General features: G+C 69.6%; 49 protein-coding genes and 1 pseudogene. 22 read left to right on the top strand and 28 right to left on the bottom strand.

The annotated features are described in order from the left end of the window. The 5 genes from ACJ73U_RS01905 to ACJ73U_RS01885 form a co-directional block, all read right to left on the bottom strand. Nucleotides 1-949, bottom strand: a 949-nt coding sequence (locus tag ACJ73U_RS01905; RefSeq protein ID WP_407775731.1) for a hypothetical protein, incomplete at its 3' end; no start/stop codon positions are given. Nucleotides 950-974: 25 nt separating this feature from the next. Beyond that, complete coding sequence (locus ACJ73U_RS01900; RefSeq protein ID WP_407775730.1) at nt 975-1,784, bottom strand: hypothetical protein; 810 nt, start codon at nt 1,782-1,784, stop codon at nt 975-977. Nucleotides 1,785-1,939: 155 nt separating this feature from the next. Continuing rightward, a complete protein-coding gene (locus tag ACJ73U_RS01895; RefSeq protein WP_407775729.1) occupies nt 1,940-2,161 on the bottom strand; it encodes a hypothetical protein in 222 nt (73 codons plus the stop codon). A 450-nt stretch (nt 2,162-2,611) separates the two neighbouring features. Next, nucleotides 2,612-3,868, bottom strand: coding sequence for a glycosyl hydrolase family 28-related protein (locus tag ACJ73U_RS01890; protein WP_407775728.1), 1,257 nt, complete (start codon nt 3,866-3,868; stop codon nt 2,612-2,614). 422 nt (nt 3,869-4,290) lie between these two features. Beyond that, nucleotides 4,291-4,671, bottom strand: coding sequence for a nuclear transport factor 2 family protein (locus ACJ73U_RS01885; RefSeq protein WP_407775727.1), 381 nt, complete (start codon nt 4,669-4,671; stop codon nt 4,291-4,293). An 82-nt stretch (nt 4,672-4,753) separates the two neighbouring features. Between ACJ73U_RS01885 and ACJ73U_RS01880 the strand changes: the two genes are divergently transcribed. Further along, nucleotides 4,754-5,110, top strand: a complete 357-nt coding sequence (locus tag ACJ73U_RS01880; RefSeq protein WP_407775726.1) for a nuclear transport factor 2 family protein — start codon at nt 4,754-4,756, stop codon at nt 5,108-5,110. A gap of 342 nt (nt 5,111-5,452) precedes the next feature. On the opposite strand, the gene ACJ73U_RS01875 is transcribed toward ACJ73U_RS01880, so the two are convergent. Then, nucleotides 5,453-5,959: a MarR family winged helix-turn-helix transcriptional regulator gene (locus ACJ73U_RS01875; protein ID WP_407775725.1), complete on the bottom strand. Its 507-nt coding sequence runs from the start codon at nt 5,957-5,959 to the stop codon at nt 5,453-5,455. 140 nt (nt 5,960-6,099) lie between these two features. Between ACJ73U_RS01875 and ACJ73U_RS01870 the strand changes: the two genes are divergently transcribed. Further along, nucleotides 6,100-6,381, top strand: coding sequence for a hypothetical protein (locus tag ACJ73U_RS01870; RefSeq protein WP_407775724.1), 282 nt, complete (start codon nt 6,100-6,102; stop codon nt 6,379-6,381). 270 nt (nt 6,382-6,651) lie between these two features. On the opposite strand, the gene ACJ73U_RS01865 is transcribed toward ACJ73U_RS01870, so the two are convergent. Continuing rightward, nucleotides 6,652-7,344: a helix-turn-helix domain-containing protein gene (locus ACJ73U_RS01865; RefSeq protein ID WP_407775723.1), complete on the bottom strand. Its 693-nt coding sequence runs from the start codon at nt 7,342-7,344 to the stop codon at nt 6,652-6,654. Between the two features lie 221 nt (nt 7,345-7,565). On the opposite strand from ACJ73U_RS01865, the gene ACJ73U_RS01860 reads away from it, so the two are divergent. Continuing rightward, a complete protein-coding gene (locus ACJ73U_RS01860; protein WP_407775722.1) occupies nt 7,566-10,034 on the top strand; it encodes a hypothetical protein in 2,469 nt (822 codons plus the stop codon). A gap of 737 nt (nt 10,035-10,771) precedes the next feature. Here the strand turns inward: ACJ73U_RS01860 and ACJ73U_RS01855 are convergent. Further along, complete coding sequence (locus ACJ73U_RS01855; protein WP_407775721.1) at nt 10,772-11,434, bottom strand: TetR/AcrR family transcriptional regulator; 663 nt, start codon at nt 11,432-11,434, stop codon at nt 10,772-10,774. 80 nt (nt 11,435-11,514) lie between these two features. Between ACJ73U_RS01855 and ACJ73U_RS01850 the strand changes: the two genes are divergently transcribed. Then, on the top strand, nt 11,515-12,876 hold the full coding sequence (locus ACJ73U_RS01850) for a glycosyltransferase (protein ID WP_407775720.1): 1,362 nt from the start codon (nt 11,515-11,517) through the stop codon (nt 12,874-12,876). Between the two features lie 518 nt (nt 12,877-13,394). On the opposite strand, the gene ACJ73U_RS01845 is transcribed toward ACJ73U_RS01850, so the two are convergent. From ACJ73U_RS01845 to ACJ73U_RS01800, 10 genes are all read right to left on the bottom strand, one after another. After that, on the bottom strand, nt 13,395-14,069 hold the full coding sequence (locus tag ACJ73U_RS01845) for a 3-oxoacid CoA-transferase subunit B (RefSeq protein WP_407775719.1): 675 nt from the start codon (nt 14,067-14,069) through the stop codon (nt 13,395-13,397). Next, nucleotides 14,066-14,887: a CoA transferase subunit A gene (locus ACJ73U_RS01840; RefSeq protein ID WP_407775733.1), complete on the bottom strand. Its 822-nt coding sequence runs from the start codon at nt 14,885-14,887 to the stop codon at nt 14,066-14,068. Before ACJ73U_RS01840 ends, ACJ73U_RS01845 begins: the two co-directional genes overlap by 4 nt. Continuing rightward, nucleotides 14,884-15,993, bottom strand: coding sequence for an alpha-hydroxy acid oxidase (locus ACJ73U_RS01835; protein ID WP_407775718.1), 1,110 nt, complete (start codon nt 15,991-15,993; stop codon nt 14,884-14,886). Before ACJ73U_RS01835 ends, ACJ73U_RS01840 begins: the two co-directional genes overlap by 4 nt. An 8-nt stretch (nt 15,994-16,001) precedes the next feature. Next, nucleotides 16,002-16,871: a fumarylacetoacetate hydrolase family protein gene (locus tag ACJ73U_RS01830; protein WP_407775717.1), complete on the bottom strand. Its 870-nt coding sequence runs from the start codon at nt 16,869-16,871 to the stop codon at nt 16,002-16,004. Between the two features lie 44 nt (nt 16,872-16,915). After that, nucleotides 16,916-17,701 carry an SDR family NAD(P)-dependent oxidoreductase gene (locus ACJ73U_RS01825; protein ID WP_407775716.1) on the bottom strand — a complete coding sequence of 262 codons (786 nt, stop codon included), beginning with the start codon at nt 17,699-17,701 and terminating at the stop codon, nt 16,916-16,918. A 20-nt stretch (nt 17,702-17,721) separates the two neighbouring features. After that, complete coding sequence (locus tag ACJ73U_RS01820) at nt 17,722-18,429, bottom strand: SDR family NAD(P)-dependent oxidoreductase (protein ID WP_407775715.1); 708 nt, start codon at nt 18,427-18,429, stop codon at nt 17,722-17,724. A 140-nt stretch (nt 18,430-18,569) separates the two neighbouring features. Next, a complete protein-coding gene (locus ACJ73U_RS01815; RefSeq protein WP_407775714.1) occupies nt 18,570-19,139 on the bottom strand; it encodes a carboxymuconolactone decarboxylase family protein in 570 nt (189 codons plus the stop codon). A gap of 26 nt (nt 19,140-19,165) precedes the next feature. Further along, complete coding sequence (locus ACJ73U_RS01810) at nt 19,166-20,002, bottom strand: ABC transporter permease (protein ID WP_407775713.1); 837 nt, start codon at nt 20,000-20,002, stop codon at nt 19,166-19,168. 31 nt (nt 20,003-20,033) lie between these two features. Next, entirely contained in the window at nt 20,034-20,831 is a 798-nt protein-coding gene (locus ACJ73U_RS01805) for an ABC transporter permease (protein WP_407775712.1), read from the bottom strand. 45 nt (nt 20,832-20,876) lie between these two features. After that, nucleotides 20,877-21,875 (bottom strand): ABC transporter substrate-binding protein, encoded by a 999-nt coding sequence (locus ACJ73U_RS01800; RefSeq protein ID WP_407775711.1) that lies wholly within the window; start codon nt 21,873-21,875, stop codon nt 20,877-20,879. A gap of 241 nt (nt 21,876-22,116) precedes the next feature. On the opposite strand from ACJ73U_RS01800, the gene ACJ73U_RS01795 reads away from it, so the two are divergent. The 3 genes from ACJ73U_RS01795 to ACJ73U_RS01785 all read left to right on the top strand — a co-directional run bounded on the left by ACJ73U_RS01795 (nt 22,117) and on the right by ACJ73U_RS01785 (nt 23,988). Beyond that, entirely contained in the window at nt 22,117-22,359 is a 243-nt protein-coding gene (locus ACJ73U_RS01795; RefSeq protein WP_407775710.1) for a nuclear transport factor 2 family protein, read from the top strand. A gap of 45 nt (nt 22,360-22,404) precedes the next feature. Next, a complete protein-coding gene (locus tag ACJ73U_RS01790; RefSeq protein WP_407775709.1) occupies nt 22,405-23,013 on the top strand; it encodes a nuclear transport factor 2 family protein in 609 nt (202 codons plus the stop codon). Between the two features lie 81 nt (nt 23,014-23,094). Continuing rightward, a complete protein-coding gene (locus ACJ73U_RS01785) occupies nt 23,095-23,988 on the top strand; it encodes an ABC transporter ATP-binding protein (protein ID WP_407775708.1) in 894 nt (297 codons plus the stop codon). Here the strand turns inward: ACJ73U_RS01785 and ACJ73U_RS01780 are convergent. The 3 genes from ACJ73U_RS01780 to ACJ73U_RS01770 all read right to left on the bottom strand — a co-directional run bounded on the left by ACJ73U_RS01780 (nt 23,975) and on the right by ACJ73U_RS01770 (nt 26,365). Then, nucleotides 23,975-24,748 carry a GntR family transcriptional regulator gene (locus ACJ73U_RS01780; protein WP_407775707.1) on the bottom strand — a complete coding sequence of 258 codons (774 nt, stop codon included), beginning with the start codon at nt 24,746-24,748 and terminating at the stop codon, nt 23,975-23,977. The two genes, ACJ73U_RS01785 and ACJ73U_RS01780, sit on opposite strands and share 14 nt — an antisense overlap. Nucleotides 24,749-24,863: 115 nt before the next feature. Further along, nucleotides 24,864-25,100, bottom strand: a complete 237-nt coding sequence (locus ACJ73U_RS01775) for a hypothetical protein (RefSeq protein ID WP_407775706.1) — start codon at nt 25,098-25,100, stop codon at nt 24,864-24,866. Then, a complete protein-coding gene (locus ACJ73U_RS01770) occupies nt 25,097-26,365 on the bottom strand; it encodes an amidohydrolase family protein (RefSeq protein ID WP_407775705.1) in 1,269 nt (422 codons plus the stop codon). The genes ACJ73U_RS01775 and ACJ73U_RS01770 overlap by 4 nt, the downstream gene beginning before the upstream one ends. 174 nt (nt 26,366-26,539) lie before the next feature. Here ACJ73U_RS01770 and ACJ73U_RS01765 point away from each other — a divergent pair, with 174 nt between their 5' ends. From ACJ73U_RS01765 to ACJ73U_RS01755, 3 genes are all read left to right on the top strand, one after another. Next, nucleotides 26,540-27,364 carry a fumarylacetoacetate hydrolase family protein gene (locus tag ACJ73U_RS01765; RefSeq protein ID WP_407775704.1) on the top strand — a complete coding sequence of 275 codons (825 nt, stop codon included), beginning with the start codon at nt 26,540-26,542 and terminating at the stop codon, nt 27,362-27,364. A 68-nt stretch (nt 27,365-27,432) separates the two neighbouring features. Continuing rightward, complete coding sequence (locus ACJ73U_RS01760; RefSeq protein WP_407775703.1) at nt 27,433-27,864, top strand: VOC family protein; 432 nt, start codon at nt 27,433-27,435, stop codon at nt 27,862-27,864. Beyond that, complete coding sequence (locus ACJ73U_RS01755) at nt 27,857-29,359, top strand: carboxylesterase/lipase family protein (RefSeq protein WP_407775702.1); 1,503 nt, start codon at nt 27,857-27,859, stop codon at nt 29,357-29,359. Before ACJ73U_RS01760 ends, ACJ73U_RS01755 begins: the two co-directional genes overlap by 8 nt. A gap of 35 nt (nt 29,360-29,394) precedes the next feature. On the opposite strand, the gene ACJ73U_RS01750 is transcribed toward ACJ73U_RS01755, so the two are convergent. Then, nucleotides 29,395-30,723, bottom strand: coding sequence for a hypothetical protein (locus ACJ73U_RS01750; RefSeq protein WP_407775701.1), 1,329 nt, complete (start codon nt 30,721-30,723; stop codon nt 29,395-29,397). Between the two features lie 207 nt (nt 30,724-30,930). Between ACJ73U_RS01750 and ACJ73U_RS01745 the strand changes: the two genes are divergently transcribed. Genes ACJ73U_RS01745 through ACJ73U_RS01735 form a run of 3 tightly spaced genes read left to right on the top strand, consistent with a single transcriptional unit; the run spans nt 30,931 to nt 33,141 of the window. Further along, entirely contained in the window at nt 30,931-31,458 is a 528-nt protein-coding gene (locus tag ACJ73U_RS01745; RefSeq protein WP_407775700.1) for a carboxymuconolactone decarboxylase family protein, read from the top strand. Continuing rightward, nucleotides 31,455-32,255: an SDR family NAD(P)-dependent oxidoreductase gene (locus tag ACJ73U_RS01740; RefSeq protein ID WP_407775699.1), complete on the top strand. Its 801-nt coding sequence runs from the start codon at nt 31,455-31,457 to the stop codon at nt 32,253-32,255. Before ACJ73U_RS01745 ends, ACJ73U_RS01740 begins: the two co-directional genes overlap by 4 nt. Then, complete coding sequence (locus tag ACJ73U_RS01735; protein ID WP_407775698.1) at nt 32,248-33,141, top strand: amidohydrolase family protein; 894 nt, start codon at nt 32,248-32,250, stop codon at nt 33,139-33,141. Before ACJ73U_RS01740 ends, ACJ73U_RS01735 begins: the two co-directional genes overlap by 8 nt. A gap of 212 nt (nt 33,142-33,353) precedes the next feature. Here ACJ73U_RS01735 and ACJ73U_RS01730 read toward each other — a convergent pair whose 3' ends face one another. After that, nucleotides 33,354-34,724: an FAD-binding oxidoreductase gene (locus ACJ73U_RS01730; RefSeq protein WP_407775697.1), complete on the bottom strand. Its 1,371-nt coding sequence runs from the start codon at nt 34,722-34,724 to the stop codon at nt 33,354-33,356. Between the two features lie 38 nt (nt 34,725-34,762). Beyond that, a complete protein-coding gene (locus ACJ73U_RS01725) occupies nt 34,763-35,554 on the bottom strand; it encodes an SDR family NAD(P)-dependent oxidoreductase (protein ID WP_407775696.1) in 792 nt (263 codons plus the stop codon). A gap of 132 nt (nt 35,555-35,686) precedes the next feature. On the opposite strand from ACJ73U_RS01725, the gene ACJ73U_RS01720 reads away from it, so the two are divergent. From ACJ73U_RS01720 to ACJ73U_RS01705, 4 genes and pseudogenes are all read left to right on the top strand, one after another. Continuing rightward, nucleotides 35,687-37,066, top strand: coding sequence for an FAD-binding oxidoreductase (locus tag ACJ73U_RS01720; RefSeq protein ID WP_407775695.1), 1,380 nt, complete (start codon nt 35,687-35,689; stop codon nt 37,064-37,066). Further along, on the top strand, nt 37,063-37,866 hold the full coding sequence (locus tag ACJ73U_RS01715; RefSeq protein WP_407775694.1) for an alpha/beta fold hydrolase: 804 nt from the start codon (nt 37,063-37,065) through the stop codon (nt 37,864-37,866). The genes ACJ73U_RS01720 and ACJ73U_RS01715 overlap by 4 nt, the downstream gene beginning before the upstream one ends. Nucleotides 37,867-38,038: 172 nt before the next feature. Then, nucleotides 38,039-38,952, top strand: a pseudogene (locus ACJ73U_RS01710) (cell division protein FtsK); the annotation flags it as partial. A gap of 637 nt (nt 38,953-39,589) precedes the next feature. Next, a complete protein-coding gene (locus tag ACJ73U_RS01705; RefSeq protein WP_407775693.1) occupies nt 39,590-39,946 on the top strand; it encodes a hypothetical protein in 357 nt (118 codons plus the stop codon). A gap of 386 nt (nt 39,947-40,332) precedes the next feature. Here ACJ73U_RS01705 and ACJ73U_RS01700 read toward each other — a convergent pair whose 3' ends face one another. Genes ACJ73U_RS01700 through ACJ73U_RS01690 form a run of 3 tightly spaced genes read right to left on the bottom strand, consistent with a single transcriptional unit; the run spans nt 40,333 to nt 42,360 of the window. Further along, a complete protein-coding gene (locus ACJ73U_RS01700; protein WP_407775692.1) occupies nt 40,333-40,764 on the bottom strand; it encodes a hypothetical protein in 432 nt (143 codons plus the stop codon). Between the two features lie 7 nt (nt 40,765-40,771). Continuing rightward, the gene (locus ACJ73U_RS01695) at nt 40,772-42,034 is read right to left on the bottom strand and encodes a putative T7SS-secreted protein (protein WP_407775691.1); all 1,263 of its coding nucleotides are present in this window, start codon (nt 42,032-42,034) and stop codon (nt 40,772-40,774) included. After that, nucleotides 42,034-42,360 (bottom strand): hypothetical protein, encoded by a 327-nt coding sequence (locus ACJ73U_RS01690; protein ID WP_407775690.1) that lies wholly within the window; start codon nt 42,358-42,360, stop codon nt 42,034-42,036. The genes ACJ73U_RS01695 and ACJ73U_RS01690 overlap by 1 nt, the downstream gene beginning before the upstream one ends. Nucleotides 42,361-43,297: 937 nt before the next feature. On the opposite strand from ACJ73U_RS01690, the gene ACJ73U_RS01685 reads away from it, so the two are divergent. Further along, on the top strand, nt 43,298-43,441 hold the full coding sequence (locus tag ACJ73U_RS01685; protein WP_407775689.1) for a hypothetical protein: 144 nt from the start codon (nt 43,298-43,300) through the stop codon (nt 43,439-43,441). Between the two features lie 302 nt (nt 43,442-43,743). Here ACJ73U_RS01685 and ACJ73U_RS01680 read toward each other — a convergent pair whose 3' ends face one another. Continuing rightward, nucleotides 43,744-44,199 (bottom strand): Scr1 family TA system antitoxin-like transcriptional regulator, encoded by a 456-nt coding sequence (locus ACJ73U_RS01680; protein ID WP_407775732.1) that lies wholly within the window; start codon nt 44,197-44,199, stop codon nt 43,744-43,746. Between the two features lie 146 nt (nt 44,200-44,345). Between ACJ73U_RS01680 and ACJ73U_RS01675 the strand changes: the two genes are divergently transcribed. From ACJ73U_RS01675 to ACJ73U_RS01660, 4 genes are all read left to right on the top strand, one after another. Then, the gene (locus tag ACJ73U_RS01675; RefSeq protein WP_407775688.1) at nt 44,346-46,685 is read left to right on the top strand and encodes a hypothetical protein; all 2,340 of its coding nucleotides are present in this window, start codon (nt 44,346-44,348) and stop codon (nt 46,683-46,685) included. A gap of 650 nt (nt 46,686-47,335) precedes the next feature. Then, the gene (locus ACJ73U_RS01670; RefSeq protein WP_407775687.1) at nt 47,336-47,587 is read left to right on the top strand and encodes a hypothetical protein; all 252 of its coding nucleotides are present in this window, start codon (nt 47,336-47,338) and stop codon (nt 47,585-47,587) included. Between the two features lie 113 nt (nt 47,588-47,700). After that, entirely contained in the window at nt 47,701-48,357 is a 657-nt protein-coding gene (locus ACJ73U_RS01665; protein WP_407775686.1) for a hypothetical protein, read from the top strand. A 409-nt stretch (nt 48,358-48,766) separates the two neighbouring features. Further along, complete coding sequence (locus ACJ73U_RS01660) at nt 48,767-49,762, top strand: hypothetical protein (RefSeq protein ID WP_407775685.1); 996 nt, start codon at nt 48,767-48,769, stop codon at nt 49,760-49,762. The last annotated feature ends 72 nt before the right edge of the window (nt 49,763-49,834 follow it).

Raw genomic sequence — 49,834 nt, 5'->3', positions numbered from 1 at the left:
GCACCGGCACGACGAGCTGGAAACCGTTCAGCACGTCCGCGTCGACCAACGGCGTGAGGATCGCCTCCATCTGGGCGACCAGCGCACGCAGGCCGGACCGGGTGATCCGGACGTTGCCGATGGAGCTGATCAGCTGTGCCTTGAGCCGGAACGACACGTCGTCCACGAACCGGACGACGTCGATGAACTTCTTGCCGTGTCCGGGATCGCCCGTGTAACCCTCGCCCATGTAGACGCCGTTGCCGGGGATGAGCGCCGGGGTGGTCAGCCAGTTGACGCCCTTGCCGCCCGGCCCGGAGTCACTGGTCTCCGGCCCGTTCAGCACCTCGATGTCCGCGGGCTGGAACGGCGCGCTGGTGATGTGCACCGGTTTGAGCAGCAGCGACACCGACGGCGCGTAGCCCGCGATGGTGCCCGCGACGGCGGCCGCCGCGTCCTCCTCGCTGTTGTGGGCGATGTAGACCATCCGCTCGTTCGCGATGATGACCTTCGGATCTGTCTTGCCCTTGTCCAGCATGGCGACGCCCATGCGCTCCATGCCGTCCGAGCCCGTGTTCGACACCGCGGCGACGTGGTCGGAGAGCAGCTTGATGGGTGCGTCCTTGGGGGTCGTCTCGGCGGTCACCGGAGTGTTCGCCAGGACCACGAGCTGGACGTTCAGCGCGGCGACGGCGGCCAGCGCGCCTGCCCAGTCCGGGGTCTCGCTCGCCACCGGCACGCCGTAGACGAGGGTGGGCCCTGGTGTCTGGGCGAACGCGAGCGCGATGGCGTCCCCCAGCTCGCCGGGGACGGCGTCCTTCGCGTCGTCGGGGTTGGTGAACGCCACGGCCTCGGCGACCGCGGCGGTCACGGACGTCGTGCGCCCCACTACCGCGATGTTGCCGAACGCGCGGACCACAGGTGCGAACAGGTTGACGGTCGGGTTGACCCGGACGTACCGAACGGCCATCGGATCCTCCTCCGTAGTTGGTGTTTCAGTCGGTTGACAGGAAGAGGGTGACGACACCCTCGGTGGCGTAGAGCCGCTCGATGTCCGCCGTGTCGAGCCCGTCCGCGGCGGCGACCACGGCGGTCGCGTAGGCGGCGGTGACCTCGGTGGGGATACCGGCCGGCACCGCGCCGGTCAGGGTCGTGGCGGCCTCCCGCACGAGCCGCGTGGCCCGCAGCCCGGCGGTCAGGTCGAAGGGATCGCTGACGACCGCCGCCAGCGTGACCGGCAACGTGTGCGTGTTGGCCGGGTCGTCGGCGTGGAACGTCGTGGGAGTCCGCAGCTGGATCTCCGTCACCACGTAGTCGAAGGCGTCCCGCAGCTCCTCGACCGTGCTGATGTGGTGCTCGGCGAGGAACGCGTCGAGGTCGAGGAACGTGAACCGGGCACGGAACTCGTCGAGTGTGGTGAAGGTGTCGAAACCTTTGGACAGCACGGATTCCGCACCGCTCGGGTCCACCTCGGCCACCACGGTGACGTCGATCTCCGCGAGCACGTCGACCCACAGTGGATCGGCGGGTGACGGCACCGTGAAGCTCACCTCGGTGCGGGTGTAGGCCGGCACGAGCTGGGACCACGACCCGTCCTGGCGGCCTGCCCGGAACACAGGCCGTTCCAGCGCGACGTCGCGTACCTGGACCGCGCTGACCCCGTCGATCCGCACCGCCGTCAGGTCGTAGGTCGCCCCGAGCATCGTCCGGACCTTGCCGTCGGCGTCGGCGGACGGCAGCAGCAAGGTGCCGAGCGTGCCCGGATCACTGAGCTCGCGCAGCACGCGATCTCCGAACACCGTCATGTGGTCATCCCAATTCCCAGTACATCCAGGACAACGGATACGGTCCTGTGCACAGAAGGCTGTGTGTTCCCCCGAACACCAATCACCTAAGCAGTCCGGTTCCACAATCCGACCACAATCCGTCGACAAGAACGGAAGGTGACCGTGCGGTCGCTCTAGGATTCGCGCGCCGTTGACCACAGCGGGCACGACATGTACGTCCCGGTTGGACATCGCGGTAGCAGTTCGGCATCACCACCGTCTACCACTTCATCCGCCGCCGCCCTTAAGGGCACCGTAACACCGTCCGGCATCGAATCGGTCAACTCGCGGCGATGCTCGACGTCGAGGTCGCCGTCGGCGTCGATGTCGGCCGGCACGCAGTACATCGGCGCCATCGTGCGGTCGTACGGGAGTCCGGTGGGGACGAGGGAACCGGCGGATGACTGTCCTTTTCGGACCGCAAGGCGAGGCGCAGTGTCACGGAGTCGTCGCGGGGGTCGACCAGGCACACGTGCGCCGGCTTCCCCGTGCCGCGAAAGTCCGCGAGGGCGGCGGCCGCGCTGACGGAGGACCGCGGCGGACCATCGCAACACCGACGGAACTCAAGATCGGTATCGACCCGCACAAGTCCACCGCGACTGAGGTCGTCACCGTCCCGGACGGCCGGCAACTGGAGGCGTGCGGGTCGAGATCACCACCGCCGGCTTACCGGCGTGACCGGAACCTACCTGCCCGGCTCGGTGTCCGCTGCCACTGCCCACCCCACCGCCAGTCAGTCAGCTCAGCCGGCGCCCGCGCATCGGCTGCGGCTGGGCCGACCCGTCGTGACCGCGGCGCCGAGGTCGTCAGGCCGCGGGCGGCACCTCGAAGATCACCTTTGGGCCGTGCATCATCCGGAGCGGGGTGATCGCGGTGATGACGTGGTCCTTGTCCCGTTCGTGGTAGTTCATGATCGTGAGCTGGGTTCCGGGGCCTGGTACGAATGCGGATCCGACCGGCGACTGCGCGGCGACGCCGGTCGCCACGCAGGACAACGCGTTGCCGCCGGGCGAGTTCAGGTCGATGGCGGGTGTGACCTCCGCGCGGGAGCCTTCGCAGACCACGTTCTCCAGGTGCAGAGTGCCGGAGCAGGCTCGCCTGATCCAGGCCGGGAAATGCGGGTTCTGCGTCCGTCCGACCATTCCCAGCGCACCCCAGTTGACGTTTCGCAATGTCACGTGGCTGTCGGCGGCGCCACCGCCGTGGTCCAGGAGCGCACCGGCCATCTCCGACCGCAGTCCCTCGATGACGATCGGATGGGCGGACCCGGAGAAGTTCAGGTCCAGCAGTGCGCCCGCCGGTTGCGCCCCGTGCAGCGTCGCGTTGGAAGCGTTCAGCCGCAGCCCGTTCCGTACGTGTGCCCAGGAACAGGCGTAGAGGAAGTGGTCGATGTTGTTGCCGTGCGTCCCGTTGCCGATCTCCCAGCCGTTCTGCAGCACCGCCGCCGGGATCTTGTCCCACTGGGTGGGGTTCCGGGGCTGGCCAGGATCCGGCGGCAGCGGGAGTCCGGCCGCTGGTATGACGCCGCTGACCAAGCACTGCCGGAACACCGTCCCGTCGCATTGCCACCCGTTGTCGGCGGGCTCACTGCCGACGGCGAAGCCGGTGCGGAAGTGGCCGCCCGTGATCGTAACGTCGCGCACGGAGTTGTTGGAGGTCGAGCGGTGGGCGGGTCCCGCCGGTCCGCTCCAGTGTAGGTAGAACATCTTGTCCACGAAGTCCGTGCCGGCGGTGTCCCTCGTCCTGAGGGTGAATGCCTCGAAGATCCCGTCGACCGCGCCGTCGATCTCCAGCAGGCTGTCCAGCCTGGCGCCGTCGGCGACCTCGATCGCCGTCAGGTTCGGACCCGCACCGACCAGATGGAATCCCTGCACCGACCGGACCCGCAGAGAGGTGCCACAGCGGTAGGAACCGGCCGGGAGATACACGACGCCGGTCGGCACCCGGCTCGTCGTCGCCGGGTCACTTCTTCCGGTCGCGGCGTCGATCGCAGCCTGAATGGCGGCGCTGTCGTCAGTGCGGCCATCACCTGTCGCGCCGAAGTCCAACACGTTGAGAATCATGGTTCCAGGCTGCCGGCTCCGACCGGCGAATCCCATCCCGCGTTCACGGGATAGACCGAGTACGCCGGCAAGGAGTTCGAGCTTGCTGTAGACGCGCGGCTAGCCCAAGACGGTCCTGACGCGGTCGCCGACGGTGTGGACCCAGTCCGGGAGCGTCGCCGCTGGACCGTCCAACTCTGCCGGCGCGACGGGCGGTGCCGTTCGACGCGTGGTGCTTCGGCTACGCCGACCCCGGGACCCGGCTGCCGAGGAGTGGCGCTGGTCCGCAGTCGGCTCACCCCGCCGCCGAGGCGACACCTCGACCCACCCGGACCCTTCGACGCCAGCGCCCGCCATCCCACCAGCGCGCCAGCGACGCCGCCACTGATACGTCGACTTCGTACTGACCCGCAGCCAATGCCTCCACGATCTGGGGGGGAACCTCAGTCGAGGTACCGGATGGCCATGGTCAGGAGGAACTGCTGTCCGTCCTCCCGCAAGCGGTGGAACGTTATGCAGTACGTCTCACCGTGAGCCCGGCCGTCGTGGTCGAAGCCGATCGTGGGTTGTCCGTTGAGGTACGTCGTGGCTTCGTACTGCTCGATCAGGCCGGCGAACGTGGAAGCCAGCGCGTCGCGCCCCTGGATGGTCTGCAGCGGTTCGCGAGTCTGTGGATCACCATCGTAAAGCGTCACGCGGCCATCGACAGTGAAGGTCGCAGCTTGCTCCAGCGGTTCACGCCGGTCGGCGTGCCGGGCGTAGGCGTCGATCACTTCGCGGATCGCGAACCGGTCCACCAGTGTCTGCACGATCGTGTCGTCCACGAAGCTCCTTCCCGCGCGAGGCGACCTTGACCGCCAGCCAGAACTTACATGATACTTCACGTAATTTGAGAACGGGAGAACGATGTCCGACGAGATCGAATCGCTGATGAAGGCGAACCTGCACGAAGTCTTCGGGGAGCGCGACCCGCTGCGGCGCGCCGCAGCGGTCGAGCGCACCTACACCGACGACGTCGTCTTCGCCGACCCGGAAAAGATTGTGGTGGGGCGCGAGGCACTGAACGCCAAGGCGCAGAGGCTGCTCGACGAAGCACCCGATTTCGTGTTCGCGGAAGGCGGGCCCATCTTCGTCAACCATGATCTCGGCTTCCTGGCTTGGACCTTCGGGCCGGAAGGGCAGGCGCCGGTCGTCCGGGGCATGGACATCTGCCTGGTCGAGAGCGGGCTCATCGCGAAGGTCTACACGATCATCACCCCGTGATCGTTGAGTGCGGCGGCTGAGGAGGGCCCGTTGAGTTCAGGACTTCTGCGTCCCGCCGTCGTGGGTGCGACAGGGCAGCAGGCGGCGCGGTCGCGAAGCAACTGCTTGCGGCCCGGGTCGGGGTGCGCGCGCTCTGCAGGATGCCGTCTCGGTATCCACTGGTGCCCGGTTCCCCGTTGCAGATGATCGCGGTCGAGGACATCGGGGCGATCTGCGCGACGGCCATCATCGACCCGGCGAAGATTCCCCGCCTACACCGCGGATTTCACCGCCACCGCCCTGATGCAGCCATCGGTGCTGGGCCTTGCGCGGCGGCGGCGAAAACGGTGAGCGCGGTGCAGGTCACGGGTGATCGGCTGGACGTGGCAGCGTGCCGTGGGTGATGAGATTGTCGTAGATCTGTTCGAACAACAGGGCGATTTGCCGGGCGCTGCGGCTGTCGAGCGTATCGAGGAACATCCTCCGCACAAGAGCGACGTGACTTCGAGATGCCGCGGCGAGTGTGTCGCGTCCTGCGGGCGTGAGTGACACCACGGTGACTCGCTTGTCGGCTTCACTGACAGTGGTCTCGACCAGGGCCCGGTCCGCCATGCGGCGGACCTGGTGGCTGACGCGGCTGCGTTCCCACCCGATGCGGATGGCCAGGTCGGAAACCGACAGGGTCGTCTGCTCGTCGCTGATCAAGGCCACCAGAACGTCGAAATCAGCGAGGGAAAGCCCGTGATCGGCCCGCAACTGGCGATTCATCTCGTACCGCAGCCGCAGATTCACCTTCATGTACGCATACCAGGCACGCGTTTCGTCGTCCGACAGCAAGGCGAACGGCGACTCCGAAGCAATCTCGTACATGAGGTAGGCGATCCTCCCCTGCTCTCATCCGCGCCGCCTGATCGACGATAGCGTAGGCGGCGGCTTCAGCCCGGGCGTCACTACAGGGCCGCCTCAAAACCGGCACCCTCGGCGCCGAAGCGGTGCACCGGCTGCGGCGGGTGACCGAGTTCAACACCGGACGCCTGTGGCTGCTGTGGTCGGCGTTGCGCCTGTGGGCCGAGCGGCTGTGGGAGAGCGACTTCAGCGACGACGCCGTCCGCGCCGAGTACGCGGAACTGGCCGCCCTCCACGACCGCGACGACTGGCCGATCGACGGCCTGCGGGGCGAAAGCGCGTTCGGCGCTTGGATGGGCTACGGACTGAAACTCGTCGAAGCCGGCGACAAGGATGAGGGCACACGCTGGATGAACCGCGCCGCCAGCTACCGTACGGACGCATGACCCGGCCGCGCTTCAGCGACCTCATCTGACAGCCGACGCCCTCGCACCCCTGCGGCTCCGGCCGGCCACACCGATCACCCGCACCCCGAGCCGCCGCGCCGCGTCCACGACCTCCGCGGTGCCGCCGCACCCGAACCACCGGATGTCCAAGTCGTGCTCGCGTCCCCGTTGCCAGTCCGCACTACCGCGCCAGGACGTCATCGACCTCGACGCCGGCCACCTGGCGGTGATCAGCGCACCGGACAAGCTCGCCGATGTCCTCAACCGAGTTCACCGATGGTCGTAGGCGACCAGCGAGGACACGCGGCCGTCGGTGCGGCTGTCGAGGTCATGTACGCGCCGGTCGGCGTCGAGTGCCAGGCCGAGGCCCTGGCCGTCGGCGTCGAGGAACACGCTGAGCGGGCACTCGGCCTCGTCGATGACATAGCTGGTCGCGGTGAAGCGGGCGGTGTCGGGCACGTTGGTGACCAGTCGGTGCCAGCCGCCGGTGGGGCAGGCCCCGGTCTTCATCCAGACCGACCGCAACGAGCCGTCCTTGTCGCGGCTCAGGAACGCCACCCGGTAGTACGGGTCGGCGGGCACGTCCTGGAACGAGATGCCGAGCATGGTGCGAACCGCGGGAACGAGCATGGTCGCCAGGGCCAACGCGACGCCGGTGAGCACACCGCCGGCGAACACCAGGAAGCGTCTGTGTCGGCGCGGAGTCCGTTCGGGTTGAGGTGCCGGATCCGCCGGCTGGGTCGGGTTCGTCTTCGCGCGCTCCCACAGCGGGCGCAGGTCGTCCGGTCTGCCTTCGGCGACCCGGCACAACGACTCGACCACCGACCACGGCGGCACCGTCCGGCCGGACAGGTACCGGGACAACGACGAACTGCTGGCGTGGGTCTCGCGTTCCAACTGGCGCAGGCTCATCCCCGACGCGGTCTGCAACCGTCGCAACTCAGCCGCGAGTTCGCCACGCATACCCCAGTCCCCCTGCGTTCGCCGGCGCAGCTCCCCAGTGCGCCTGACCCGAAAGTGTCGCACCGGACGACGCGCGGTGTCCACGGCGGCGGTCTCGAGCTGTCCCGCAACAGTCCCGACGCGGTGGGTCATGCCAGGTCAGGACGCTGGATGTCCCGGCGGTGTCCCGAGTCTCGGTTCGATCGTGGCCGGAGTCCGCACGAGTGGCACACGATGCGGACATGTCACAATCACAGTCCGTCGGCGGGCCGATCAGCCGCGCCGAGGTCATCAGCCGGGCACGCTTCTGGTTCAACAAGGGCATTCAGTACGACCAGAGCGCGACAGCGCCGGATCCGCAGGGCCGGCGGTATCGCACCGACTGTTCCGGCTACGTCTCGATGGCGCTGAACCTCGACAACAGCGACACCTCGGCCACGTTGCCCCGGGACGGCATCAAGATCAGCCGCGCCGACCTCAAGGCCGGGGACTTCCTGACCGACCCCGGTGAGCACGCGTTCCTGTTCGACAGCTGGGACTCCGACCACGTGCACTTCTGGTACTACACATTCGGCGGCAAAGTCGTGCATCACGACCACACCAGCATCAACGCGGGGGAGTTCGACAGTCACCCGAGCAGCGAGTACACCGCCTACCGCTACCGCAACATCGTCGACGACGCGCCGCCGCCACCGGCGGCCTATCCGGTGCGGCAGGGTGGGCAGGCCGTCCTGACTCCCACCGAGCGGCAGACGTTCCAGATCAGACCGGACGGCAACCTCTACGTCAGCGGGCAGACCACCCCGGGCACCCCGTTCTGCGGGTGGGTGCCCTTGAGCACGGCGGGCAACCTGACCGGCAGGCCGTGGGCGCTGATCAACCCCACCGGCGGCACCTCCGTCTACGCGCGACGCGCTGACGGGCACATCGTCATCACCAGCCAGAACGGCGCCGGCGCCTCGTTCAGCGGCTGGGCGGACCTCGGCGGCAGCGCGGCGGGCGACCCGTCGGCCATCATGACCGCCGACGGCATCATGAAGGTCTTCGCGGTCGGCCCGGACGGGAACCTGTACTTCAGCGGCCAGTCCGCTCCCGGCTCGGCGTTCAGCCCCTGGGGGAAGCTGACCAACGGCGTCGCGTTGACCGGCCGACCGTGGGCGATGGTCAACGCGGGTGGCGGCGCGGAGGTGTTCGCCCGCACGAGCGGCGGCACGGTCACCGCGATCGGCGCGAGCCACGAAGGCGACGGTATCGGCGGCCAGGCCGACCTCGGCCGCCCGGCGGCCGCGCTGACGGGTGACCCCACGGCGGTCATGACCGCGGACGGCGTCATGAAGGTCTTCGACACGGCCGCCGACGGCAAGCTGTACTTCAGCGGCCAGTCCGCCGCCGGCTCGGCGTTCAGCCCGTGGTACCCGCTCGCGCCGGGAACCGTGGTGACCGGGTCGCCGTGGGCCACCGTCAACGCGGGCGGGGGTGCGGAGGTCGCGGTCCGGACCACGGCCGGGCCGGTCGCGCTCGTCGCCGCGGTGCGGGAGGGCGGCGGAATCGACAGCGTCGCGTTGCTCGCCTCCGGTGCGACCTTCGCCGGCGATCCCCACATCGTCCTGGACACCGACGGCACGATGAAGGTCTTCGCGCCCACTCTCGACAGCAACACCTATGTGACCGCCCAGTCCAGCCCCGGCTCCGCCTTCGGCCCCTGGGCTCCGGTGGTGGCCCTGACCACCGGCCACGGCGGCTCCACCGTGCTCGCGCCCACCGGCCTGCAGTCGTTCCAGATACACGGCGACGGCAACGTCTACCTCAACGGTCAGCCACTCGAGGGCGCCGGCACGTTCACCGGGCGCCCGTGGGCCCTGGTGAACGCCACCGGCGGCACCTCGGTGTTCGCCCGCGACCGCACCGGACACGTGCGGATCAACAGCCAGTCGAGCGCCGGTGCCCCGTTCAGCGGCTGGGCCGACCTGGGCGGCAGCGTCGCCGGCGACCCGACCGCCGTGCTCACCGCCGACGGCATCATGAAGGTCTTCGCCGTGGACACCGACGGGAACCTGTCCCTGAGCGGGCAGTCGTTCGCCGGTTCGTCGTTCGTTCCGTGGGGCCCGCTCGACCTCGGCGGCACCTTGGTCGCCGGCCGGCCGTGTGCGCTGGTCAACGCGGGCGGCGGCGTCTCGGTCTACGCCCGCACCGCGGACGGGGGAGTCGTCGGCATCGGCGCGGCCTACGAGGGCGCCGGGATCAACAGCTGGGCTCGCATCGCGGACGGCGGACTGGCGGTGACCGGTGACCCGGCCGTCGTCATCACCGCGGACGGCATCATGAAGATCTTCGTCATCGCGGCCGACGGAAACCTGTACCTCAACGGGCAGTCGTTCGCGGGCTCGTCGTTCGGCCAGTGGGGACCGCTCGGTCTCGGGACCAGCGTCGTGGGCTCGCCGGCCACCACCGTCAACGCGGCCGGTGGCGCCGAGATCGCGGCCCGGACCACGACCGGAGCCGTGGTTCTCATCGGCGCCGCCTACGAGGGCGCCGGCATCGACGGCCCGGCCCAGCTGAACTCCGGCCCAACCCTGACCGGTGACCCGGAGATCCTGACCGGCCACGACGCCACGATGTCGGTCGTCTGCACCGACGGCGCCGGTGTCGTGTACGTCAACAGCCAGACCGGACCCGGCTCCGCCTTCGGCGACTGGAAGCGCCTGAGCTGACCGGCCACATCTGATGCAGCAGCGTGAGGTAGGCGTCGAGCTGGGCCGCGTCGGCGAGGAGGTTGCGGCTGCGCATGGTCAGCCGGCCCTGCCAGGAGTCAAGGAAGGCACTCAACAGGTCCGTCCGCCTGCCTCACGCAGCGACTCAACGAACCGCGAGACCTGGTGCAGCGGGTAGCCGCCGCGGCGCAGCTGCCGTGCGATCTCGGCGTCGCACACGCAGTCGGGCCCCGTACTGGCGGCAACCCGTTGCCCGGTCGCGATCGGGGTGCGGGATGTCTCAGTCTCCCAGGTACGCAGACCGCGCGGCATCTGCTCCACTGACGCGCCGACGTTCAGGCACTGAACAACACCGACACGTCAACCGGCGCCGCAGGCTGTCGTGGGTCCACAAGGCACCAGAGCCGTAATCCAGACCAACGGTGACCTGCTCATCCGCGTCGCCAACGAGGCCAACCAGGCGGGAATCGACGGAAACGCCGTGTTAGTCCGAACAAACGCAATAATGCAAGAGACAGGTGGATAATCGGACACGCCGACGACGCGAACGAACCATGCCGGAAACCGCCGCAGTCCCGACTCGGCTCATCCGCGATGCCGCACAAGCTGAACCCGGTCACGCCGAGAAGATCTACGGACTGTCCCGCGTGGTTCGTTCGAAGAGGACCAGCAGCCGACGTCCGCTCATGCCGCTGATCGAGCTGCCGCGATGCACGCTGGTTGCGGGTGAGCGGCGGCTAGGAGTTTTCGGAGTGGTGCAGGAGGATGGTGTCGTGGACTGTGCGTGCGACGAAGGCCTTGTATTCCTCGGGTGATTTGCCGTCCAGGCGCACGTAGCGCACGTAGCTCTCGACGCTGGTGATGACGCAGAGTGCCTCGACGAGGTCGTCGAAGGGCACGTCGGCCCGCATCCAGCCGCGTTCACCGATCATGCGGAGGACGTTCGCGACCTGCTTTCTGATCGAGGCGAGTCTCTCGGCCAGGTTGTCCCGGACTTCGCGGTCTCCGTGGGCCGCGGTGGTGACCGCCGTCCAGACGCCGGCGACTGGCTCGTTGATCGCGAGCATCGTCTCACCGAGGTATGCCGCGAATGCCTTGGGATCACCGACGTCGAGCACGGCCCTGCCCCGATCGGTGTCGAAGAAGTCGATCTCACCTTCGGCACCGAAGGAGGCCACCTCGACCGCGGCCCACAGCAACGCCGTCTTGGGACCGTGCTTCTGCACCGTCTCGACGGAGACGTCGGCCCGCTTCGCGATCTGGGTGAACGTGGCGCCGTGGTACCCGTGCTCGCTGAACACCTCGACGGCCGACTCGACGACGCGCCGCCTGGTCTCCGCCGCCTGGCGTCGCCGGAGTTCGGAACGGTACGGGCGGGCGCGGCTGTCAGCGCCCGACATATTGACTACTGTCACACACAGATGAATACTGCTCCATAGTCTCCAATCCTATCTCTCCAGCGGCCAAAAGGGAGGGCGTCGTGCCCTCGATCATGATCGCCACCATGCCCATCCACGGGCACGTCACGCCACTGCTCGCCGTCGCACGGCACCTCGCCGGCCGAGGGGACCGGGTGCGTTTCCTCACCGGGTCCCGCTTCGCCGGCATCGTCGAGGCGACCGGCGCCGAGCACCTGGCCCTGCCGGCCGAAGCGGACTTCGACGACCGGCAGGACTGGAACAAGACCTTCCCCGAGCGTGCCGCCCTGAAGGGCACCACGGCGATCGCCCACGACATCGAGCACATCTTCGTCCGGCCCGGCTCGGTCCAACACGACGCCGTCATGGCCGCGCACGCCGCCGAGCCGGTCGACGCGCTGCTCGCCGACCCGGCCTTCATCGGTGGCGCGTTCCTCCTCGGCCACCCCATCGGTGTCCGGCCGCCGATCGTGATGTGCGGCATCTGCCCGCTGATGATCTCCAGCCGGGACACCGCACCCTTCGGCATGGGACTCACGCCGCTGCCCGGCCCGGTTGGCCGGCTCCGCAACAGCGCACTCGCACTGCTCGCCAACAAGGTCGTGTTCCCGGCGGTCGAGCGAATCGCCGACCAGCTGTTCCACCGGTTGCACGCCCGCTCGATTCCCTTCGCGGTGCTCGACTGGCCCCGCCACGCCGACGCGATCGTGCAGTTCACCGTGCCCGAGTTCGAATACCCGCGGTCCGACGCCCCCGCCACCCTGCACTTCGCGGGACCGATCTCGGCCTCCGGTTCGCGGGCGCCGCTTCCCCCGTGGTGGCACGAACTCGACGGCTCGAAACCCGTCGTACACCTCACCCAGGGAACCATCGCCAACAACGACTTCAGCCAACTCATCACCCCTGCACTCGAAGGCCTCGCCGGCGAGGACGTACTGATCGCCGTCGCGACCGGCGGGCAGCCGCTGCAGTCCCTGCCACCGCTGCCCACGAACGCCCGAGCCGCCGAGTTCCTGCCCTACGACGAACTGTTGCCCAAGACCGACGTCTACGTCACCAACGGCGGGTACGGCGGCGTGCAGTACGCACTGCGCCACGGCGTGCCGATCGTCGCCGCCGGCCGCCACGAGGACAAGCCAGAAGTCATCGCCCGGGTCGCGTGGGCAGGCGTCGGACGCCGCATCAGAACCCGAACCCCGACACCGTCCGCCGTCCGCCGCGCCGTCCGCGCCGTGCTCGACGACCACCACTACCGGGATGCCGCACGCCGCATCGCCGAACGCATGGCCGCCACACGCGGAGTCCACCGACTCGCCGAGATCGTCGACCAGGTGATCGCCGACCACGCACCCAGCGGCCCACCGCACCACCCACAACCGCCACACCGCGACAACACCGTGCGCAACTGCGCAGAAGGTTCCTGACACGAACTCGACAGCTTTCCATGCCACAGAACGAGCCATGACACAGTGATCGAGGCCGCCAACGTCCGCTTCTGCCGACAAGAGGACGCCGATGCCAGCCGTTCGCGACGAGCACGATCCGTGCGGTATGACCTGATGCTTGGCTTGTTGTTAACCGGATGGCGCTGGTGTGTGGCCCCGGTTGATCATGGGCGAAGTCCTTGGTTGATCAGTTGGGTCGGACCGAGGCGCCCTGCTGAGATTGCTCTCGGTGGGTTTCCTTGGCCCGCCCGCCGCACCCGGCGTGCGAATTTCTCCGCACCGGGCGCTCCACGTGTCTTTCCCGGTGGTCAGCTGCTGGTGACGGCTGTCGGATTCGGGGTCCAAGGGGTCGGGATGGTGCTGCCGGGGTAGCGGTAGCGGGTCACCGCGACGCTGGATGCGCCGGTGAACACGACCCCGTTGTGGGCGCCCGTACCGGAACGCGGCAGGCGCGAGGCCGGACAGCGGCGGGGACGGCGACGTTGCGCGGACGTCGACTATTCGGCCCCGTGTCGCGGTTCGGCCGCGTGCCGCGGCGAACTCGGGCACACGACAGGCGCCGCCGTCCACCGCTGGACCTCCGCGGCGTCGACCCCTGGTGCCGTTTCGACGAGGACGAACGTGCCGTCGCGGATGTCCAGCACGGCCAGGTCGGTGATCACCCTGGCGACCACGCCTCGTCCCGTCAACGGCAGGTCGCACCGCCGCACGAGCTTCGGGGTGCCGTCGCGCGTGCGGTGTTCCATCAGGACGATGACCCGGGCGGCCCCGTGCACCAGGTCCATCGCGCCGCCCATGCCCTTGACCATCTTCCCGGGCACGAACCAGTTGGCGAGGTCGCCGTGGGCGGAGACCTGCATGCCGCCGAGCATCGCCACGTCGAGGTGGCCGCCCCTGATCATGGCGAAGCTCGTGGCCGAGTCGAAGAAGGTCGCGCCGGGACGCACGGTGACCGTCTCCTTGCCGGCGTTGATGAGATCCGGGTCGACCTCGCTCTCGGCCGGGTACGGGCCCACACCGAGGATCCCGTTCTCCGCGTGCAGTACGACGTCGACTTCGGGCGGCAGGTACTGGGGCACGAGGGTGGGCAGGCCGATACCCAGGTTCACGTACTGCCCCGGCCGGAGTTCGGCGGCCGCCCTGGCCGCCAGCTGTTCGCGGGTCCAGCTCACCGCGTGCCCTCCGCCCGTGGCCTGACCGTTCGCTTCTCCACCCGCTTGTGCGCCACCTGTGCCGCGGTGAGCCCGACGACCCGCTGGACGAAGATCCCGGGCAGGTGCACGTCGTCGGGGGCGAGCTCGCCGACCTCGACGACCTGCTCGGCCTCGACGATCGTGGTCCGGCCCGCCATGGCCGCGACGGGGTTGAAGTTGCGTGCGGCCGCGTGGAACACGCAGTTCCCCTCGCGGTCCACCCGAGCGGCCCGGACCAGCGCGAAATCGGTGACTATCGACTCCTCCAGGACCATCTCCCGGCCCTGGAACGTGCGCACCTCCTTGGGTGGCGAGGTGACCGCGACACCGCCGTCCGGGGCGTACCGCCATGGCAGCCCGCCGTCCGCCACCACCGTGCCCACCCCGGTGGGGGTGAAGAACGCGCCGATGCCCGCCCCGCCGGCGCGCAGCCGCTCCGCGAGGGTCCCCTGGGGCGTGAGTTCCACGTGCAGCTCGCCTGAGAGGAACTGCCGGGCGAACTCCTTGTTCTCCCCGAGGTAGGACGCGGTCACCCGGCTGATGCGCCGCGCCGCCAACAGCACCCCGAGGCCGGCCCCGTCGACACCGCAGTTGTTGGAGACCACCGTGAGATCGGTCGCGCCCTGCGCGAACAGCGCCTCGATGAGGACCCAGGGGATGCCCGCGAGACCGAACCCGCCGACCGCGAGACTGGCGCCGTCGGGAATGTCGGCCACGGCGTCGCGCGCGCTGGGTACCACCTTGTCGAGGGGCCCGCCGCTCGTCGCGGATGCCCGTCCGTGCGCGGCCGCGCTCATGCCGGCCACGCCGCCGGCGGTCGGACGAAGGACCGGTCCAGGTCCGCGACCGACGCGACACCGACCATCGCGAGCGCGACGTCGAGTTGGTGGCGCAGCATGTCGAGCACCCGCCCGACACCCCGGGCTCCCCCGACCGCCAACCCGAGCAGCGCCGGCCGCCCCACCATCACCGCCCGGGCACCCATGGCCACCGCGCGGACGACGTCGCTCCCCTGCCGGACGCCGCCGTCCAGGAACACCTCCAGCTCACCGCCGGCCGCCCGCACGACCGGTCCGAGGGCCGGCAGCGTGGCCGGCGCGCCGTCCAGTGCCATGCCGCCGTGGTTGGACACGACGACGGCATCGACGCCGGCGGCGACCGCACGTCTGGCGTCGGCCGGCGTCACGACTCCCTTGACCACGAGAGGACCGCCCCACGCCTCCTTGAGCCAGCCCATGTCGCTCCACAGTGCCGTCTGGTTACGCCGCGGGCCGAGCGCCTCCCTGGCGGTGGCCAGGCGGGCGCCGTCGCGGACGAACCGGGCCGTCCACCCGGGCCGGCGCACCAGCTCGGGCCCGAACCTCCGCGCGGTGGCGAACGACACCGACAGTCCCACCGGCTTCTTCGGCGACACGGGACAGTCCACGGTCACCACCAGGGCGTGGAAGCCCCGGCGCCGGGCGTCCGCGATGACCTGGAGGCACCGCTCGCGGCCGTGAGAGAGGTAGACCTGCTGCCAGACCGGGCCGGTGGACCTGACGGCCACCTCGTCCACCCCGTGCCCGGCCATCATGCTCACCGCGGCGACCGTGCCCGCTCGTCCCGCCGCCGCGGCACACCCCGGCGCCCCGTCGGGGTGGACCAGCCGAAGCCCACCGACCGGCGACACCAGCACCGGCATCGACACCTCGGCGCCGAGCACGGTCGTGCCGAGCGAACGCGCGGGCCACCCCACCGCGGCCCGCGGCACCAGGTCGACCTCGTCGAAGGCGGTCTCGTTCGCCCGTGCCGTCACGCCGCGGCCAGCCCCGCGCGTCATGTCCGCGAACAGCGTGGCGGGCAACACCTTCCGGGCGCGCTCACGCAGCTCGTCGTAGCTGTCGAACTCGGCCAGTCGCCGCATGGCGCGCCCTACCAGTCCACGCGCGACGGTGCCGGCTCCCCGTACGCGTCCTCCCATGAGACGACGTGGTTGCGCAGGACACCGATGCCCTCGATCTCGGCTTCGACCGTGTCGCCGGGACGCAGGTAGAAGTCGAAGGGGTTGGGTTGCACGGCGGCCACCCCGGACACCGTGCCGGTGGTGACGAGGTCGCCCGCGCTGTAGACCTGCGGGGAGTGGTAGGCCACCAGGTGCGGGATGGAGACCCGCATCTGCTTGGTGTTGCCGGTCTGCCGCACCTCGCCGTTGACGCGCAGCTCCATCGCCAGGTCCATCATGTTGGGGACCTCGTCGGCGGTGACGATCCACGGGCCGATGGGGCAGAACGTGTCGATGGCCTTGGAGAAGGAGAACACGCCGGACTCCATCTCCGTGCGCTGGATGTCGCGCGCGGTGATGTCGTTGAACACCGTGAACCCGGCGATGTGGTCGAGGGCCTGTTCCGGGCCGAAGAACTTGCCGGGTTTACCGATGACGACGGCGAGCTCCAGTTCGTAGTCCAGTTCTTCCGTCAGGTGCGACGGGTAGACGACCGGGTCGTCGGGGCCGATGATCGCGTCGACGTTCTGGAAGAACACGATTCCCTTGTGGACCGGATGCGACCAGTCCACGGCCCGCAGCTCCTCGTGGTGGTCGGCGAAGTTGCCGGCCGTGTGGAAGAACTTCTTCGGCCGGATCGGCGCCCGCAGCCGGACGTCGCCGAGGGCGAGACGTTCACCGGTCTCGGCGACCTTCCCCCCGCGTTCGAAGTACTCGCGGGTGGAGGGCACGTCGAGCTCGATGACGTCGTCGCCATCGAGGCGACCGACGCGGCCCTCGTCGAAGGTGATCAGCTTCATGGCGTGCGTACTCCGTTCGTTCGTGGCGTCGGGGTGCGGCCGGTTCAGGCGCCGACCATGTTGAAACCGCCGTCGGCGAGCAGGTACGCGCCGGTCATGTGGGAGGCGTCGTCGGTGGCGAGGAACAGTGCGGTGCCCGCGACGACCTCCGGCGCGGGGATCCGGCCCAGCGGGGTCGCGGCCAGGAGCTTCTCCCGGCGACCGCCCTGCCAGTCCGACCGCTCCAGCGTCGCGCCGGTCTCCATGAACCCCGGCGCGAAGGTGTTGACCCGCACGGCGGGCGCGAACGCGGCGGCGTAGGACTTGGTGATGCCCAGGAGGCCGTACTTGGCGGCGGCGTACTGCGGCGCCCGCGCACTCCCGCGCACCACGACGGTGGAGCCGATGTTGACGATGTTGCCGTGCCCCGCCTCGACCATGCGCCGCCCGAACTCGTGGCACATGAGCAGGGTGCCCTTGACGTCGACGTCGATGACTCGGTCCAGCGACTCCCTCGTGAGCTCCTGCCAGGACATCTGCTCGGTCGCGACGTCCCCCACGTTGTTGACGAGCACGTCGAGACCGCCGAAGTGGGCGAACGTCTCGTCGGCCAGCTGTCTGATCGAGTCCCAGCTGGAGATGTCGGCCTGGACGACGAACGCCGCGCCGCCGATCTCCCGGATCCGCGCCGCGGTCTGCTCGGCGCCGTCCTTCGACCGGTTGTAGTGGACGCCCACCCGCGCCCCTTCCTGGGCCGCGCGGAAGGCGATCTCGGCGCCGAAGCCGGTCCCGGCTCCCGTGACGAGAACCGACTTCCCGCTGAAGCGGGGGAAGATCTGTTGACTGCCCATGAGGTGCTCCCGGGTGGTGGTCAGACGAGGGTGCGGCCGCCGTCGGCGTACAGGACGTGGCCGGTGACGAAGGCGGCGCGGGCCGAGGAGAGGAACAGCACCGGACCGACGATCTCGTCCGGGCGGCCGAGGCGACCGGCGGGTACCAGCCCGACGAGCCCGTCGCGGACTCCCGGCCGGGCGAGGTAGGCCGTGGTGAGGTTGGTTTCGACGTAGCCGGGCGCGACGGCGTTGACGGTGACGCCGAAGCGGGCCCACTCCCGCGCCATCACCCGCATCATCTGGTTCATGGCCCCCTTGGACGCGGCGTAGGGACCGTGGTGGGCGTGGGCCAGGTGCCCGGAGACGGAGGAGAGCAGCACGATCCGGCCCCGCTGCCTGGCGACCATGTGCCGCCCCGCGGCCTGTGCGGTCCCGAAGGCCGTCGACAGGTTCACCCGCATGACCCGGTCCCACTCGTCCTCGGTGAACTCCAGCACCGCGCGGCGGTCGTTGACGCCGACGCAGTGCAGGAGGACATCGAGACCGCCGAGCCGGGCCACCGCCTCAGCGACCACGGCCGCGCCGGCACCTCGCTGGGTCAGGTCCGCGGGAACGACCTCGATGCCGGGGACGTCGTCGGCGAGCCGGCGCAGGCGTACCTCGTCGCGATCGGTGACGAGCACCCGCGCTCCCGCGCCGACGTAGCCCGCCACGCACTCCGCGCCGATGCCGCCGGCTCCCGCCACCAGTACAGCGGCGTCGTGGAGACCGAGCCAAGAAGTGTCGACAGTAGTATCTGTCTTCATACGAGCTGCCTTCAATTGAGGGCGAGTAGCGGTAGTGTCGACAGTAACTGTCGACACTCTTGCTCGTCAACACGGCCTGCTCACTCGGGAAGCCCGACCCGGAAGACCCGCATCAGCAGCGCCAGCGAGACGTAGTAGCCGACGAGCGTGGTCAGCTCGAAGACCTCCACCTCGCTCAGTTCGGCCCGGGCCGCCGACCACGCGTCGTCGTCGAGGTCGCCGCCGACCAGCAGGCTCCGCACGAGATCGAGCGCGGCGGCCTCGTGGGGGTCCTCGGGCCGCGGGGCGGACTCCTCGCGCAGCGCGCGGATCTCGTCCTCGGTGAGCCCGGCCGCCCGGCCGATCGCCTCATGGGCGTACCGCTCGAAGTCGCTCCGCCAGCGGGTGGCGACGGCGAGGATCGCCATCTCCCTGATCCGGTCCGGCAGGGACGTGCGGTAGCGCACGCGGGCGCCGAGCTCCTGCAGCGCGTCCCCGAGCGCCGGCGCGAGGAGCATCGCGTTGAACGGCCCGTTCAGCCGTCCCTCGGCGTCGGTGAGGTCGAACAGCCGGGGTCCCCCACCGCGGGGTCCGCCGACGATGCGCTCGTACACCTCGGCCTGTTCCGGGGTCAGCTCGCTGGGGCGCAGGGGTTGCAGGCGGGGCGTCATGCGGCTCCTCGAGGTGGGGCGGAAGGTCATACCGCGGCGAACCGCGACTCGTCCTCCTGGCGGGCGGCCGGGGCCAGTCGCCGGTCCTGACGCCGCATGCGTGGCGGGCGCCGCACGTACCAGCCGAGGCAGACGCGCTCGATCCCCAGCAGTACCAGCGTCATGAGGTACCCGATGACGCCGATGAGCAGCGTGCCGGCCCAGGTGTCCTTGACCTGGAAGCGCTGACCCGCGTCCAGGATGAAGTGCCCGAGCCCGTGTGGCGAGCCGTAGATCTCGCCCACGATCATCATCACGATCGCCACGGAGAGCGAGATCCGGATGCCGGCGAAGATCTGGGGAAGCGCGGCCGGCAGCAGGACCTTGCGCAGCCGCAACGCGGCGGGGATCCGGTAGGCGCGTGCCGACTCGCGCACGGCCGTGGCGATGCCGTGCACACCGCTGATCGTGTTCAGGAGGATGGGCCACACCGCGCCTAGGAAGATGAGGAACACCTTGGGTGCGGCCCCGATACCGAAGGTCAGGATGATCACGGGGATGAACGCGACCATCGGTGTGGCGCGCAGGTAGTCGAGGAACGGCTGGGCCGCGACGCGCAGGCTCCTGCTCTCCCCGATCAGGAAGCCGAGCAGGATCCCGACCACGGTCGCCAGCACGAGACCGGCGAGGACGTTGCGCATGCTGAAGGCGATGTCGCCGACGAGCGACCCCTCCACGAACCCGTCCCTGAGCGCGACCAGGACCTCGGAGAAGGGCGGGAAGTAGAACGACTTGCTGTTGGCGGTGCTGAACCAGAGAACCACGAGCACCACCGCCGGCAGCCACAGCTGGACGGCCAGCGAGCGCAACGTCCTGGTTTTCACGGGTGCTCCTCGGGGTGCTTCCGGTGGCTTCTCATTCGTCGCCCGCGTTCGGCGGGGGGCGCCACGCCAGGACCCGGGCCTCCACCAGCTGCGCGATGCGGTTGATCGTGAAGCCGACCGCGCCCGCGGTGAAGATGTAGGCGAACGCGTTGGCCGAGTTCTCGTCCAGTTGGCTCTGCACCACCATGTGCCCCATGCCGGGCACCGTCGTGAGGATCTCGACGCCGACCGCCACCAGCACGGACACCGCCGATGCCAGCCGGATGCCGGTCATCACCGAGGGGGCCGCGCAGGGAAGCACGACCCTGCGGAACCGCAGCAGCCGGGGGATGCGGTAGCTGCGGACCGTCTCGTTGACGGCCTCGCCGACGCTGGCGGCGCCGTACTGGGCCTGGATGATCAGCGGGAAGACGCACGCGACGAAGACGACGACGCCCTTCATCTCCAGTGAGGAGCCCATCACCAGCAGCATCACGGGCAGGATCGCGATCACCGGAAAGGACCGGCCGAACTCCACGACCAGCCGGCTCGACCGCTCGGCGAGCGCGTAGGTCCCGGTGACCAGCCCGATGGGCACGCCGACGACGATCGCGGCGAGCAGCCCGCCGAGCGCGCTGCGCAGGGTGTCGGCGATGGCCGTCCAGTACTCACCGTCGGACAGGTTCGCCACGATCGCCTTCAGCGTGGCCACCGGCCCGGGCAGCGCGTCCTCGGTCATCACGTTCGCGGCCCTGACCAGGGCCCAGATCGCGATGACCGCCGCGACGAACAGCAGTTGGGACAACAGGCGGCGAGATGCGGCGCGTGCTGGCGACGGGGTGTGCGCCATGGCGGTGCTCTCCAGTCGTGAGATCGTTGGTTCCTGCCTCGCCGATCAGTCCGTGGGGGCGCCGTCCCACAGGATCTGGCCCGTGTCGATCTTGCTCTTGACGATCCCGTAGTCGTACATCTTCTCCGCCGCGAGCTTGACCTGGCCGACGTCGAAGCTGGCGCCGAAGGTCTGGATGGTGCGGTTCTTGATGGTCTCGGCGTCCATCTTGGTGTACTGGCCGTCCACGGCCCTGATGGTGTCCGGGTTGTCGTTGGCGTACTCCAGGCCCTTGGCGACGGCGGCGGCGAACTTCTTGGCGACGTCGCCGTGACCGGCGAGCCACTCGACACTCGAGAAGATCAGCGCCTGCGGAAGGCCCGGGAAGTCGTTGGAGCCGTTGCCGATCGGTGCGAAGCCGGCCGCCTTGGCGCCGTCGTAGTACCCGGCGAAGGTGGTGATGGCGTCGACCTGCCCCTTGGCGGCGGAGTCCTGAAGGGAGGTCACCGGAAGCGCGACCAGGTTGAGGCTCTTCGGGTCGCCGCCGGCCTTCTCGACGGCGTACTGCGTGATCATCTGGATGTTGCCGCCGAGCGCGGGCAGGCCGACCGTCTTTCCGTCGAGGTCCTTGGCGCTCTTGATCGAGCTGTTCGGGGGGACAAGGGTCCCGTCGCTGACGGCCGCATCCGGTTCGGACGCCTGGAGCTGGACCACCATGCGCACGGGGATCTCCTGGGCGGCGGCCTTGAGGAACCCGGCGGAGTCCGTCATCGCGAACTCGGCCTCGCCGTTGAGCACGGACGGGACGTTCTGCGACGTGTCCGCCGCCCCGGCCTTGATCGTCACGTCGAGGCCGGCGTCGGAGAAGTAGCCCTGGGACTGGGCGATGTAGAGCCCTTCGAAGGTGGCGCCCGTCGAGCGGAGCACGGTCACCTTGGTCAGACCGCCGTCGGACGCCGAGGCCGTGTCGTCCGAGCTGCCGCAGGCGGTGAGCGAGCCCGCGGCGAGCACCGCGACGCCCACGAGGGCTACCAGGCCCCTGTTCTTGAGTCTGCCGACCTGCATGCGTCTGTCCTTCCGGGAATGAGCCACGGCGGTGTGATCACGATCTCACCCGTGTTCGACCGTACTGTCGACAGATTGGAAGTGTCAAGGAGAGATTCCACCACGACCGGATTCGTCGCGCTGCGTGTCACACCCGTCCTTCTTTCGAAGTATCACCTAGTAGGAGTCAGTCCGGAGTGCCCACCGGCAGTCGTCCGCCACGCCGGACGAGTCACGGTCATCGCGACCGCAAACGGGAGTTGTGTCGACAGATGATGCCGAAACGGTGGACATGCGGTCGCGGGCGGTCCTACGCTTCGCCCGTCCGTCCACATCGGCCGCGAGGCCCGACCGCGCCACCGCCATCTCCTACGTCCTGTTCGTCGAGATCGACGAGAGGACCAAGGAGCGCCGGATCCTCATCTCGGGCGTGCACGAGGACGCCTTCGCCAGAACCGCGGCGGGGTGGCGCCTCACCCGGCGCACCGTCGTGGCGGACATCTGAGCGGATCTTTCGACAGTTCCCCCGATCCACGCCACTGGAGCACCGATGACGACGAGTTCCTTCCCACCCCAGGCCTGGGCCCACCGGCAGGGCAGGGTGTCGATGAAACCTCTCCTGCCGGCCGACTGGAGCCCTGAGGCGCTCGTGGCACGGGCGCGGATCGCGGAGGCGTTCTACCGCTTCGGCATCGGGCACGACGAGTGCCGCGCCGACGTCGCCGGGTCGTGCTTCACCGACGACGTCGTCTACGAGGTCGCCCTCGGCTCGGCGACGCCGTTCACCACCTTCCGCGGGCGGGAGGTGGTCGAGGAGCGGCTGGGGGCGATCTTCGACGAGATGAGCGACCAGCGCCGGCACCTGATCGGCAACGTGCTCGTCGAGGACCTCGACCTCGCCGAGGGCACCGCGACGGCCCTCGCCTTCGGCGTGGTCACCGTGGCGGCCGACGGGCTGGTCGTCGGCTCGAGCGTCTTCTACACCGCCGACGCGCGGCGGGAGGCGGACGGCTGCTGGCGGTTCAGCTCGTTCTTCATCGGCATGGACGACTTCGCCGGCCGGCGGCCCCAGGCCGGCGAGAGCACACCCGTCGAACCTGACGACGGTCAATCTGTCGACACTATTCCCACTCACGACAGGCCGCCAAGCGAACGATAGGGCACGATTCGCCTTGTCCCCACTGACTTGTCGACACTACAGTGGGATCAACCCCGAACTCCGACACCAGGACACGAGGCTATGACTCAGCAGAACGCCCGCGCCGGTGAGGCGCTCGTCGTGGCCGACCTCGGCATGACCTTCGGCTCGGGCGACTCGGCCCACGAGGTGATCCGAGGGCTCGAGATCAGGATCGAACCGGGCGAGTTCGTCTCCATCGTCGGTCCGTCGGGTGCGGGCAAGACCACGCTGCTGCGTTGCCTTTCCGGGCTGCTGAAGCCGACGGCCGGCGATGTGCGCCTCGGTGACCGCGTCGTGAGCGAGCCGCTGGCCGAGATCGCCGTGGTCTTCCAGGACTACCGCGGTTCCCTGATGCCGTGGATGCGGGTGCGCGACAACGTCGCGTTCCCGCTCGAGGGGATGCGGGTCAGGAAGGCCGAGCGCCTGGAGCGGGCACAGAAGAGCCTGGAGGCCGTCGGTCTCGGCGACGTCGGGCACAAGTACCCGTGGCAGCTCTCCGGCGGCATGCAGCAGCGCGTGGCGATCGCCCGCGGGATCGCCTACCGCTCCCCCATCCTGCTCATGGACGAGCCGTTCGGCTCGGTGGACGCCCAGTCCCGCTTCGACCTCGAGGACCTCGTGCTGCGGCTGCGCCGGGAACTGGAGATCACCGTCGTCCTGGTCACCCACGACATCGACGAGGCCGTCTACCTCTCCGACCGCGTCGTCGTGGTCGCCGGGAGCCCGACCCACGTCGTCGACGACCTCACCATCGACCTCGGGCAGGACCGCGACCAGATCGTCACGCGTGCCACGCCGCGGTTCGCCGAGCTCCGCTCGAAGGTGCTCGCGGAGATCCGTGCGCACGGTGGCGGTACCCGTCCCCCGGACGACGAGGCGCGGCAGGCGATCGAGCGCCCGGGGACCGCACCCGCGCCGGCCGCGGATGACCGGGCACCGCTCAGGGCGAGGTGAGCGCGGACAGGTCGATCGCGGACAGCGCGGCGTCGGTCGCGCGGGACAGGAGCATCGCGCTCAGCTCCCCGTCGCGCGCCGCGATGGCGTCGAGGATCCGGTACTGGTCGGCCACGCTCGCCCGCAACCGGCCCTCGCGGGCGAGCGACACCCGCCGCAGGACCAGTGTGCGCAACGCCAGGGTGTCGAGCATGTCCCCGAGGATCTGGTTGCCGGCGATCTCCACGTACCTGCGCTGCAGGTCCACGTGGCCCCAGAAGTAGCCGTCGACGTCGCCGGCGTCCACGGACACCTGCATCTGCGCCAGCCGTTCGCGGAGCTCGACCACATCGTCGTCGGTGACGTGCTCGGCCGCCAGCGAACCCACGAGTGCGAGCAGGTGGCGGCGCACGAAGTAGATCTCACGGACCCGCTCCGGGGTGAACGACGCCACCCGGGACCGCTTGCGCGCCCGGATCTCGACCAGACCCTCCGACTCGAGCAGCATGAGCGCCTCACGCACCGGCGTCCGGCTCGAGTTGAACCGGTTCGCGAGCTCCACCGAGTTCAGGTTCTGGCCCGGCTTGAGCCGCCCCTCGATGATGCCCAGCCCGATCCAGGTCGCCACCTGGGCGACGGCCGGTTCGCGGCGCTCCTCGAGCCGCAGCAACCGCACCAGTTCCTCGGTGCGGTCCGCCACCCGGTCCCTCGCATCCTCGCCCGGTGCCTGCTGGTTCTCTTCGCCAGCCGCGTTCGGGTTCGCTCCGCGAGCCGCGCTCATAAGACCCCCGTCCAACGGTGCCATGCGGGCGACAGTCTCATGCACGGGCCGGAGATGGCCACCACCGGGATGCCGCGGCACCGGGGCCAGACCGCGATCACCGAGTTCGCCGTCCTCAACCATGGTTCGGAGCCTTCGCCATGTCCCGCGCGACCCGGTCCGCGGCGCGGGCTCGGGCGGCGTTCTCGTCGTCGTCGACGGCGTCGGGGAACAGGACCCGCCCGTCCGGCGTCGTGACGACCACGACCCAGTCGGGGAGCTCGTGCTCGGCCGCGGGCTGGTGGCGGGTGCGGAAGCGGTAGCCGCGCGTCCGCGCCGTGGCGAGTGTGCGCTCCACGTCGTCCGGCGTCATGCGGCGCCGTGTTCCGCGCCGAACACTCGCCGCCGGCTGGGCTCGAGCGTGTGGATCCTGCCGTCCTTCATCACCATCGCGAGGTTGGCGCGGTCCTCCAGCACGGTGATGTCGACGGTCGGATCACCGTTGACCAGCAGTAGGTCGGCGAGGTAGCCCTCCCGCACCAGGCCCAGCTCGTCGCCCATGTCCATGATCTCCCCGCCGTACTGGGTGGCACAGCGCAGCGCCTCGGCGGGGCTGAGCCCGAACCACTCGACGAACAGCCGCAGGTCCCGCGCGTTCCTCCCGATCGGGTTGAGCGCGAAGCCGTAGTCGCCGCCGATGACCAGGCGGACACCCCGCTTGTGCAGCTCCGGCGCGACCCGGCAGACGCTCTCGAAGGTCTCCCGCGTCTCCATACCCTCCGTCGGCGGCCGTTCCCGGTCGTTCAGGTGGGCCCAGATGATGCCCGGGGTCGGTGCCACGAAGACGCGGTCACGGGCGTCCGCCAGCATGTCGATCGCCTCCTCGTCGGCGAACGAGACGTGGTAGATGGCGCGGACGCCGTGCTTGACGGCGAGCTTGACCGCCTCCGCGGAGTGCGCGTGGGCGGTCAGCCAGATACCGCGCCGCCGCGCGGCCTCGGCCGCTGCCGCCACCTCCTCCTCGAAGAACTGCATCACCCTGGACGTGCCCTCCACCACGGCGCTCTCGCCGGTGAGGCTGAGCTTCACGATGTCCACGCCGAGGTCCGCCATGGCGTCGACGAACCCGACCACCGAATCCGGGTCGGGCGTGCGGCCGCCGACACCGGGGAAGTCGTAGTGCCCAGGCGACACCATGCCGGCGCTGCCCTCCCACGACGCCGCCCGCAACCGCGGCCCCGGCAGCCACCCCGCCGCGAACGCCTCGCGGACCGCGACGTCCGCGGCGGGCATCCGGTTGCCACCCGAGTAGCAGCTGGTGAAGCCGTGGTCGAGCATCACCCGCCCGCAGTGCGCGGTGAGCAACGTCTTCTCCGCGTCGGGCTCCGTGCGGGACGAGACGTGCTCGACGGTCGAGCCGAAGCCCAGGTGGGTGTGCCCGTCGACGAGGCCCGGCATCAGCACGGCCCCGCGGCCGTCGATGACCACCGCACCCGCACACCGGTCGCGGGGGACGCGGTCGGCGACCACCGCGATCCGGTTGCCCGCCACGAGGACCTCCGCGGGCGTGGCCGGCGCACCGGTGCCGTCGAAGACCCTGGCGTTCTCGACGAGGTACGAGGTCATGGCTGCGCTCATCTCCTCAGGGCGGGTGCTGACACGCCACCGCAGCCCTACTACTGTCGACAGAACTCGTGTTCCGCTCGATCGTAATCGAAATAGTCGCCGCTGAACACCGATCATGACGCCGAAGTGTCGCCACTTGTGTCAGACTCCGATGGCACACGGCTACGCGCGACCAGAGGAGGACGCATGAGGTTCGTCTCGTGCATGCGCGAGGGGACCGAGTCCGCCGCCCTCGTGGACGGCGAGGACCTGGTTCCGCTCCGCGGCATCCGCGAGCTGGGCGCCGACACACCGTCGGCCGTGCTCGCGGACCCGCCCCTGTGGCCCGAGGCACGCTTCCCGCGTGCCGAGGCGACCCTGCGGCCGGTGGTGCCCAACCCGCGCAAGATCATCTGTGTCGGCCTGAACTACCGCGCCCACATCGAGGAGACCGGCCGCGACGACTCGGCGTACCCGGTGTTGTTCACCAAGTTCGCCACGTCCCTGGTCGGCCCCTACGAGCCGATCCTGGTTCCCCCGGAGTCGGCCAAGGTCGACTGGGAGGGCGAGATCGCGGTCGTCATCGGCACGCCGGCACGCCGGGTGCCGCTCGAGGACGCGCTCGGCCACGTCGCGGGATGGACCATCGCCAACGACGTGAGCATGCGTGACTTCCAGCGCCGGACGCACCAGTGGCTGCCGGGCAAGGCGTGGGACCGGGCCACCCCGCTCGGCCCCGAGCTCGTGACCCCGGACGAGGCCCCCGTGCCGGCCGACCTGCGGATGACGGTGCGCTACGACGACGCGGTCGTCCAGGAGTCCACGGCAGACCTGCTCATCTTCCCGGTCGCCGAGCTGGTCAGCACCATCTCGACCTTCACGACACTGCTGCCCGGCGACGTGATCCTGACCGGCACGCCGGGTGGTGTCGGCGACCGCCGCGACCCCCCGCTCTACATGAGCGCGGGCCACCGCGTCTCGGTCGAGGTCACCGGCCTCGGCCGCATCGAGAACGACCTGGTCGCGGGCTGAGCCCGTCCGCCTGCCGGACGGCAGGCGGACGGACCGGTACGGGACCGGCGAGCACGAACAGGAGAGGCATGACCGGCCAGACCCCCCGCCAGCACGTCGAGTTCGACCACGTGGGACTCACCGTGCCCGACCTCGACGCGGCGACCGACTGGTACTGCGAGACACTCGGGCTCACCGCGGCGCCGCCGTTCGCGGTGCCAGGCACCGACCTGCGCGGCGTGATGCTGCTCCACGAGCCGAGCGGCTACCGCATCGAGCTCCTCCACCGCCCGGGGGCCCGCCCCGGACTGCGACCGGCCAGTGCCGAGGAGGCGGCCCTCACCCTCGGCTACGGCCACATCTGCCTGCGGGTCAGGGACGTGCGCCAGGAGTTCACCCGGCTCGTCGAGGCCGGCTGCTCACCACGCAAGCAGCCGATGCCCTCTCCCCGGCCCGGCGCCGTCGTCTCGTTCGTGGCCGATCCCTGGGGCAACCTCATCGAGGTCGTCAACCGTGACTGAGGTGCGCGCCCGCGTCGAGGCCGGCGACCTCGCCGGCCGCCTGTCGGCGGGGGTCGCCGCCTTCAAGGGGATCCCCTACGCCGCCCCGCCGGTGGGGGACCTGCGGTGGCGGCCACCCTCACCGGCACCGCCGTGGCCGGGTGTGCGGCCGGCCGTCGAGTTCGGTCCCGCGCCGCTCCAGTCCCAGCCGTCACGCTCCTCCATCATGTGGCACACGAACTTCGCCGACCGGCACGCGCTGGTGATGAGCGAGGACTGCCTCTACCTCAACGTCTGGACCCCCGAGCCGTCACCCGGCGCCGGGCTGCCGGTCATGGTCTTCCTGCAGGGCGGCGGCAACCGGTTCGGCCACGGCGGGCAGGAGCTGCACGACGGTGCCGCGCTGGCCCGCCGGGGACTCGTCACGGTGACGCTCAACATGCGGGTCGACGCGCTCGGGTTCCTCGCGCATCCCGCGCTGGCCGCCGAGGACGAGCTGGGCGCGTCCGGCAACTACGGCCTGCTCGACGTGGTCGCCGCGTTGGAGTGGGTCCAGCGCGAGATCACCGCGTTCGGCGGCGACCCCGCGAAGGTGACCTTCGCGGGCAACTCGGCGGGCGCCGCGGTCGTCACCCACCTCATGGCCGCGGCGGCGGGCCGCGGGCTCTTCCGGGCCGCGCTCGGGCAGAGCGCGTCGGGCATCCATCGTGCCGAGGGCGCGCTGCCGACGCAGGAGGAGGCCCAGCGCCACGGTGTGCGGGCGCTCGGACCGCTGGGCTCGGCGTCCGCGGATCACCTCCGCCGCCTCGCCCCCGTCACGTTCCTGCTGGACGCGCATCTCGGTGTCGTCGTCGACGGGCGGCTGCTCGTCCGCGACACCGAGGACGTCTTCGCGGAGGGCGCGCAGGCACCCGTTCCACTCCTGGTCGGCACCACCACCGACGAGGGCGCGAACTTCACGTCCGCGGCGGCGGCCGACCGGCTGCGCGCACTGGTGACCACGGGCCCGCACGGCGACCGGCTGGCGCCGCTCTACCCGATCGACGATGACCGGATCCGCGCGTCCGCTCGCGCCTTCGTCGGCGAGACCAGGTTCGTCTACCCGGTCTGGCGCTGGGCCAGGACCCACGTCACGACCACGCGGGCCGCGACGTGGCTGTACCGCTTCGACCACGAGCCACCGCTCCCGGCAGGGCTCGACCTCGCGCCGCCGCCGTACGGCGGGCCGGGTTACGGCGCCTACCACACCAGCGAGCTGCCCTACACCGGTGACAACCTCGCCGCGCGCAACTGGGACTGGCGCGACGCGGACCGCGAACTGGCGCGGGTCATGGGTGACGCGTGGGCCCGGTTCGTCGTCGACGGCGACCCGAACGGACCCGGTCTTCCCGACTGGCCCCGGTTCGAGGCCGGCGCAGACGCGCGCACGATGGTGTTCGGGGACGAGGTGCGGGTCGAGGGTGTCCACCGCGCCGAGGCCATGGCGGTCCTGGACACGCTGCGCAGGCCGCTCTGACCACACGACGGCGTCCCCGCGCGCCGTGGTTCCGCTCAGCTCGCGGTGACCCGTCGGGCGATCCGGGTGATGTCGTCGTCGGAGAGCGGGGTGCCACCGCGCGCCATCTCCTCGCGCAGCGCCAGCAGGATGGCGTCGACCTGCTCGTGTGTCACGTCGAAGCCGAGTGCGTCCAGCTTGTCGGCCAGGGTGTAGGGGCCGGAGAACGGGGTGAACGGCACCGACCGGACGTTGCCGACGAGCGTCGGTTCGAGGCAGTTGTGCAGGAGGGGGTCGACCGTCACCTCCTGGGTGATGATGTCCATGCCACCCCAGTTGAACGCGTGCGTCCCGGTCACCGGGTGGTTCCAGGCCACGCGATAGCCCGTGAGGTCCTCCCCCGCTCTGGCGAGCCCCGTCAGCTCCCCGGTCCGGATACCCGTCTCGACGCCGTAGAGCACCTCGAAGGCAACGGCCACCGCGGCGAGGTCGGCGTTGCCGGGGCCGCCGCAGTAGCCGTTGGCGGACACCTCGACGACCGACGCGCCGGCCCGGACCGCCGACACCGCACAGGCGACCGCGAGACCGAAGGTGTTGTGCGGGTGCAGACCGACCTCGACGGCCGGGGCGAGCTCGCGAACCCGGCCCACCAGCGCGGCGAACGCCTCGGGGCCGACCGCGCCCGGCCCGTCGAACAGGGTGAGCTCGTCGACGCCGGCGTCCACCAACGTCGCGACCGTCTCCTGGAGCACGTCGTCGGCGAGGTAGGACACCATCAGCAGCGCCGTCCCGGCGCGCAGGCCCCTCGCGCGTGCGTGCGCCACGAGGCGCCCGGCGGCGGCCAGTACCCGCGCCCGGGTCTGGACCGGCGTGGTCGCGCGCCAGTCGTGGCCGGACCACGCGGCGTCGTAGATCCGCTTGTACACCTGGCCTGCCTCGCCGAAACCCTGGACCCAGACCTGGACGCCGTCGAACCCGGCCTCGGCCGCCTTGTCGATGTCGGCCTCGGACATGACGAGCGGGCACACCACCCGGCAGTCGGGGTTCTCCTCCTTGACCGCGGCCACCTCGGCGCGCAGCCGCTCCGGCCGGCGGTTGGCGGCACCCGCGCCGACCACCTCCGCCACGCCGGCCCGGACCAGGCGGCGCAGGTAGCCGAGCTTCGCCTCCTCCGTGACCACCACGCCGGGCATGGTCTCGATGGACCGCAGTGTCGAGTCGCGGAACCGCACGGACGGCGGCATCGCCCCCACCACCTCCGGTTCCCGGTTGAGCGGGCTCACCGACCAGCGACCGGGCGAGAACGCCCCGGGGACCCGGCGGGCGGCGATCTCGGCCCGGAAGGAGGCGATCTCCTCCGGGGTGAACACGGGTGGCTTCTCCACGGCGGGCTCCCTGCCTCAGCTTCCTGCTGCGGTTGATCCAGACTCAGTAATGTCGACACTAACCCCGAAGGGTGCCTGGCGACAATCGCGCCATTCGAAGGAAGGCCACGATTTTTCCTGCTCGCGACACTGGCATGGCCGACCCTCTCGACAATAGTGTCGACACTACGGTAGAAAGCTCACAGGATTCTTCAGGAGGAGGCGCCGGTGGCACGCGTACCCGATGCCGAGGGGGACGGCGAGGTCGGCGACCGGATCCGGCGTCGCCGGCCCGGCGGTGTACTCCGCCCGATCGACCGGGTGCTGCTGCACTCGCCGGCCGTCGCCGACGGCTGGAACAGCCTGCTCGGGACGCTCCGGAACGGCACCGCGCTGCGCGCCGACCTGCGCGAGCTCGTCGTGCTGCGCATCGCGGTCCTCAACGACGCCGCGTACGAGTGGGACTCGCACGTGCCCGACGCCGAGGCCGCCGGCATCGGGACCGCACAGCGTGCTGCGTTGCGTGCGCCGGACCCGTCGAGTGCCGGCGAGTTCGACGACCTCCAGCGAGCCGTCATCGCCGTGACCGACGCGATGACCCGCGACCTCCACGTCCGCGACGCGCTGTTCGCCGAGCTGGCCGGCCGGCTCGGCGTGGCGCGCCTCGTGGAGCTGGTCGTCACCGTCGCCGCGTACAACATGGTGTCCCGGCTGGTCGTCGCGCTCGGTGTGGAGACACCGGCGGGTGCCTCGTGACCGGGCGTCTGCGCGGCAAGGTCGCCCTCGTCACCGGAGCCGGCAGCGTCGGCCCCGGTTGGGGCAACGGGCGGGCCACGGCCGCGGTGTTCGCACGGGAGGGCGCGCGGGTGTTCCTGGTCGACCGGGACGAGGCGTCGCTCGCGGACACCGCCCGGCTGATCAGGGCGGAAGGGGGCACGGTCGCCACCAGGATCGCCGACGTGACCGACGCCGAGTCGATAGGTGCGTCCGTCGACGCCTGCGTGGCGGAACTGGGCGGGCTCGACGTGCTGGTGAACAACGTGGGTGGCTCCCGGCCCGGCGGTGTCGGCGAGCTGGCCCTCACGGAGTGGAACGCCCAGCTCCAGGTCAACCTGACGAGCGTCTTCCTCGGCTGCAAGGCGGCGGTCGCGGTGATGCGTGCCGCCGGGGGCGGGTCGATCGTCAACATCTCCTCCGCGTCCGGCCTGCGCTACACCGGCGCCGCCCAGGTGGGATACGCCTCGGCCAAGGCGGCGATCCGCCAGCTCTCGCGGGTCACGGCGGTGCAGTACGCGGCCGACGGGATCCGGGTGAACACGGTGGTGCCCGGACAGCTCCACACCCCCATGGTCGAGGCACGCCTGGCTGGCCAGCGGGCGGGCGGGGACGTGGCGGCGCTGCTCGCGCAGCGCCAGGCCCGGATTCCCCTCGGGTTCATGGGAGACGGCCGCGACACCGCGTACGCCGCCCTGTTCTTCGCGAGCGACGAGTCCCGGTTCGTGACGGGCGCGGAGATCGTCGTCGACGGCGGGATGACGGTGCGTTGTGACTGATGCCCTTCGCCGGCGCGAGACCACCCTCGGCAACCCCGGCCCGCACCCGAACCCGCGGCGGCCCTCGCTGCGCCTGCCGCCCGGTGCCACCGACGCGCACTGCCACGTCTTCGGCCCCGCCGAGGTGTTCCCCTACGCGCCGGGCCGGACGTTCACCCCCGTCGACGCGCCCCGCGAGGAGGTGACCGCACGCCAGCGGTTCCTCGGTCTGGAGCGGGCCGTCGTGGTGCAGTCCGCCGGACACGGCGCCGACCACCGAGCGCTGCTGGACGCGCTGCGTGCCGACCCGGCCAACCGGCGCGGCGTGGCACTCCTCGGCCCGGAACTGGGGCGGACCGAGGTCCAGACGCTGCACGCCGCGGGCGTGTGCGGCGCCCGGCTGCACTTCCTCCCGCACCTCGGCGCGAACCCCGAGCCGGACCACACCCGCATGGTCGTCGACACCGTGGTGGAACTGGGCTGGCACGCCGAGATCCACGTGCAGGGCACCGGCATCGTCGACCACGCGGAGCTGATCGCGGCGATCCCGACCCCGGTCGTGATCGACCACATGGCACGGATCGACCTGCGCGAAGGTCTGCACGGCCCCGCGGTGGGCAGCCTGCTCAGGCTCCTGGACCAGGGCAACGTCTGGGTGAAGATCAGCGGCGTCGACCGGCTCTCCCGCACCGGCCCGCCCTACGACGACGCCGTCGCACTCGGCGCCTTGCTCGTGGAGCGCTTCCCGGAACGCGTCGTGTGGGGAACCGACTACCCGCACGTCAACATCGCCGGCCCCGCCCCCGACGACGGCCTGCTCGTCGACCTGATCGAGCGGATGGCGCCGAGCGAGACACACCGTGAGCGGCTGCTCGTGACCAACCCCGCGGAGTTGTTCGGCTTCTGACCGAACCGCCCGGTCGCGGGCCAACACGAGGCGACGACACCGTTCGTGAGTCGGCAGCGCGCGACTCTCCCCTGTGGTGGCGACGCGATCGTGTGGTCCTTCTGCCACCGCACGCCACCGCGTTCAGTCCCGCCACGGTGGCGACTGTGCCGATCCCCAGCTCCAAGGCGCGGCGCTGACCGCGCCGGCCGCGGCCGGCGCGGTCAGCGTGGTCAGCGGCGGGCGCGGGCGAATGCGGTCGTCGACTCCTCGGGGCGCATGTAGGTGTTGAAGCGTCCCCTCGGGTCGTACTTCGCGCGGACGCGTTCGAGCCTGGCCGCCTGCTCCGGCCGCAGGCCGTGGTCCCACCGGTCGGCGATGTTGTTGTCGGAGAACTGGATGCCCCGGGAATGCGCCTGGATCCGCTCGAGCGGGAGGTTGGTCCAGTTCTCCATCCGCAGGTCGTCCGCCGGGTCGGTCCACCCCGCGTTCGGCGACAGGTAGACCGCGGCCTGCGCCGACCAGCAGGCGTTCTCCCGCTCCGGGTAACCGCCCCAGACCATCCACAGCACGAAGTTCCTGCCCGGAGGGATCGTGTCGTTGACCTCCCTGGCCAGTGCCACGACCTCAGACGACGTGCCGTCGAGCCACATGCCGTCCAGCGACCAGCGCAGCCCCTCCGGGTTGAGCGCGTCCGCGAAGCCGTACAGCTGTGGCATCGTGGTCGGCTCGGCGACGACTCCCCGGACGGCGCGGTCCCTGAAGGGCGCCGTCTCCAGGTACGCCAGTGGCTCGTCGGCGGTCTCCGCCGTGCAGAACGCGGTGGCCGTCACCGAGACCAGGAAGTCCTCGCTGCCCGGGGTGTGGCCGACCTTGGCGGAGATCTCGACCTCCCTGGGCAGGTGCTCGAGCGCGTCGTAGGCGAAGGCGAGCACCTCGTCCCGGAGTTCGAGCGGGTAGGCGTGCACGGTCCGCAGGATGCGCGTCGGGTGCGGGTACAACCGCAGGTGCAGACGCGTCACGACGCCGAAGAAGCCGGGGCCCGCTCCCCGGACTGCCCACATCAGGTCCGGGTGGGTCGCGTCGTCGGCGTGCACCAGGGTGCCGTCGGCGAGCACGACGTCCACCGCCTCGATGCTCAGGCACGCCGGCCCGAGGTATCGGGAGTTCCAGCCGTAGCCGCCACCGATGATGAAGCCGCCGATGCCGACCGTCGGCGCGTGGCCGGTCGGGAAGAACAGCCCGTGAGCGCTCACCGCCTCGTAGATCGCGGGGCCCTTGGCGGCGGGACCGACCGAGGCCCGTGCGGCTGCGGCGTCGACCCCGATTCCCTGCAGCGCGGAGAGGTCGAGCAGCATGCCGCCGTCGCGTACGCCGTTCCCGACCCAGCTGTGGCCGCCGGAGCGGATCCCGATGTGCAGCTCGTGCTCGGCGGCGTAGCGCACGGCGGCGACGACGTCCCCCTCGTCGCGGGCGAGGACGATCAGATCGGGACAGCGCTCCGGCTTCCGCTCGTTCCACACCGCCGCCCGGCGCAGCGCCTCGTAGTCGTCGTCACCCCGGCGCACCAGCCGCGCGCCGGTGCTCAGTTCGGTGTCGGTCATGCTCACCTCGGTCCAGTCCGTTGCACGGGAACCCGCCGTCACGCGGCCGTCACGCCGCCGTCGACGCAGAAGTTGGCGCCGGTCACCCACCTCGCCTCGTCCGAGGCGAGGTAGACCGCGCACCACGCGATGTCGTCGGGCACCCCGAGCCGGCCGACGAGCGTGCGCGCGACGATGGCCTCGGCCGTCGCGCCGCTCGACGCGCCGGCCGCCGCGGTCGCCGAGGTCCGCACGAGCCCCGGTGCGATCGTGTTGGCGCGGATGCCGTGCGGACCGCCTTCGACGGCCAGCTGCCTGGTCATCGAGAGCACGGCCCCCTTGCCGGCGCAGTGCGCCACCATGGCCATCTGCCGGCTGCCCCGGACGGAGTTGACCGAGGCGAAGTTGATCACCGACGCGTCGCCTGCGGCCCTGAGCAGGGGCCATGCCTCGCGGCAGGCGAGGAACACCAGGTCCACCTCCCCCGCGAGGGTCGGCCGCCACTGCGACTCGAAGTCCATCTCGTCGACCGGTGCCATGTGCGGCGCGATCGCCGCCGCGTTGACCAGGATGTGTGCGAGCCCGTGCCGCTCCCGGGCCAGCGCGACGTAGCGCCGGACGTCCTCGGGGTCGGTGAGGTCGACCGGGTGCACGGACTCGAGGGGCGTGCCGCGTTCGTCGGCCAGCTCGACGGTCCGCCGCGCGCTGTCCGGGTCGATGTCGCACCCGATGACCGTGGCCCCTTCCGCCGCGAAGCGCAGCGCGATCCCCTGGCCGATCCCGGCGCCGACACCGGTCACCAACGCGATCTTCCCCTTGAGCCGGTCGACCAACTCGTCCTCCCTCATCATCATGCTCACTGTATTGTCGACAGTAGGTTGCGCATGTTCGAACATTCGCAGGCATCACAACACATCGGTGGCCTTACTGTCGACACTACAGTAGCGTCGATACATCACGAGATCGGCGGAGGAGGGACGCACATGAGCGGCGCCCACACGGCCATGTTCCGCGGTCGCCTGCTGCGGCGGGACGACGACGGCTTCGAGCAGGCCCGGCTCGCCGCCATGTGGAACGGCCGCACGACGACACGCATGCCGGCCGCCATCCTGCTCGCGGCCGACGAACACGACGTGTCCGCGGGAATGCGGCTGGCCGCGCGGGAGGGCTGGCGGGTCAGCGTCCGTTCCGGCGGCCACAGCTGGGTCGCGACCGGAGTGCGTGACGACGCGCTGCTCATCGACCTCTCGGCCCTGGACGCGATCGACCTGGACGTGCCCAACCGGCGCGCCCGGGTACAGCCCGGTGTCGAAGGCAGCCGTCTCAACCGGCTGCTGGCCGCCGAACGCCTGGTGTTCCCGACCGGCCACTGCCCGTCGGTCGGCATCGGTGGCTTCCTGCTGGGCGGCGGGTACGGGTGGAACTCGCGCAAGCTGGGGCCGGCCGCGCTCAGCGTGGAGGCCGTCGACGTGGTGCTCAGCGACGGAACTCTTGTGCACGCCGACGACGAGACCCATCCCGAGCTGATGTGGGCCGCCCGCGGGGCCGGTCCCGGGTTCTTCGGCGTGGTCGTCCGGTTCCACCTGCGCGTCTACCCGGCCTACGACCAGGTGCTGCGCAGCGTGATGGTCTTCCCCGAGGAGATGCGCGACGAGGTGCTCGCCTGGTCCTACGACGTACTGCCGGCCACGTCCCGCTCCCTGGAGATCGCCGGCAAGGTCGCGCACTCCCCGGGCCGGGAGCGCCCCACGACGACGCTGGTGGGGGTGGGTTTCTGCGCGGACGAGACCGCGGCGGAGATCTTCGCGCCGTTGGAGAGCGCACCGTTCCGCAAGCACGCCCTGCGGTCGGTCGACCGCGCGCCGACCGACCTCGCGGGGCTGTACGCCGCGTCGGAGGAGTTCATGCCGCAGGGCCGGCGGTATGCCGTGGACGGGGTGTGGACGAGCGCGAGCGCGGCGGAGATCCTGGCTGCCGGTCGCGAGATCCTGGGGACCGTACCGACGCCGGAGAGCTTCCTGTTCTGGATGCTCTGGGGCCAGTACCCGACACAGGAGAACGCCTGCTGGTCGACCCAGGGACAGCTGTACTTCTCCCCCAACTCGGTGTGGACGGCGCAGGAGGACGACCTGAGGATGGAGCTGTGGGCGCACTCCGCACTGGACGCGTTCGCCGCCATCGACCTCGGCACCCAGTTCTCGGACGCCAACCCCGCCGACCGGCCGAGCCGCGGCATGGCAGCCGCACAGGCCGCCCGGCTCGAACAGCTGCGCGCGACGTATGACCCGGACGGCCGCATGATGAGCTACCTGACACCGGCGGAGTCGACCACCGCCCTCGGCCGGCACCGGCAGACACGGTGACAGGTCCACCGGACCACGAGCCACCCGTCCCGCCCCGCACCGTCGCCACCGGGGACGTGACGCTCGCCGTGTGGGACACCGGCGGCGCCGGCCCTCCCGTGGTCCTGATGCACGCCGCCTGGGGCAGCGGCGAACACTGGGCACCGCAACTGCGCGCCTTGCACGCGGCCGGCTACCGGCCGATCGCCTGGTCACGCCGCGGCCACCACGGCTCGGACGCGGGCCCGGCGGACCCCGGCGAGGTGAGCACCGACCTCGAGCGCCTGGCGGCCGCGCTGGCGCTCACGTCGTTCCACCTCGTCGGCACCGGCTTCGGCGGCGCAGGTGCGGTCCAGTTCGCGCTGACCCGCCCGAGCCGGGTGCGGAGCCTCACCCTCGCCGCCAGCCTGTGCGGCGTCACCGACCCCGCGTTCGTGGCGGAGACCCGACGGCTCGTTCCCCCGGCGTGGGAACGGTTGCCGATCGAGCTCCGGGAACTGTCGGCCGCGTACCGCTTCCGCGACGTCGAGGGCACACACGCCTGGTGCCGCCTCACGAAGCGGGCGGTGCACCGCCGGGTGAGCCAGCGCCCGGCCGTCGAGGTCACCCGGGCCGCACTGGCCGACCTCTCGCCGCCGACGCTACTCCTGACCGGGGCGGCGGACCCGTACCTGCCACCGCCCCGAATGCACGCGCTGGCCGCCGAGATACCCGGCGCCGGCCAGGCCGTCATAGCCGAGGCAGGACACTCGCCGTCCTGGGAGAACCCCGCAGAGTTCGACGAGACCGTCCTCGACCACCTGTCACGGCACACCGAGTAGACCGTCGCCTCCAATGTTTGGGATAGAGGTGGCGGAGTCGGGTGCGGGCGTCGTCATGGTCATGGGTGCGATCATCCGCCGCCAGGACGAAGAAGCGGACATGCGATAGGGCTGTGCCGGTGAGGCCGCAGTTCAGCAGGCCCTCAGCCGTTCTTACCATCACACTCGATCGTCACGTGAGGTGCAGCGGTGTCAGGTACGGGAGCTGTCGCCGAACGTGGTGTCCATCGACTTTCAGCGGCGGAACCTGCTCGCCGATACAGGGGTGGTGCCGTGGCCTCGTCGACCTGGCCGACGTCGCTGGCACTGAGGTTGATCTCGCGCGAGTGTGGAGTGGACGCACGGACTACGGAACCGATTGGTATCAGTCGCTTGTCGGCTCGCATACGCTCCACGCCGGGGTGACTGGTGCGGGTAAGGGCGCACAGCCGTGGTGCCCGCTGGTGTCGATCGCGCCGGCTATCCGTGACGGGCTGGTGCGGGTGTCGGGGATCGATCCGAAGGGAATGGAGCTGGCCTACGGGCGGCGCATCTTTTGGGCGCTATGCGGTAACCCGCAGAGAAGCGCTGGCGCTGCTGGACGATGTCATCGCGGTGATGGATGAGAGGAAGAGGGAGTTCGCCGGTCGACTGCGGTCGGTGCCGGTGGCTCGCGAGAACCCTTTGGAGATCGTGGAGTTCGACGAGATCGGGGCGTTGATCCGGTACATCGGGGATCGCAAGCTGCGGGAGCAGATCACCGAACGCGTTGCGCTCCTGACCACGCAGGGGCGGGCGTTGGGGTGCACGGTGCGCGGCTACGTCCAAGAGCCCACAAAGGACACCGTGCCCGTGCGGGAGCTGTTCCCGCGTCGGATCTGCCTGCGGGTCGCCACCAAGCCGCACGTGGGGATGGTGCTCGGCGACCAGGCCTACGAGCGGGGTGCGTGGGCGAACCGGATCGGCGAGTCAGAGCCCGGTGTCGGCTACCTGTTCGGTGAAGGCATCCGTGAACCCCTGCGCGTGCGCGGCGGTTGGATGCCCGACGAGACGATCAAAGACCTCGAAACCTTTGTCACTGGCGGGGCTCCCGGCGGCATGGTCAGTGGACTGGCCATCGTTGACGAAGTGGGTGTTGGTTGTTGTAGCGGCCTACGGCTTCGCCCACGACGTAGCAGAGGCTTGCACACGTTCACCCTTGTACACCCCGAAGCCGGCCATCCGCACGGCATCAGCCATGTGCGGCCTGCCGCGGAAGTACACGCCGTCCGGCAATGTCTCCGACGTGTTCCTGACCGTGAAAACCGGGCCGGTCGCGGCCTGCGTCGCGGGGGCCGGTCCGAGAAGCTGCGCCAGTGGTACTGCCAGGGCCGGCACCACGTGTGTGTTGCGAGGCATCAAATCTCCTTTGTGTGCGCCTGGCCGCCGCGGCACGGGAGCAGCGGAACCGACTGAGCAGTCGAGACGATGCGATATCGGCGGTTGATCCGGTGCCAGGCGCGGCCAGTTGTTCGGTCAGCTGTGGATCTGGACACACGCGGGCGTCGCCTGCGTCCCGTCGACCCCAGCATTTATACAAGGACCGCCATCGGCGCCGGGACGCGTGGAGGATCTCGACGCCGCAACCCTTCGGGAAACAGTCCGGGACTACTACGTGGAGTACCTGCGGTGGCTCGACATCCCACCGGAGGCTCTGCCGTCCAGCCGCGTCCACATCCACGGCGACCGACCCCATCCCGCCGACATGGACTTCCGCACGGCCGAACGAGGGCCGGACTCCCCTTTCGAGGCCTCGCTCTTCCTCAGCGTGCGGTTGTTCCGGTCGTTCGACGCGTTCAAGATGGCACTGGCACACGACATGACGCATCTGTACCTCGTGCGACGTGGACTACAGGCACGTCCCGAGTCCTCGGCGGCCAGGGGGACCACCGCCCTGCCGAAACACGAGGAGGAGCGCACTGACGTCGCTTCGATCCTGCTCGGGTTCGGCAAAGTCGTGCTGAACGGTGTGGCTGAGTGGGCCGTGAACACCCGTCCGGCCGGATCGAGCAGCTCGGCTATCTCCCCATCTCTTCGTTCGCATACCTCTACCGGCGTGTGAACGAACTGATGGACGTGCCCCCATCCCTCGTGCGGGACGGGTTGGACGCCGCCGCTTCGAGGGCGCTCAACGGTGCGGCGACGTCCTCGCGGTGACCCGACAGCCGCTATCTCACCCTGAAGACGTGGCTCTGAGCACTGGTCCTCTACCGAGCCCAGCATCGCTTGGTGGATGCCAAACGTTCCAACACGCACTGCGTCATCTCAAGGACCTCTCCTACCACGCAAGCCGACTGACCTGCCGGGTACCTCCAACGCACTCTCATGTCGCATGTCGATCGGGTTCGAGGACGTCACGATCAGCCAACCCCGCACGGGCCGGGCACCGCTCACCGAGACGGTCCGGTTCATCGACAGCTAGCACCCGGACCGGCGGCCGTCCGTGGACTACGGGAGCCGGACGACGTGGCACTCGTCGAAGTTGGCGTAGACGGCGACGAAGACCCCGTCGATGTTGACGACGCAGCCGATGACCTTGTCGGACAGGGCCATCATCGGGGCGAGATCGACCACCTTCGTGCCGATCAGCGACGCGAACGGCTCCTCGTCGGACACGTCGAACGCGGTGAGCTTGCCGGACTGTCTGACGAACGCGACGTTCTCCGGGGTCATGTTCCCTTCGAACGGGTCCACCCACGCGTCGGCCGACATCCGGACCGACTCGCCGTCCGGGCCGGAGTCCATGAACAGCACTCGGCCCGACTCGAACCGGAACTCCACGGCGCCGACCGTCCGCTCCACGGTCTCGCCGACGGCGTAGTGGATCCGGCGCACGCCAGCCAGAGCGTCGCCGAGGTAGGCCCGGAAATCGATGGTCATCGTGTCCTCACTTCACTGGAGTGGCGCCGTTGAACCAGCCGTTGGACTGGCCACCCTTGAGGATGGTGACGAACGTTCCATCACTCTTCGTGACCACCACGTCTTCGCCCTTCCGGAGGAAATAGTAGTCGCTGCCCCCGCCACCCTGCGGGTTCCAGGGGCCCTGGCGGACCTCGTTGGGTGTGCGGGAGATGTCGTCGACGTGCTGCCGGACCCACGCCCGGGACTCGGCGTCGCCCGGGTTCAGGCCGTAGTCCTGGGCGTGCTTGCCGACCTTGGTGCCGAACTGCTTGTCGTCGACCTTCACCTCGGGGACGCTGTCCGGCCGGTTGACGTCCCGCGGCTCAAGCCCGTCGCCGCCGGACGACCCGGTGTGGTCGGTCCGCATCGGTGACACACTGTCATCACTCGCGGCGTGCATCAGGATGTCCCCGCCAGCGGCCGCGACGGTGGTGGCACCCAGCCCGATGAGCGCGGCAGAGCCCACGTTGACCGCCACGCCCGCGGGTGCCAGCACGACGGTCGCGTCCAGCAGTCCGCCGAGGCCCTCCCCGCCCGCTCCGGCCGCCACCGTCAACGCGCCCAGGGCCGCCGCCGCGACGTCCCCGGGGTGGTTGATGATCGCGTTGCCGACCGACGCCACCGTGTTGACCACGGCGCCTCCGACGTTCTCCAGGGTGGCGCCCACGTCCGAGGCGATGTCTTTGACGCCGTCCCACACCTTCGACCAGAACCCGGGCTTCTCCGGGGCCTTGTCCCGCGCGGCGCCGACCGCCTTGTTGGCGGTGTCGCCCGCGCTCTTGAGCTGGCCACGTGCCTTGTCGAGGATGTCGCGCGCGGCGGCCCGTTTGCCCTCGCCGACGGAATCGTCGAAGGGGAGGCTGTGGCCGGCCTCCTGCTCGTCCTGTTGGTGTTTGGTCCTGGCCTGGTTGGTCGCGGTCTCGCCGTCGTTCCATTGCCGGATCGCCTCGGCCGCCTGCCCCTGCGCCCAGGTCAGCGTCGAGGTGTAGGTCTCCAGCGCGGTCGCGCCGTTGTGAAAGCAGTCGCCCGCCTCCAACCACTTGCCGGGCTGGCCGTCGAACACCTTGCGGAAGGCATCGCCCGCCGCGCCCGTCCACCCCTCGGTGGTGTCGATCTTCTGCAGACCCTCGCCAGCCTCGTGCAACGCGTCGCCGTACGCCCGCATCGCGTTGAGCGTGCTGGTCACCGAGTCGGCGTCACCGGGAACCAGCTCCTTCGGATCGGACGTCTCCCCGAGTTCCTTGGCCATCAGTGCACCCCGGGATCTTCGCCACTGGATCGCTGCAGGATGCCGTCGAAATGACCCTTCAGCGAGCTGTCGACTTTCAGGTACCCGGCGACGCTCTGCGTGAGCCTGGCCGAGATCTCCTGCCCGTCCTTGGCCAGGTGCTCGACGCCGATCTCCCAGCGCTCGCAGAAATCGGCGACGGTGTCCGCGAGATCGTCGTGCCCGAAGGCGCCTTTGTCCGCGTCGATGTCCTTGACCTTCTTGGCCGCCAGCTCGTCCAGGGTGTTGTTGACCCCCTCGGCCGCCTTCTCCAACGCACCGAGATCAACCGTGAATCCGTCTGCCACCGATGCACACCTCCCGGCTCCCACAATTACGACTTGGACGCACCCGGGCCTGTTCAGTTCCCCCGAATTTCGGCGTCCAGTCTGAGGGGTTGGGAAGTCGCGGTGCAACCGCTCAAACATAACACCGCAGTGATTTGTCCCGGAATTCCGAATCGCCGCATATCAATCGCCAGACCAGGACGTCAACACACACGACCACCGCGGCCACTTCATCCCCTGGGGAAAACCCCAGCGCCTGCTCTGGGGCCCGACCGAGACATCGACGACGTGAGCCAGAACTACTGCGCGTGCTGAAGCACGATCGTGCCGTACTGCCCCGTGTTGGGATGGTCACTCGGGTAGGAGTGCCCCGGATGGTGGTGGTTACTCGCGGGTAGAACTTTACCGTCAACCTCTTGGTGTTCATAACCTCGTCACTCGACATAACCAATCGCGCCCAAACCGCCGATGGCACACGGACTGAACGACCTCAGACCCGCACGTCATGCGCGACGCCCTCCGACTCTGGCGGCCCCCGAACCGGTCAAGCCCACCGCTTGGCCGGTTGGGGCTGTTGACCAGGTGAGACGGCGCCGCGCGAGCATTCGCTCCGCATGGCCTGGCTCGACGCCGCCTGCCGGTCAGCGGTTACCTCGTCGTCGACGCGCCTTCAACAGGCGACACGGGAAGGGGCACGACCTGTTCCATGTTTGTGTGTTGTTGCTCGCGATCCGGTACTGCGCCGCCAGCCGATAGCGAAGTGGTTACCGGAGAATGCTCGCGCAGCAGCAACATTCTGTCCCCTGTAGGACGTCGGTCTCGACAGCCGGCTGCGAACGCGGACGTGGTCAGGCCGCTGCGGTCCATTTCGTCCAGAGTAGGTCTCTGAGTTCCGTCCAGGTAACAGCGCTGAGCCACCACTGCCGGCCGGGGGCACGATCACCGAGGACCAACTCCCGTGCCGATGGGAACCGGCGCGCCCGCGCCGCCCAGGATCGCCAACGCCGCACGGCCGGCGCGAGCGACGCTCGAGGTGGCAGGACTGGCGGTGCCAGGCTGGCTGATCGAGGTGGAGGTCCAGGCCACGTACTCGTGGCGCTAACCGCACTGATGGGGGGTCTACACGCAGGACGCGGAACTCACTCGTCGGGACGTGCCCGTGGCGCCGGTGTTCGCGCCGGCGCCACGACGCCTTCCGGACGGTCACCGCCCCAGAGACGACGGTGAACATCGGTCGCCGCTAGTGGCTGGGCGAACGCGCGCAACTCCACACCGAGGAGGACGCTCGCGAACGGCGCATCACAGAACTCTACGGCCAAGCCGCCGACCACCTCAGGAATGACAAGGCGCCGGTCCGCCTGGCCGGTCCTACGCGCTGGAACGGCTTGCTCAGAACAATCCAGATCACCGACAGACGATCGTCGATGTCATCCTGACCAGTCGTCTGCGCCCCCACCGTTTAGGTGAGCCTGCTGACTCGCCGCACCACCGGAACCCACATTCTGGGACAGTATCGAGGTCAACCTGTCCACCGCAGCCCTCGTCAACTTCGACTTCGCGCACTGCCGCGCACAGTTGCCCGACTTCGACGCTGCGCGGTTCTACGGCCAGACCACCTCCTCCTACATGAAGCTCATCGGAGCCGACTCGAAGCCGCAAGGCGTTCTCGTGGATGTAGAAGTTGAACCGCGCGGCATTCGGTCGGGCTAGAATCCTTCGCCGTTCCATTCGGGTGTTGACGACGCCTGCCACCCATTCCTCGGAGTGGCCGGAATCGATGGCGGAGATGCGAGCGTGGGCGTAGTCGGGGGTTTGCAACAACCCGTGGTAGTAGCCCTGCTTACGTTCGACTCGCCTCACGAGTTCGAGGATCGGCTCCGCGTCCGGCAACGTATGGACACGTCACTTGATTCAACGATGTTGCTTCGTAACGTCTAGGGAACCCGCGGCGATAGGCGATGCGTGGCGACCTGCGGGTGCGGGTCAGCTCCTGGGGGAGGACCATGATGGGTACCAAGCGAGTTCTGCCCGCGTTACTCGCCTTTGTGTTGCTCGCGGCTGGGCTGTCGGCAGGGCCCGCGTCCGCCACCACGATCACCCCGTTGTCGCCGACGCGATGGGCGTATGTCGACGCCGCCGCACCACGCGCCAGCTTCGTCAACGCGCCCGGCAACGCGCCGGTCGGTGCCCATGTCTACGCCAACGGCGTCAACCATGTGACGAAGTCCTATGTGACGTTCAGCCTGGCGGCCCTGCGAGGCAACCGGTACGTACAGGCATTCCTGAGCACCGACGAGACCGCGGTCACCGACTGCACGAACCCGCGCGGCACCCAGGTCTGGCTGACCGATCCGACGAGCAAACCGACCTGGAACGACCAGCCGGCCGAGTTGGTCAAGCTCGGCGGCCCCTTCCTGGACAGTTCGTGCCCGGCGCGGCAGGTCGTGTGGAACGCCACGGCCGCCGTGCAGAGCGCACTGGATGCCGGGCGCAACAGCGTCACCCTGGCGTTCCGGTTGCCGGATGACCAGCAGAGCGATCCGCGGTTCGGCCGCGAGTACAGCCCGGCCGCGCAGCTGACCCTCACCTACGACCGCCCACCGGTCAAACCGACCAATCCCACCGTCAACAACACGGCCTGCTCGAACAAGCCCGTACCGGTGCCCGGTGGGTCGTCGCGGGTGTCCGCGGACGTGTCCGATCCGGACGACAGTTTCATCGGCGGCGAGTTCGCGCTCTGGCCGGTCGACCACCCTGAGCAACGTGTGACGTTCGCCAACAGCGGTCTGACTGTCACCGGAGTCTGGGCTTTCGTCGACCAGTATCTGACCAACGGCGTCACCTATGCCTGGCAGGTGCGCGGAAAGGACCCGCAGGGTGACACCGGGCCATGGAGCGGGGTGTGCAGGCTCGCCACCGACTTCACCCCGCCGGCCACGGCTCCGACGGTGACCTCGACCGACTACACCGACACCTACCCCGGCAACGGCGGCACCGGCGTTCCCGGCGCGTTCACCTTCTCCGCCAACGGGGACCGCGATGTCGTCGGCTTCCAGTACGGCGACTTCGAGCCGGTCACGTTCGTGCCGGCAGATCATCGGGGCGGTCAGGCCGTCATCCGGTACGTGCCGACTCGGAGCGGGCCGCTCAGCCTGGCCGTACGTGGCGTGGACGCCGCCGGAAACGTCTCACCGACGACCACCTACCGGTTCTGGGTGGCGTCCAACGAGCCCGGTATCACCTGCACTCCGCGGCGAGCTTTCGTCGGTGAGCCACGGCAATGCACGTTCACCCCGCACGCCGGCAGCACTGTCACCGGCTACACCTACCAGGTCAACGACCAGCCGGAGCTGACCGTGCCGGCCGACGCGGACGGCACGGCGACGGCGACGGTCGTGCCAACCGATCCGAACGGCTTCTACCAGGTCTCCGTCAAGGCCAACCTGACCAGCGGCTACCAGACCGCGCCGAGTTCCGCCTATCTCGACCTCGATCCGGGCCAGCCGGTGATCGACGCTCTCGAGCAGCATCCGATCGTCGGCTCGCCGGCCACGTTCACCGTGCACTCGGTGCTGCCCGATTCGATCTCGGTGACCTACCGCTGGAACGGGGGTGACGACGTCACCGTGCCGCTCGACGCGGATGGCACGGCCACGATCTCCGTCACGCCCACCGCTTCCGGCTTCTCCTCCCTGAACGCGCACACCACCACCGCCACCGGTCAGCCATCCGGCTGGGCGGATGCCTCCGTCCTGGTCGACTCGAACCAGCCGCAGGTGAGCAGCGCGGAGTACCCGGAAAGCCAGACCAGCGGCGGAGTCGGCCTTCCCGGCACATTCGCCTTCTCCTCACCGGTGCCCGGCGTGGTCAGCTACACCTACTCCTTCAACGGCCGGCCCTCGGTCACCGTGCCGGCCGGCGCGGACGGGACCGCCAGCGTCGAGTTCACCCCGACCCAGACCTACGTCAACTACCTGACCGTGACCAGCACGCTCGCCGGCGGCACCGCCTCCGAATCCCGCACCTACTACTTCTACGTCGCCTACATGGCACCCAATCTCAACTGCGACAACAACTTCCAATGGCTCGTGCCGGGCCAGCGGGTCCAGTGCACGCTGACCCCGGTTCAGGCCAACGTGGTCTCCTACGGCTACGTCCTCGGCTCCGGCCCGGAGACCACCCTCCCGGTGGGCCAGGACGGCTCCGCCACGTTCGACTTCACCGTCCCCACGGACCAACCGTCTGGCAGCTACATCTCACTGCGTTTCTGGAGCGTCAACAGCGCCGGCACCCGCAGCGACGAGTCCGCCACCAGCTTCTTCGTCTACCAGAACCCAAGTCACTGACGGCAAAGCGGGCCGGAGCCACTGATCGATGTGGTGAGCGGGCCGGCCACGGCGGACGATGGTCGCCGGCAGCGAACCCTGCGCGTGATCGGCAGCGGGGTTTCGTCGTGCACCGGTGCCGGCGGTGCGACGCTGGTCATGACAGCGCAATGCCAGACTCCACGACTATCTGGTGCGCAAGGCGGCCAGCAGTCCGCAGGACTACAACCTCCGTACGCTCCTGGTCGACAACGCCAGCACTTGCCCTACTGAGGGCGGAGAACGCCTGCCCGTGCGAGCGGTTCTTGTATTTCACCGGTGCTGGCCGACACGCGACGGCCGGCGAACACCGCGCGGTTCGTGTATCTAGTGGCTCGTTTAGTTGGTTGACCCGGTAACTGATCTTGATGCGGAGTGAGCCAGGCTGATCCCACGGTTCGATCGTGGGAGGTGGTTGTGGCTCGTCAACCTGGGGTGTTCGTCCGGCTGTTGTCGATGGAGGAAGGCCGCAAGCTGCAGCGGGCAGCCAGAACGGCGAAGGATCCGGTCAGGATGCGACGGGCGATCGTGGTGATGACGTCCGGCCAGGGCCAGACGGTTCGGGACATCACCTCGTTGCTGCAGGTCAGCGCCGACTATGTGCGGGATGTGATTACGCGGAATGGCTCAGTGTGCCTTACCAGGCCGAAGTCGGCGCCCACTGGAACCCCTTCGACGCGCAAGCCGTCGCCATGTACAGCCGACTGCTCGCCCCCGACAAGAACCGCTTCTACGTGATGGGCGACCAGGTCTCGCCACTACCCGGTTGGCTGGAAGGCGCCCTCATGTCCGCGGAATGGGTCTTCAAGCAGATGCTCAGACTCGAACGCACCGAGCCGCCGGTCGTCGACCAGGTACCCGACTCACGCGCGATCCGACCATAGAACGCGAACTCGGGCAGCAGACCACGCGTGTCCGGGGTCCACCCCTGATCACGCAATCAGGTTGAGCCGCCATCACTTCGAACTCCCACGACCAATTCCGCTAGGAGTCCCTCATGTCGCCCGATGATGCCGAAGCCAAGAACAGTGTGACCGACTCCAGAGTAGCTCGCCGCACCGTGCTCAACGCGACGCTGACACTGTCGCTCGCGACCACCGGCACGATGCTTCTGAGCAACTCGGCGTCCGCGGTCACCGGCCCGTCGACCGCTACTTCCACCGCAGGGACGCGTGACCTCGTAGACGTGTCCCGACCCGAGCTCCGCACCGGCCGCAACATCCTGCGGCTGAAGCTCGACGAGCAGGCGAGCGCCCCTCCGGCCGCCGCGGCATTGACGCTGGGCACCTCACAGGACGGCTCGACGCCGTTGGAAGTCACCAGTGCCATCGGACGCGTCGCCATCAACACCTCCATGGCCCAGCCCTCCCGATCAGGCGCAGTCAAAGGAGCGACGACCGCCGTCACTCCCGTGGTCGTGTGGGTCTCACGACTGCAGGTCGGACCACCAATGCAGCCGGCCGACACCCTCACCGTCACCACACCGGACAGCCAGATCAAGATCGAGGTGTGGATCGCACCCAGCGGCGGCAAGTGGGCTCCGGCAGGCCGGAACGAGGTATTCGCAGTCGGAACCGAACATCGCGTTCAGACCGGCCTCGTTCATGTCGTGGGGCCGACCGCACCGCACCTGCGGCAGGACTCGTGGTGCTGAAGTCGGGGACGTGGCGACACTCCCGCTGGTACATAACCGACGGCGCGTCGCCAGGACCGCCCTGGCGGTGCGGCGCTGAATCCGAGGTCCGAGCAGGTGTGCCGCCCGAGCGCGGAGCGGAACTAGATGCGAATCACCACTGCCGCTGGCCTCTACGTGATCGGCTGCGGATACACCTCACGTCCCAGCCACTCGTTAGCGGTGTGGTGCTCCCCCTTAGCTTGACTCTGTCGGTGATCTTGGTTTCATGGTGTGACACGTGATCAGTAGCATGATCTGCCCTGTTCAAGGTCGATGCAGCTGCCGAGGTGCCCCGTTGTCTGTTCGTCTCCGTTCCGGGGAGCATGTTCCGTCTTTGACCGCGCGGGTTGCGCGGGCGAGTAATCCGGGTGGTACGACTGCGATGTGGGTGAAAGATCGGCTGAACGGGTTGTGGGGCGACGAGGACTTCCTCGACTGGTACCCGCGTGATGGGCGTCCTGGTCTCTCACCAGCTCAGTTGGCCACGGTCTGCGTCCTGCAGTTCCTGCTCGGGCTGGTGCGCGAACGCGGCACGCAGCGCACCGATTCCACCCATGTTCTGGCCGCGGTGCGCGACCTGACCCGGCTGGAGCTGATCACCGAGGCGGTGCGCGCCGCGTTGGAGGAGATCGCCAGCGCCGCCCCGCAGCTTCTGGCCAGTCTGGTGGACGAAGAATGGGGACGCCGCTACGGCCGTCCGGTTCGGCTGGGCAAGAACCCCACTCGGCCCAAGACCAGGATCACCAACGCCGGCAATGACGCCATAGGGCTACTGGAACATCTCCACACGCACGGGAGGGGCCACGTGTTCGGTCCCCGTGTCCAGACCCTCCGGCAGATCTTCGTGCAGAACTACTACCGCGACGCGGCGGGCCGCCTGCGCTGGCGCACCGACGACGATGGCGGGCTGCCGCCCTCATCCCGCGTGATCGTCTCTCCCTATGACCCCACCGCCCGCTACGCACGCCGGGGACAGACCACCCGCTGGAAGGGATTCCTGACCCATCTCACCGCAACCTGCTCGCCGGAGGGCGCCAACGTGATCACAGACGTGGCCACCACCGCGGCCACGACCAGCGATACGCAGGCGCTGCCCGACATCCACACCCGGCTGAAGCGCCGTGGCCTGCTGCCCGCTGAGCACCTCGTCGACGGTGGTTACACCTTTCTGGTCCACCTGGACCAAGCCATCCGAGAACACCAGGCCACCGTCACCGGACCGCTGCCGGGCAACCCCACTCGCCAGCACCGCCGCAACGAAGGCTTCGACCGAGACAACTTCCCCATCGACTTCGACCGGCAGCAAGTGACCTGCCCCCAAGGACAGGTCAGCAGAGGCTGGCACGGCCCTACCCAACCTCCTCACCCACCGCCGCCCCGCTGATCGTGGCCCGGTTCACCAAGGGCCAGTGCCAGCCCTGCCCGGTCCGCATCCAGTGCACCACTTCTCGTGACG

Origin of the sequence: Actinophytocola sp. (genome assembly GCF_045807065.1) — a bacterium.
Taxonomy (GTDB): Bacteria; Actinomycetota; Actinomycetes; order Mycobacteriales; family Pseudonocardiaceae; genus Actinophytocola.
Note: the sequence above shows the minus strand (reverse complement) of the source record. Positions and strands in the feature narration are given on the sequence as shown.

Excerpts from the sequence above, each read along its gene's own strand:
- ACJ73U_RS01900 (WP_407775730.1), bottom strand. The coding sequence starts at position 1,784 with ATGACGGTGTTCGGAGATCGCGTGCTGCGCGAGCTCAGTGATCCGGGC.
- ACJ73U_RS01895 (WP_407775729.1), bottom strand. The coding sequence starts at position 2,161 with ATGGCGCCGATGTACTGCGTGCCGGCCGACATCGACGCCGACGGCGAC.
- ACJ73U_RS01890 (WP_407775728.1), bottom strand. The coding sequence starts at position 3,868 with ATGATTCTCAACGTGTTGGACTTCGGCGCGACAGGTGATGGCCGCACT.
- ACJ73U_RS01880 (WP_407775726.1), top strand. The coding sequence starts at position 4,754 with ATGTCCGACGAGATCGAATCGCTGATGAAGGCGAACCTGCACGAAGTC.
- ACJ73U_RS01875 (WP_407775725.1), bottom strand. The coding sequence starts at position 5,959 with ATGTACGAGATTGCTTCGGAGTCGCCGTTCGCCTTGCTGTCGGACGAC.
- ACJ73U_RS01865 (WP_407775723.1), bottom strand. The coding sequence starts at position 7,344 with ATGCGTGGCGAACTCGCGGCTGAGTTGCGACGGTTGCAGACCGCGTCG.
- ACJ73U_RS01860 (WP_407775722.1), top strand. The coding sequence starts at position 7,566 with ATGTCACAATCACAGTCCGTCGGCGGGCCGATCAGCCGCGCCGAGGTC.
- ACJ73U_RS01855 (WP_407775721.1), bottom strand. The coding sequence starts at position 11,434 with ATGTCGGGCGCTGACAGCCGCGCCCGCCCGTACCGTTCCGAACTCCGG.
- ACJ73U_RS01840 (WP_407775733.1), bottom strand. The coding sequence starts at position 14,887 with ATGAGCGCGGCCGCGCACGGACGGGCATCCGCGACGAGCGGCGGGCCC.
- ACJ73U_RS01835 (WP_407775718.1), bottom strand. The coding sequence starts at position 15,993 with ATGCGGCGACTGGCCGAGTTCGACAGCTACGACGAGCTGCGTGAGCGC.
- ACJ73U_RS01830 (WP_407775717.1), bottom strand. The coding sequence starts at position 16,871 with ATGAAGCTGATCACCTTCGACGAGGGCCGCGTCGGTCGCCTCGATGGC.
- ACJ73U_RS01825 (WP_407775716.1), bottom strand. The coding sequence starts at position 17,701 with ATGGGCAGTCAACAGATCTTCCCCCGCTTCAGCGGGAAGTCGGTTCTC.
- ACJ73U_RS01815 (WP_407775714.1), bottom strand. The coding sequence starts at position 19,139 with ATGACGCCCCGCCTGCAACCCCTGCGCCCCAGCGAGCTGACCCCGGAA.
- ACJ73U_RS01805 (WP_407775712.1), bottom strand. The coding sequence starts at position 20,831 with ATGGCGCACACCCCGTCGCCAGCACGCGCCGCATCTCGCCGCCTGTTG.
- ACJ73U_RS01800 (WP_407775711.1), bottom strand. The coding sequence starts at position 21,875 with ATGCAGGTCGGCAGACTCAAGAACAGGGGCCTGGTAGCCCTCGTGGGC.
- ACJ73U_RS01790 (WP_407775709.1), top strand. The coding sequence starts at position 22,405 with ATGACGACGAGTTCCTTCCCACCCCAGGCCTGGGCCCACCGGCAGGGC.
- ACJ73U_RS01785 (WP_407775708.1), top strand. The coding sequence starts at position 23,095 with ATGACTCAGCAGAACGCCCGCGCCGGTGAGGCGCTCGTCGTGGCCGAC.
- ACJ73U_RS01780 (WP_407775707.1), bottom strand. The coding sequence starts at position 24,748 with ATGAGCGCGGCTCGCGGAGCGAACCCGAACGCGGCTGGCGAAGAGAAC.
- ACJ73U_RS01775 (WP_407775706.1), bottom strand. The coding sequence starts at position 25,100 with ATGACGCCGGACGACGTGGAGCGCACACTCGCCACGGCGCGGACGCGC.
- ACJ73U_RS01770 (WP_407775705.1), bottom strand. The coding sequence starts at position 26,365 with ATGAGCGCAGCCATGACCTCGTACCTCGTCGAGAACGCCAGGGTCTTC.
- ACJ73U_RS01765 (WP_407775704.1), top strand. The coding sequence starts at position 26,540 with ATGAGGTTCGTCTCGTGCATGCGCGAGGGGACCGAGTCCGCCGCCCTC.
- ACJ73U_RS01760 (WP_407775703.1), top strand. The coding sequence starts at position 27,433 with ATGACCGGCCAGACCCCCCGCCAGCACGTCGAGTTCGACCACGTGGGA.
- ACJ73U_RS01730 (WP_407775697.1), bottom strand. The coding sequence starts at position 34,724 with ATGACCGACACCGAACTGAGCACCGGCGCGCGGCTGGTGCGCCGGGGT.
- ACJ73U_RS01725 (WP_407775696.1), bottom strand. The coding sequence starts at position 35,554 with ATGATGAGGGAGGACGAGTTGGTCGACCGGCTCAAGGGGAAGATCGCG.
- ACJ73U_RS01720 (WP_407775695.1), top strand. The coding sequence starts at position 35,687 with ATGAGCGGCGCCCACACGGCCATGTTCCGCGGTCGCCTGCTGCGGCGG.
- ACJ73U_RS01705 (WP_407775693.1), top strand. The coding sequence starts at position 39,590 with ATGGACTTCCGCACGGCCGAACGAGGGCCGGACTCCCCTTTCGAGGCC.
- ACJ73U_RS01700 (WP_407775692.1), bottom strand. The coding sequence starts at position 40,764 with ATGACCATCGATTTCCGGGCCTACCTCGGCGACGCTCTGGCTGGCGTG.
- ACJ73U_RS01695 (WP_407775691.1), bottom strand. The coding sequence starts at position 42,034 with ATGGCCAAGGAACTCGGGGAGACGTCCGATCCGAAGGAGCTGGTTCCC.
- ACJ73U_RS01675 (WP_407775688.1), top strand. The coding sequence starts at position 44,346 with ATGGGTACCAAGCGAGTTCTGCCCGCGTTACTCGCCTTTGTGTTGCTC.
- ACJ73U_RS01665 (WP_407775686.1), top strand. The coding sequence starts at position 47,701 with ATGTCGCCCGATGATGCCGAAGCCAAGAACAGTGTGACCGACTCCAGA.